57 protein-coding genes and 1 riboswitch (1 of these 58 running past the window's edge) are annotated in these 57671 nt (G+C 38.0%); of the genes, 44 read left to right on the plus strand and 13 right to left on the minus strand.

The features are described 5' to 3' along the window. Positions 1 to 219: 219 nt before the first annotated feature. The 7 genes from NST66_RS00005 (at position 220) to NST66_RS00035 (ending at position 8217) form a co-directional block, all read left to right on the plus strand. Positions 220 to 657, plus strand: a complete 438-nt coding sequence (locus NST66_RS00005) for an SMI1/KNR4 family protein (RefSeq protein ID WP_049162726.1) — start codon at positions 220 to 222, stop codon at positions 655 to 657. Positions 658 to 800: 143 nt separating this feature from the next. Beyond that, entirely contained in the window at positions 801 to 1013 is a 213-nt protein-coding gene (locus NST66_RS00010; RefSeq protein ID WP_080974221.1) for a hypothetical protein, read from the plus strand. 226 nt (positions 1014 to 1239) lie between these two features. Then, positions 1240 to 2055: a YitT family protein gene (locus tag NST66_RS00015; RefSeq protein ID WP_013055060.1), complete on the plus strand. Its 816-nt coding sequence runs from the start codon at positions 1240 to 1242 to the stop codon at positions 2053 to 2055. A 195-nt stretch (positions 2056 to 2250) separates the two neighbouring features. Continuing rightward, on the plus strand, positions 2251 to 4989 hold the full coding sequence (locus NST66_RS00020) for a GTPase domain-containing protein (protein ID WP_033580823.1): 2739 nt from the start codon (positions 2251 to 2253) through the stop codon (positions 4987 to 4989). A gap of 13 nt (positions 4990 to 5002) precedes the next feature. Next, complete coding sequence (locus NST66_RS00025) at positions 5003 to 5233, plus strand: helix-turn-helix domain-containing protein (protein ID WP_013055062.1); 231 nt, start codon at positions 5003 to 5005, stop codon at positions 5231 to 5233. A 171-nt stretch (positions 5234 to 5404) separates the two neighbouring features. Further along, complete coding sequence (locus NST66_RS00030; RefSeq protein ID WP_034266896.1) at positions 5405 to 6388, plus strand: BMP family ABC transporter substrate-binding protein; 984 nt, start codon at positions 5405 to 5407, stop codon at positions 6386 to 6388. Between the two features lie 23 nt (positions 6389 to 6411). Beyond that, positions 6412 to 8217 (plus strand): ATP-binding protein, encoded by a 1806-nt coding sequence (locus NST66_RS00035; protein ID WP_047751757.1) that lies wholly within the window; start codon positions 6412 to 6414, stop codon positions 8215 to 8217. A gap of 26 nt (positions 8218 to 8243) precedes the next feature. Here the strand turns inward: NST66_RS00035 and map are convergent, their stop codons facing one another. Then, positions 8244 to 8990 carry a type I methionyl aminopeptidase gene (gene map, locus NST66_RS00040; RefSeq protein ID WP_025752900.1) on the minus strand — a complete coding sequence of 249 codons (747 nt, stop codon included), beginning with the start codon at positions 8988 to 8990 and terminating at the stop codon, positions 8244 to 8246. 333 nt (positions 8991 to 9323) lie between these two features. On the opposite strand from map, the gene NST66_RS00045 reads away from it, so the two are divergent. From NST66_RS00045 to NST66_RS00060, 4 genes are all read left to right on the plus strand, one after another. Continuing rightward, complete coding sequence (locus NST66_RS00045; RefSeq protein ID WP_033580820.1) at positions 9324 to 10388, plus strand: lactonase family protein; 1065 nt, start codon at positions 9324 to 9326, stop codon at positions 10386 to 10388. A gap of 272 nt (positions 10389 to 10660) precedes the next feature. Further along, a complete protein-coding gene (locus NST66_RS00050; RefSeq protein WP_098112280.1) occupies positions 10661 to 11674 on the plus strand; it encodes a nitronate monooxygenase in 1014 nt (337 codons plus the stop codon). Positions 11675 to 11737: 63 nt separating this feature from the next. Then, entirely contained in the window at positions 11738 to 12559 is an 822-nt protein-coding gene (locus NST66_RS00055) for a MerR family transcriptional regulator (protein ID WP_049162735.1), read from the plus strand. Between the two features lie 67 nt (positions 12560 to 12626). After that, a complete protein-coding gene (locus tag NST66_RS00060) occupies positions 12627 to 13847 on the plus strand; it encodes a multidrug effflux MFS transporter (protein ID WP_047751756.1) in 1221 nt (406 codons plus the stop codon). Positions 13848 to 13888: 41 nt separating this feature from the next. Here the strand turns inward: NST66_RS00060 and NST66_RS00065 are convergent, their stop codons facing one another. After that, the gene (locus tag NST66_RS00065) at positions 13889 to 14686 is read right to left on the minus strand and encodes a hypothetical protein (protein WP_325076492.1); all 798 of its coding nucleotides are present in this window, start codon (positions 14684 to 14686) and stop codon (positions 13889 to 13891) included. Between the two features lie 214 nt (positions 14687 to 14900). On the opposite strand from NST66_RS00065, the gene NST66_RS00070 reads away from it, so the two are divergent. From NST66_RS00070 to NST66_RS00100, 7 genes are all read left to right on the plus strand, one after another. Continuing rightward, the gene (locus NST66_RS00070) at positions 14901 to 15422 is read left to right on the plus strand and encodes a M15 family metallopeptidase (protein ID WP_340843014.1); all 522 of its coding nucleotides are present in this window, start codon (positions 14901 to 14903) and stop codon (positions 15420 to 15422) included. Between the two features lie 476 nt (positions 15423 to 15898). Further along, positions 15899 to 16627: an amino acid ABC transporter ATP-binding protein gene (locus NST66_RS00075; RefSeq protein ID WP_028410185.1), complete on the plus strand. Its 729-nt coding sequence runs from the start codon at positions 15899 to 15901 to the stop codon at positions 16625 to 16627. 21 nt (positions 16628 to 16648) lie between these two features. Continuing rightward, complete coding sequence (locus tag NST66_RS00080; protein ID WP_028412504.1) at positions 16649 to 17464, plus strand: transporter substrate-binding domain-containing protein; 816 nt, start codon at positions 16649 to 16651, stop codon at positions 17462 to 17464. A 74-nt stretch (positions 17465 to 17538) separates the two neighbouring features. Further along, a complete protein-coding gene (locus NST66_RS00085; RefSeq protein WP_013055074.1) occupies positions 17539 to 18177 on the plus strand; it encodes an amino acid ABC transporter permease in 639 nt (212 codons plus the stop codon). Positions 18178 to 18191: 14 nt separating this feature from the next. Continuing rightward, the gene (locus NST66_RS00090) at positions 18192 to 18842 is read left to right on the plus strand and encodes an amino acid ABC transporter permease (RefSeq protein WP_340843015.1); all 651 of its coding nucleotides are present in this window, start codon (positions 18192 to 18194) and stop codon (positions 18840 to 18842) included. A gap of 226 nt (positions 18843 to 19068) precedes the next feature. Next, the gene (locus NST66_RS00095) at positions 19069 to 20424 is read left to right on the plus strand and encodes an amino acid permease (RefSeq protein ID WP_033580704.1); all 1356 of its coding nucleotides are present in this window, start codon (positions 19069 to 19071) and stop codon (positions 20422 to 20424) included. A 127-nt stretch (positions 20425 to 20551) separates the two neighbouring features. Continuing rightward, complete coding sequence (locus NST66_RS00100) at positions 20552 to 21829, plus strand: DUF445 domain-containing protein (RefSeq protein WP_154992328.1); 1278 nt, start codon at positions 20552 to 20554, stop codon at positions 21827 to 21829. A gap of 35 nt (positions 21830 to 21864) precedes the next feature. Here the strand turns inward: NST66_RS00100 and NST66_RS00105 are convergent, their stop codons facing one another. The 6 genes from NST66_RS00105 to NST66_RS00130 form a co-directional block, all read right to left on the minus strand. Beyond that, entirely contained in the window at positions 21865 to 22404 is a 540-nt protein-coding gene (locus tag NST66_RS00105) for a PepSY domain-containing protein (protein WP_154990685.1), read from the minus strand. A gap of 133 nt (positions 22405 to 22537) precedes the next feature. Further along, entirely contained in the window at positions 22538 to 23113 is a 576-nt protein-coding gene (locus tag NST66_RS00110) for a PepSY domain-containing protein (RefSeq protein ID WP_033580707.1), read from the minus strand. A gap of 72 nt (positions 23114 to 23185) precedes the next feature. Further along, positions 23186 to 24532: a HAMP domain-containing sensor histidine kinase gene (locus NST66_RS00115; RefSeq protein WP_154990684.1), complete on the minus strand. Its 1347-nt coding sequence runs from the start codon at positions 24530 to 24532 to the stop codon at positions 23186 to 23188. A gap of 3 nt (positions 24533 to 24535) precedes the next feature. Then, complete coding sequence (locus NST66_RS00120; RefSeq protein WP_155008615.1) at positions 24536 to 25228, minus strand: response regulator transcription factor; 693 nt, start codon at positions 25226 to 25228, stop codon at positions 24536 to 24538. An 80-nt stretch (positions 25229 to 25308) separates the two neighbouring features. Continuing rightward, positions 25309 to 27063: a sensor histidine kinase gene (locus NST66_RS00125; protein ID WP_182029387.1), complete on the minus strand. Its 1755-nt coding sequence runs from the start codon at positions 27061 to 27063 to the stop codon at positions 25309 to 25311. Next, on the minus strand, positions 27060 to 27785 hold the full coding sequence (locus NST66_RS00130; RefSeq protein ID WP_033580711.1) for a response regulator transcription factor: 726 nt from the start codon (positions 27783 to 27785) through the stop codon (positions 27060 to 27062). Before NST66_RS00130 ends, NST66_RS00125 begins: the two co-directional genes overlap by 4 nt. A gap of 170 nt (positions 27786 to 27955) precedes the next feature. On the opposite strand from NST66_RS00130, the gene NST66_RS00135 reads away from it, so the two are divergent. From NST66_RS00135 to NST66_RS00165, 7 genes are all read left to right on the plus strand, one after another. Next, positions 27956 to 29170: a DUF418 domain-containing protein gene (locus NST66_RS00135; RefSeq protein ID WP_340843016.1), complete on the plus strand. Its 1215-nt coding sequence runs from the start codon at positions 27956 to 27958 to the stop codon at positions 29168 to 29170. A gap of 27 nt (positions 29171 to 29197) precedes the next feature. Then, complete coding sequence (locus tag NST66_RS00140) at positions 29198 to 29890, plus strand: ABC transporter permease (RefSeq protein WP_255287249.1); 693 nt, start codon at positions 29198 to 29200, stop codon at positions 29888 to 29890. A 1-nt stretch (position 29891) separates the two neighbouring features. After that, on the plus strand, positions 29892 to 30824 hold the full coding sequence (locus NST66_RS00145) for an ABC transporter ATP-binding protein (protein ID WP_340843017.1): 933 nt from the start codon (positions 29892 to 29894) through the stop codon (positions 30822 to 30824). A gap of 146 nt (positions 30825 to 30970) precedes the next feature. Continuing rightward, positions 30971 to 31564 (plus strand): undecaprenyl-diphosphatase, encoded by a 594-nt coding sequence (locus NST66_RS00150; RefSeq protein WP_033580715.1) that lies wholly within the window; start codon positions 30971 to 30973, stop codon positions 31562 to 31564. Between the two features lie 151 nt (positions 31565 to 31715). Further along, positions 31716 to 32135 carry an organic hydroperoxide resistance protein gene (locus NST66_RS00155; protein WP_014461895.1) on the plus strand — a complete coding sequence of 140 codons (420 nt, stop codon included), beginning with the start codon at positions 31716 to 31718 and terminating at the stop codon, positions 32133 to 32135. 105 nt (positions 32136 to 32240) lie between these two features. Next, positions 32241 to 32423: riboswitch (cobalamin riboswitch) on the plus strand. Positions 32424 to 32556: 133 nt separating this feature from the next. Continuing rightward, complete coding sequence (locus NST66_RS00160) at positions 32557 to 33354, plus strand: HoxN/HupN/NixA family nickel/cobalt transporter (RefSeq protein WP_047751749.1); 798 nt, start codon at positions 32557 to 32559, stop codon at positions 33352 to 33354. 231 nt (positions 33355 to 33585) lie between these two features. Then, positions 33586 to 34749 (plus strand): M20 family metallopeptidase, encoded by a 1164-nt coding sequence (locus tag NST66_RS00165; RefSeq protein ID WP_155008638.1) that lies wholly within the window; start codon positions 33586 to 33588, stop codon positions 34747 to 34749. Positions 34750 to 34816: 67 nt separating this feature from the next. Here the strand turns inward: NST66_RS00165 and NST66_RS00170 are convergent, their stop codons facing one another. After that, positions 34817 to 35239, minus strand: coding sequence for a DoxX family protein (locus NST66_RS00170; RefSeq protein ID WP_033580717.1), 423 nt, complete (start codon positions 35237 to 35239; stop codon positions 34817 to 34819). A 305-nt stretch (positions 35240 to 35544) separates the two neighbouring features. Here NST66_RS00170 and NST66_RS00175 point away from each other — a divergent pair, with 305 nt between their 5' ends. Together NST66_RS00175 and NST66_RS00180 are read left to right on the plus strand one after the other, a co-directional pair. Next, a complete protein-coding gene (locus NST66_RS00175; protein ID WP_013055087.1) occupies positions 35545 to 36069 on the plus strand; it encodes a type 1 glutamine amidotransferase domain-containing protein in 525 nt (174 codons plus the stop codon). Between the two features lie 114 nt (positions 36070 to 36183). Then, positions 36184 to 37334 (plus strand): IS3 family transposase gene (locus NST66_RS00180; RefSeq protein ID WP_310878861.1). Its coding sequence is split into 2 segments (ribosomal slippage): positions 36184 to 36454 and positions 36454 to 37334, totalling 1152 coding nucleotides; the frame shifts between segments, so codons are not numbered across the junction. A 157-nt stretch (positions 37335 to 37491) separates the two neighbouring features. Here NST66_RS00180 and NST66_RS00185 read toward each other — a convergent pair. Continuing rightward, positions 37492 to 37647: a hypothetical protein gene (locus tag NST66_RS00185; protein WP_014461889.1), complete on the minus strand. Its 156-nt coding sequence runs from the start codon at positions 37645 to 37647 to the stop codon at positions 37492 to 37494. A gap of 346 nt (positions 37648 to 37993) precedes the next feature. On the opposite strand from NST66_RS00185, the gene NST66_RS00190 reads away from it, so the two are divergent. Beyond that, the gene (locus NST66_RS00190) at positions 37994 to 38482 is read left to right on the plus strand and encodes a DinB family protein (RefSeq protein ID WP_033580719.1); all 489 of its coding nucleotides are present in this window, start codon (positions 37994 to 37996) and stop codon (positions 38480 to 38482) included. A gap of 26 nt (positions 38483 to 38508) precedes the next feature. Here the strand turns inward: NST66_RS00190 and NST66_RS00195 are convergent, their stop codons facing one another. Continuing rightward, positions 38509 to 39261 (minus strand): lipase family protein, encoded by a 753-nt coding sequence (locus tag NST66_RS00195; RefSeq protein ID WP_033580720.1) that lies wholly within the window; start codon positions 39259 to 39261, stop codon positions 38509 to 38511. Positions 39262 to 39516: 255 nt separating this feature from the next. Here NST66_RS00195 and NST66_RS00200 point away from each other — a divergent pair, with 255 nt between their 5' ends. After that, positions 39517 to 40971 (plus strand): alanine/glycine:cation symporter family protein, encoded by a 1455-nt coding sequence (locus NST66_RS00200; protein ID WP_028412486.1) that lies wholly within the window; start codon positions 39517 to 39519, stop codon positions 40969 to 40971. A 32-nt stretch (positions 40972 to 41003) separates the two neighbouring features. Here NST66_RS00200 and NST66_RS00205 read toward each other — a convergent pair whose 3' ends face one another. Then, positions 41004 to 42059, minus strand: a complete 1056-nt coding sequence (locus NST66_RS00205) for an aromatic acid exporter family protein (protein WP_033580721.1) — start codon at positions 42057 to 42059, stop codon at positions 41004 to 41006. 143 nt (positions 42060 to 42202) lie between these two features. On the opposite strand from NST66_RS00205, the gene NST66_RS00210 reads away from it, so the two are divergent. Beyond that, positions 42203 to 43369, plus strand: a complete 1167-nt coding sequence (locus NST66_RS00210) for a M20 family metallopeptidase (RefSeq protein WP_033580722.1) — start codon at positions 42203 to 42205, stop codon at positions 43367 to 43369. 54 nt (positions 43370 to 43423) lie between these two features. Here the strand turns inward: NST66_RS00210 and NST66_RS00215 are convergent, their stop codons facing one another. Next, positions 43424 to 43879, minus strand: coding sequence for a ferritin-like domain-containing protein (locus tag NST66_RS00215; protein WP_028412483.1), 456 nt, complete (start codon positions 43877 to 43879; stop codon positions 43424 to 43426). Between the two features lie 151 nt (positions 43880 to 44030). Here NST66_RS00215 and corA point away from each other — a divergent pair, with 151 nt between their 5' ends. From corA to essC, 14 genes are all read left to right on the plus strand, one after another. Further along, positions 44031 to 44996 carry a magnesium/cobalt transporter CorA gene (corA, locus tag NST66_RS00220; RefSeq protein ID WP_028412482.1) on the plus strand — a complete coding sequence of 322 codons (966 nt, stop codon included), beginning with the start codon at positions 44031 to 44033 and terminating at the stop codon, positions 44994 to 44996. 154 nt (positions 44997 to 45150) lie between these two features. Continuing rightward, positions 45151 to 46737 carry a DcuS/MalK family sensor histidine kinase gene (gene dcuS / locus NST66_RS00225; RefSeq protein ID WP_049166327.1) on the plus strand — a complete coding sequence of 529 codons (1587 nt, stop codon included), beginning with the start codon at positions 45151 to 45153 and terminating at the stop codon, positions 46735 to 46737. Further along, positions 46730 to 47455 carry a response regulator gene (locus tag NST66_RS00230; protein WP_028412480.1) on the plus strand — a complete coding sequence of 242 codons (726 nt, stop codon included), beginning with the start codon at positions 46730 to 46732 and terminating at the stop codon, positions 47453 to 47455. Before dcuS ends, NST66_RS00230 begins: the two co-directional genes overlap by 8 nt. Before the next feature lie 141 nt (positions 47456 to 47596). Next, positions 47597 to 48256, plus strand: a complete 660-nt coding sequence (locus NST66_RS00235) for a cobalamin B12-binding domain-containing protein (RefSeq protein WP_028412479.1) — start codon at positions 47597 to 47599, stop codon at positions 48254 to 48256. Next, positions 48243 to 48995: an STAS domain-containing protein gene (locus tag NST66_RS00240; RefSeq protein ID WP_033580723.1), complete on the plus strand. Its 753-nt coding sequence runs from the start codon at positions 48243 to 48245 to the stop codon at positions 48993 to 48995. Before NST66_RS00235 ends, NST66_RS00240 begins: the two co-directional genes overlap by 14 nt. Positions 48996 to 49288: 293 nt before the next feature. Beyond that, complete coding sequence (locus tag NST66_RS00245; RefSeq protein WP_224980631.1) at positions 49289 to 50383, plus strand: ATP-binding protein; 1095 nt, start codon at positions 49289 to 49291, stop codon at positions 50381 to 50383. A gap of 364 nt (positions 50384 to 50747) precedes the next feature. Beyond that, positions 50748 to 51953, plus strand: coding sequence for a DEAD/DEAH box helicase (locus NST66_RS00250; RefSeq protein WP_028412476.1), 1206 nt, complete (start codon positions 50748 to 50750; stop codon positions 51951 to 51953). Between the two features lie 252 nt (positions 51954 to 52205). Beyond that, positions 52206 to 52523 carry a hypothetical protein gene (locus tag NST66_RS00255; protein WP_013055102.1) on the plus strand — a complete coding sequence of 106 codons (318 nt, stop codon included), beginning with the start codon at positions 52206 to 52208 and terminating at the stop codon, positions 52521 to 52523. Positions 52524 to 52632: 109 nt separating this feature from the next. Further along, positions 52633 to 53232: a WXG100 family type VII secretion target gene (locus NST66_RS00260; protein ID WP_028412475.1), complete on the plus strand. Its 600-nt coding sequence runs from the start codon at positions 52633 to 52635 to the stop codon at positions 53230 to 53232. Positions 53233 to 53293: 61 nt separating this feature from the next. Continuing rightward, the gene (locus NST66_RS00265; protein WP_033580724.1) at positions 53294 to 53686 is read left to right on the plus strand and encodes an SseB family protein; all 393 of its coding nucleotides are present in this window, start codon (positions 53294 to 53296) and stop codon (positions 53684 to 53686) included. A gap of 369 nt (positions 53687 to 54055) precedes the next feature. After that, positions 54056 to 54349, plus strand: a complete 294-nt coding sequence (locus NST66_RS00270) for a WXG100 family type VII secretion target (protein ID WP_028412473.1) — start codon at positions 54056 to 54058, stop codon at positions 54347 to 54349. Positions 54350 to 54442: 93 nt separating this feature from the next. Next, the gene (locus tag NST66_RS00275) at positions 54443 to 54682 is read left to right on the plus strand and encodes an EsaB/YukD family protein (RefSeq protein ID WP_025752817.1); all 240 of its coding nucleotides are present in this window, start codon (positions 54443 to 54445) and stop codon (positions 54680 to 54682) included. A gap of 14 nt (positions 54683 to 54696) precedes the next feature. Beyond that, complete coding sequence (gene essB / locus NST66_RS00280) at positions 54697 to 56001, plus strand: type VII secretion protein EssB (RefSeq protein ID WP_048021601.1); 1305 nt, start codon at positions 54697 to 54699, stop codon at positions 55999 to 56001. Between the two features lie 12 nt (positions 56002 to 56013). Continuing rightward, on the plus strand, positions 56014 to 57671 hold the start of the coding sequence (gene essC, locus NST66_RS00285; RefSeq protein ID WP_340843018.1) for a type VII secretion protein EssC. It continues 2821 nt past the right edge of the window; the window shows 1658 of its 4479 coding nt (coding positions 1–1658); its start codon is at positions 56014 to 56016; its stop codon lies beyond the right edge, outside the window.

Consider the following 57671-nt stretch of genomic DNA (forward strand, 5'->3'; position numbering starts at 1 on the left):
ATACGACACATGTGGAGAATGTGGCGGTGCTTACATTAAAATAAGAAAATTGTTTAAAACACCACTATCATTAGGAATGGTAGTGGTATTTTATATTGGCTTTTATTTTTAATACAGTACGGAATATACTAAAAGATTTATAGAGAAACAAATAAAAGCAATTATAAATGGGAGTAAAAAGATTCCTAAATATACATAAGGCAAAATGGATGAAGCAAATTGATTACGTGGGAAACGGATGAAAAAGAGGTAAGTTTAGAAACCATTTTAGATGTAGAAAAAGCATGGGATGTATTATTTCCAATTTACTTTATGGAATGTGTAACAAAGTATCATGGTGGAGAACCTTCAGCTGATGGATTTAATGTTGGAAAGAGAGAATGTTCTTTTTACCAATTACTAAGTTTTAATCAGGAGAAAAAGGATTACATTTTAAACGTGTACCATGATCTTAAATGCCAGCTAGTTGATGGTATTTACCCATTTGGAGATGACATAGCGGATAATCATGTATGTTTTGACTACCGTTCTAACTCTCAGCGGCCTCTTATCGTTTTTATAAATCATGAACTAGCATATGAGAATCCTGAAAGCAGTATTTTTTTCGTCGCCCATTCATTTGAAGAATTTATTAATGGTTTATATGAAGAAGAATAAAATTAAAATAACTTTCCACCAAGAGGCTGGGACAAAAGTATTTTAACCCAAGTAAAAAACGAACCATTAATTAACATGTTTGATTCGTGGTTTATTTTTTTGTTAGGGCAAATAAGTGTCGTCTGTTTCGTTCCTTTTAGCAGTTGATTGGAGGGCAAGACGAAGACTCCTGCGGGAAAAGCGGAATAGGTGAGACCCCGCAGGAGCGCAAGCGACGAGGAGGCTCAGCGGCCGCCCGCGGAAAGCGAAGTCTTGCACGGAAATCAACTGCGGTTCCATACAAGCTCATCTATACTAGTTGTTCGCCTTTAAAATACATTCATTTCATTATGATGTCTCAACCTCTTTTAGGTTAAATAAGTACGGAAAAGGTAAAGGTAGCATTTCTATAACAAAAGCAGCAAAAGCTTGATATAAAAGCATTATCCGCTTGTATGTCCGTTTTATTTTGCCGTTTGTCCACCCCACCAACACAGCAAATTTCTGAATATACTTTTTTTAAGGTTTTCAATATTTTAGGAATTATAATAAAGAAGCAATAAATGAAAACATTATATTTGTGGTAAGAGGTGAAGGGACATCATGTATAGAGCAATTGCTATTATAGCGGGTTCTGTGTTAATTGGATTTGCATACAATTGGTTTTTAATCCCCCATAAAGTGCTAAGCAGCGGCATTAGCGGTATTGCTATGATTATAGGAATTTTAACGCCTGCAAGCACGGGAACAATGAATTTTTTGTTGAATTTACCCCTTTTAATTATTGGTTTTATGAAGTTAGGAAAGCGGTTTGTTTTACATACGCTGCTGTCCGTTGTGGCTTTATCAATTGCTTTATACGTGATTCCCTTGAGAGCTGTTAGTACAGATCCTATTCTGTCAGCTGTTTTTGGAGGAGTTTTAACTGGAATTGGCGTAGGGTTTGTTTTTCGTCAGTCAGCCTCAACAGGTGGATTTGATATTATTGCGATGCTTCTTACGCATAAAAAAGAATTTCCGCTTGGCGCTATATTATCAGCGATGAATGCCGTGGTCGTATTTGTTTCAGGTTTCTTTGTGAATTGGGACGCGGCTTTATATACGATGCTTTCGATTTTCGTCACAGGAAAAGTAGTGGATGCGATTCATACTCGCCACATTAAGCTCACGTTAACCATTATTACGAGAAAAGGCGAAGAAATGAAGCAGCAGCTTCTTACGAATTTGGTGCGCGGTGTGACGTTAATGAACGGTGAAGGAGCTTATTCAAGAGAAGACCGTAAAATATTAATGACGGTGATTTCACGCTATGAGCTTGCAAACCTCAAGCAGTTAATTCAATCTGTGGATCCTGAAGCTTTCGTAAATATTACGGAAACGGTAGAAGTAATGGGGCTGTTTCGACGGGATGCCTATTAATATATTTGTTATTTCAGCGCCGATTTATGATAAATAGCCATTTTTATAGTATAAAAGTTATAAAAAAAGCCTTAAGAGTAGTTCTTGAGGCTTTTTTTGCGTAAAATATGAGTAAGAAAATATCGTGTATGAAAAGTATAAAAAAGGGAATTTGATAGAGTACATAAAATATTGACATCAAAAAGGAGAGACTATATGACGGTAGAATATCAGTTAACGAAAAAGAAATATTACGAAACGTTTATGCAAGAAAATGAAAATCAGCCGCCTGTAAAAGTCCTTGGACAAGCTTATTACGAAGAGCAGCAAAAAGAGTGGTACGACTTATCGCTCATTCGCTTAGCTCAGGGAGAAGTGTACTTCCACAATCAAGATTTTGAATCCGCGATTTTTAAGTGGGAGAATGTAAATGGCGAGTTTAAGCTGTGGGCGAAGAAAAATACAGCCGACGCACATTATGAATTGGGGTTGTCTACGCTCGCTGAAGAGCTTTACCTATCCATCGAAACGGATTCAAAAGTATTAAAAGCTGAAATAGCGCTAAAGCTGTTTTCGCTTTATACGGACCATAACAATATTGAACGAGCTTATGAAGTTATTAACGAGCTGGTTGCTTCTCAGCCGGATTATCCAAACGTCACGGCGATTGCGCGAAGATTTTATGAAGAGCAAGAAGATTTTAATAGCGCAGTGGAGCTTGCAGTAGATGAGTGTATTCGAACAGAATCGCTGAATTGGTTTGCGGTATTAAAGACTTACGTAGATAAAGGATATACAGCAAACTTTATCCCTAACTATTTTTATCAAGTGATGATTTCATTTTACAAAGTGGACCAAGTATATTTCAAACAGCTTGTCTCAGCTTTATGGAAACAATATAAGAGTCAGCCTCCTTATCTTGCTTGGATTAAAACCATCAATGATATTTTCTTGAATATTGAAGTGGGTCTCTATGATTATTGGCAAGAGATTTCAACTCTTTATCAAGAGACGTACACTGACTTAATGGAAAGTGATCATTCTGTAAAGGAATTGCATGAAGTTATTCCGAACGTATTAACAAACTGGCTTAAAATTACTAATAAGTCACGTGCGTTATTTCCGTCTGCGGCCGTGCTTTCATGGAATGAAAAGTTTCCGTCAACTATTGATACCATTACAATCGAAAATGCAGGCAGATTAATTTTTGAGGCGCGTAACGACATTGATGGTCTTGAATATCACTACAAACTTTGCCATGGCATTATTAAATGGGCTAATGAAAATGGTTTAGAAGTGGGGCACACCTTTAAATGGTGGGTAGACTTTTTATTAGATGCTCATACGACACACTTATTAATTACAGGAACAAATGCTGCAACGTCTTCATTTGTGGGATCGATTACAGAAGAAAAGGTACCGCAAAATCATGAAACAACCTTTGTGTTCATTCATGATGAAGAAGAATCTATCCAGCAAATCGCTGATCAAGAAATCATTCCGATGGAAACGATTGACGGAGCGGAGCAATCTTCTCACCAGGCGCTTGTAGAAGTGAAAAAACCTTTTGCGTTCCTTGATAAGCATAATTGTTCATGCATTGTTACGCCAAGCTTTACAGAACAAGAGGCGCGTGAGCAGGATGCATTTAAATATGCTCCTTTAGCAGATGGTTTACTGTTTGTGCTTGATGCAAAAGAATCGCTGCTTGATGAAGAAAGAGAATTATTGCTGGAGATTAAAGAATATGCGCCAAATACGCCAGTTCATTTTGTCATCAACAATATGGACAGTCTTTATAATCAAGCAACGATTGAGCGAATTACAAAAGAATTTGAGGCAAGCATTGGCGCTGATTTCCCACAGGCGCATGTATTAGCCTATACGCCTCACTACGTATCGAGTCAGCACCACGGAGACTTGGCTCAGTTTATTAAAGCTAATTTCTATTACGATCCAAACGACGTTGGAGTAGAAGAGCGTGCGCGCAGACTGCTGTTCTTTATTCAAAGCATGCTAAAGGGCTTAGTGGAGAAGAGAAATCACACAGAAAATCATTTGATTGAAAGTATTAAATGGAACGAAGATATGCTTGTGCGATTAAATGGCTTCTTGCATCGAGTGGATGACTTAGAACAAGAAAAAGCAAGTAGTATTGTTTCGGCTTATCACGGCATCAAAGAGGATATCAGCAAAAAGCTAAAAAATAAAATTCCTCGTTTACTCAAAAAGTCTTCAGAATTAGTGAAGGAAGACAGTGATTTTAGTACGGTTCATATTGAGCTGAATAAACAAATGAATATGCGCGTGGAAGAGCACTTGCAGCAAGATGTCCTACCTAAGTTCCGTATTTCTTTAAAGGACTGGATTGCTACATCAAATGAAGAGCTGATTGCGAGTCAAGTAGATATTGAAGAAGTAGCAGAGTCATTAAATAAGATGTACAATGAGCAAAAATTAACGTTAGCCTGCGATTTTAAAGTGCTGGACGACTGGCGCCGCGACGTTAATCGTATGGCTAATCGGGTTCAGCTGGATGAAGAAAATATTTTACTTCGCGTTAATCCAACGCAGCTTTTGTTAAAAGGAGCAGGGAAACTGTTTTCTTCCATTCTTCAAAATCAAACGCTGCTTTATAATCAATATAAAAAGTACATTGAAAGTCAAGACTATCAAGATATCACAGAATCTATGCTGGCAAAGTTTTTTATGCAATTTAATTTATTTGAGAAAAATTTAGAAGTTGATATTGAACTATTCTTTGAAAAGCCAAAAGAGGTTTTAAAAGAAACGATTGAAGAAACACAGGCGCATATTAATGAAAATCAAGACGTATTAAGTCATATGAAAGCCAATCCTGAAGCTTACTATGATCCGTTAACATTATTCCAGCTTCGCTTGCGTCAGTATGAGTTAATGGTTAAAGCTACAGAAGAAGTACACTATAACGTCTAAAAGGTGGAGCAGGATGTATTTAACGATAAAAGAAGCAGCAGAGTATCTATCTTTTCCTGAAGAATATGTACAGAAATTGATTCAAGAAGGAAAAGTAAGGGCTATATTTGATGGTGAAAACTACTTATTAAATAAAGAGCAGTTTAACACTCATTTAGAGCAAATGGAAAAGTATAAAAAACAAATTGAAGAATACCTAAATGAGCCAATCCCTGAAGATATGGACGTAAAAGATGAAGATTGAAGGCCGAAGCAGAAAACAGATGTTTTCTGCTTTTTCTTTTGGAGTGAAAGTGTTAAAAAAGGTAAGATATGAAAGAAATGTCGAAAAAAGTTGGAATTTCGTTAAAGATGTAGTCTTTTTAGATGCTTTTTTTATATAATGAAAGTATGCTAAACAAAAAGGAGAAGGTCTATGCAACGATCAAGACAGTTAAGGCTGATTTTATTGCTTGCCCTGATTGTTGTCGCTTCGTTTTTAATTATTATTGTTTCGAAAACACAAGGGATTATAAGTCAGCAAACGACAAAAAAAGTAGAAAACACAAGCGTTGCAATTCTCACCTCTGATGTACTGACAGATCAAAGCTGGGGCAGTCTAGCTTATAAAGGAAAAATCAACATCGAGCAGAAGTACCCCGTTTCGGCTCAAGTTATTAGCGAAGTAAATACGAACCAAAAAATGAAGGAAGCTGCTGAAAAAGTTATTCAAAATGGAACAAAAGTCGTAATTGGACATGGAAGAGAATTTTCTACCGTTTTTACAGAACTAGCTCCTAAGTATCCTCATGTTCATTTCGTCACCATTCACGGTACTTCAATGTATAAAAACCAAACTGTATATACATTTGATCAAACAAAAATAGAACACCTGGCAGGCACGGCAGCTGCCATGAAGACAAAAACGAAAAAAATTGGATTACTCGATACATTTGCAAAAGAAAAAAATCCAGGATTCGAACAAGGAATCAAAGCGTATGATTCATCGATTGCTTTTTATTATCAAGTTGTAAACAGCCGAGACGATGGAGCAAAAGCAGTAAAGCTGCTCCGCGAGTTAAAAGCTCAAGGTGTCGATATCGTCTATGCTAAAGGAAATTCGTATAATCAAGAAGTTATTCAAGAAGCGAAAACACAAGGAATGTACGTAATAGGATATTTAGATGATCAGGCGTACATGGGTAGGTCTGTTATTTTAACAAGTGTGATAAATGATGTTCCTCAAGCTTACAACGTGATTATGAAGAACTATTTTAGTAAAAAAGGTCTTCCATCTGGAGAAGTCAAACTTGACGCCAGGGACGGTGTTTATAAACTAGCGCCTTTTGGACCGATGTACAGTAAACAAGAAAAACAAATTTTATATTCGAAAGTTAGAATGTCTACACAGCCGAAGTAACTATGAAAAAGAAAGAGATGATTATGAATCAATTATTTCGCAACATGTCATTCCGTAGCCAAATATTAACGATTCTTCTTTTGATTACATTCATGTTAAGCGGGTTCTCTTTAGTTTTAGTGCATGCCATTGATAAAATGAATCATGTAAGCAACGAAATTAAAGATGAAGATGTTCCTCAAATGGTGTGGCTTTCTTATTGGGAAGAGCAGCTGAACATAAAAGAATACATTGTGAAAAATAATCTAAAGAACCCCACTGTCTCTTTGATAGAAGAATATCAATCATATGATACACGAGTTATCGAAAATAATGAAAGATATAAGCAGCCTGTGCCAAAATCGTTGATTCCACTAAAGGAAAAAATTGAGCTGCTGGATTTTAAGATTTCTAATAACGTGCAGGGACTGTTGAAGTACGGAGATATAGAGGGAGCAAAAGAGTATCTTAAGAGAAATTATTTGCCGGATCTGCATCAGATAAAAAAAGATATTAATAGTTCAAAAGAAGAGACGGTTGATTCACTTGATACACTATCAGATACACTGTCTGTTATTATTAAAGATTCATTAATTTTACTATTGATTTTAACAGTAAGTGCTATTGTGGCTTCCCTTTATGTTTCTTATCGTATGAGTGCGAGCCTTACGAAACCAATTGAACAAATGATTGAAAAAGTGAATGACATTGCAGACGGAGAATACGGTCTTGTTCTTCAAGACACAAAGCAAATCGAGCTGAAGCAGCTTTCGGCTTCTATCAATCAAATGTCGGTTAGTTTAGAAGATTCATTTTGGAAAATCATTAAAGATAAAGCATATCGCCAGCAGATCTTAAATTCACTGCCTGTTGGAATTATCACAATAGAAGATGAGACAAATAGTATATTTGCTAATACCTCAGCAAAACAGTTTTTAGATCTCGATGAAAAGGATATTTGCGGGTATATGAAGGAATGTCCTGAATATAATACTGAATTTTGGAGCATGTTGAATTCGGGAGAAATTCACGAAAATAAAAAAGTATTATTTGGAACGAAAGAGACGTGCTATTGCTTTTTAGCCTCTCAAACGCAGCTGTTTAATGAGAAGAACGAAAGCATTGGAAGGATTTTTTATTTCATTGATATATCGGATACCGAAGAATTAGAAAAGCGAATGCATCAGTCTGAGAAACTTGCCTTGGTTGGAGAAGTGGCAGCCGGAGCTGCTCATGAGATTCGTAATCCTCTTGCCGTGATTCATGGATTTATATCTCTTATGAATCAGTCTCTTTCTGATGAGGAGAAAAAGCGTTTTTACCTGCCTCTGCTTATGAAAGAGCTAGAGAGGATTAATTACATCATTGAAGAAATGCTGTTGTTATCAAAACCTGGGACTCCGGTGATGAAAAAAGTCAGCATGCAGGATATTATTAATGAGTTATTGCCTTTGATTACTCACTCAAGCAAATTTACAGAAAAAGATAAGCTTATTTTCGATGTGAATTTGCAGCCGCATGTATTAAAGGTAGATGAAAAACAAATCAAACAAGTTCTTCATAATTTAATTCGAAACAGTATGGAAGCCATGGATGGAGAAGGAGTCATTACAATCTACTCGCAGGTTCATGAAGATAGCTACTGTCTATACATTGAAGATACTGGAAAAGGTATTCCGGTTCATATGCAGCAGTCGCTGTACCAGCCTTTTTCCACTTCGAAGGATAGCGGCACAGGTCTTGGTCTGCCCATTGCTCAGCGTATTCTAGAAAGCCACGGAGGACAGATTAAATTATTATCTACTTCTTCCCGCGGCACAGTTTTTGTTATTAAATTTCCTCTACATTAAGAAAACAGCCTCAAAAGGGCTGTTTTTTAATGTGCTGTTAAAATAAGAGGACCGTTTTTCGTAATCGCAAGCGTATGTTCAAATTGAGCAGATAATTTACCGTCTGTTGTACGAGCAGTCCAACCGTTTTTATCCATTTTAGAATGCCATGTACCAGCGTTTACCATTGGCTCAATTGTAATAACCATACCTTCTTTTAAACGTGTACCTTTGCCAGCTTTTCCGTAGTGAAGAATTGTAGGCGCTTCGTGCATGGTATTTCCAATTCCATGTCCTGTGAAGTCGCGTACGACAGAGAATTTTTCGCCTTCTACATAGCTTTGAATAGCGTGGCCGATGTCACCTGTACGGTTTCCTGGCTGTGCTTGCTCGATTCCTTTTAAAAGCGCTTCGTATGTAACATCTACTAGACGCTGTGCTTCGTCTGAAATGTCTCCAACGGTATGAGTCCATGCAGAATCTGCTAAGCCTCCGTTTAAATTTACAACCATATCAATGGTTACGATATCCCCGTCTTTTAACGGTTTAGTTGTTGGAAAACCGTGGCAAATTTCATCATTTAAAGAAGCGCACGTTGCATATTGATATCCTTTGTATCCTTTTTGTTCCGGCGTTGCTCCGTGCTTTGCTAAGTACTCTTCCACAAATTTATCAATTTGCATTGTTGTTATGCCTGGTTTGATCATTTTAGCGATTTCTTTATGACAAGAAGCTAATAATTTACCTGCTTCGTGCATTAAATTAATTTCGCGTTCACTTTTTAATGTGATCATTGTTGTTCACTCCTTTTTTGATGTAACTTTACGAAAAAAGTTGAGCAGCGGTTATAGCGATGGAAGTCGACTATTCATCAGTTCATTTTTCTTTATTTAAAAATCTAAGAAATACAGGAACCGTCTGCTATTGGGCGATATAAAATCATCCTTAATCATAACGCCCAATGGTAGGAAAATGCAAGATGCAGGCTTAAAAAGGAAGGGTTTGACGCTAGGCATGTAGGGAAAACTGATAAATGAACGTTGAATTGGAGCATTCTCTATAACAAATGCGGTATGATATAGTAAAATAAATGAAACAAAACAATTCTTTAGGAGGGGTATAGGAAAATGAGTGAACATGGAAAATTTATTGGATTTGCAGGTACATATACAAAAGCAGGCAGTGAAGGTGTCTATACATTTACGTTAGATACAAAGGCTAAAAAAATTGTAGAAGTAAAAGCCGTGGCTAAAATTGAAAATCCTACATACTTAAATGCGAGCAAAGACAATGAACATCTTTATACAGTTATTAAAGAAGGAGAAAAAGGCGGCGTAGCTGCTTTTAAGATTGATCCAAACACAGGGCAATTGAAATTTGTAAACAAACAGCTGCTAGACGGCGCGCCTCCTTGCTACGTTTCAGTGAATGAAGATAATACGCTTGTTTTATCTGCTAATTTTCATAAAGGGAGCGTTGAGACGTATTCTGTTAACGAAGAAACAGGAGAAATTGAATATGTAGCATCCGTAGTGGAACATCCTCATTCAGACCTTAAAAAAGGACAACAAGGAAAACCACACGTACACTATGCCGATTTTACTCCTGGAGAAAAACACGTGGCGGTTGTAGACCTAGGTATTGATGAAATTGTGACATATGAAGTGGAAGAGAATAAATTGAAGGAAGTCAACAGCCTTTCTACATCTGTTGGTTCGGGCCCTAGACATTTAACGTTCCATCCAAATGGCCGCTATGCGTATGCAATGACAGAATTCAGCTCCGAAGTTTTATTTTTAACGTATGACGAAAGCACAGGAAGCTTTACTCAACAACAAGCTACTTTAGCAATTCCGGCTGATTTTACAGAAAATAATCAAGGGAGTGCGATCCACATTTCTTCAGACGGCCGCTTTGTCTATGCAGGAAACCGCGGACATAACTCGATTGCAACATTCAAAGTAGACCAGGATTCTGGACAGTTAACATTCGTAGAATGGACAGGCACTGAAGGCGACTGGCCGCGCGATTTTGTTTTAGATCCAACGGAACAATTTATTGTGGCGTCTAATCAAGAGACAGGAAACTTGGTGCTGTTTGAAAGAGACCAAGAAAATGGAAAGCTAACGCTTCTTCAATCTAACGTTACGGTTCCAGAAGCTGTATGCGTAAAGTTCCTCCACTATAAGTAATCGATGTAGAAAGCCAGACCTGATCCAAAAACAATCAGGTCTGGCTTTCTAAACCTAAGCGGCTGTCACTCTCCTTTCGGGGTTAGTGCCATCCGCATAGGTGAACCTTTGAGGGAATAGTCAGGTAGTCCGCATTCCTAAGCGTCATTTATGATCCCAATTTTTGAAATGAGCATAATCTATATATGGAAGAAAAGCCCTTTTGGAGGGCTTTTTTTTCTGGTGTTGTAGTAGAATGAAGAGAGAACGCATGAAGGGCTGAGGTGATAAGTGTGGAAAATATATGTGAGTATCCAATTGTACAAGCTCCTATGGCAGGAGGAGTTTCGACGCCTAAACTAGCTGCAGCTGTATCTAATAGCGGAGGGCTAGGATTTTTAGCCGCTGGATATAAAAGTGCGCGTGAATTGGAGCAGGAAATTATAGAGATGCATTCACTTACGAAAAAACCTTTTGGAGTAAATCTGTTTGTTCCGACAAATGAAAAAGTAGCAGTTGATGCACTTGATTGTTATCAAAAAGAATTGTCAAAAGCCGCTGGATATTTGGAGTGTCAAGTTGGCATACCAAAGAATGATGATGATGAATGGAGTGCCAAGCTCGACATCATTCAAAAACATCGAGTACCTGCTGTGAGCTTTACATTTGGGTGCCCGGATCGAGAGATTGTAGCAAGCTTAAAGGGAATTGGAAGTCATATTTTCGTTACGATTACAACACCTCAAGAAGCCGAAGTGGCTTTGAGAGCAGGAGCAGATGTGCTGTGCTTGCAAGGAATTGAAGCCGGCGGCCATCGGTCTACTTTTTTAGAGAGTTCGGTGGACTTTTCGCTTATAAATTTGCTAAAAGAAGTCCGTCTAATCACTAAAAAGCCATTAATTGCTGCGGGAGGCTTGATGACGGGGTCTGACATTAAACGCGTGTTACAGGAAGGTGCTTCTGCTGCGCAGTTAGGTACGGCTTTTATTTGTTGTCCAGAAAGCGGAGCGAGTGCTCTTCATAAAGAAAGCATTCTTCAAAAGCGTTTTAATGAAACAGGTGTTACAAGAGCTTTTACAGGGAAACGTGCTAGAGGATTTGTGAATGCTTTTTTTATTTCCTATGATAAATCAGCACCATCCGCTTACCCTCATATTCATTACATGACAAAGCCTATTCGAACAAAAGCTACACAAATGAATAATCCAGAGTACACTTCTTTGTGGGCAGGAACTGGATTTACGCTGGCAAAAGAACTGCCTGCACATCTTATTGTGGAAGAGCTTGTACAAGAACTAAATGAATGATGAGAATTACGGTGTTGCTTGCTTTAAGTGCAAGCAGCTTTACATAAAGAAGGTGAACTTATAGTGCAAAACAAATTTACAATTGGGCAAATGGCCAGACTGCACGATATTCCGATTAAAACACTTCGCTATTATGATGAAATTGGCCTGTTCGAGCCTTATGAAGTTGATCCCCAAACCGGATATCGTTATTATACGTTAGAACAATTTAAGAAATTAGATATCATTGTCTATTTAAAGCTGATGGGAGTTCCGTTAAAAGAAATTAAAAGAAAAATGGAGCACAGCAGCTTGGATGAATTTATTGACACCTTAGCGGAATATCAGAAGGTAACAAAAGAAAAAATTCGTCACCTTCAAAGAGTGAATGCGCAGTTAACAACTCGAATGAAGGAATTAGAACAGACGAGACATATTAACCAAATAGGAGCCCCCTTCATCAAACACCTTCCTTCTCGTGAAGTTGTGCAAGTAAAAGCAGAGGTAGGTACGTTAGACGGAACTGAAAGTGTTCTGCGTGATTTAAAAAAGAAAATTAGTCATATTACCCCGATTATGATTGGGAAAGTAGGGTTTATACTATCTGTAGAAAACACAAAAAAACAACAATTTACAGATTACGATGGCATTTTTTTATTGGTCGAAAGCGATGTTTCTTTTAAGCATGAACTCGTTACGTTAATACCTGAAGGCGATTACGCATCTATTTATATGAGAGAAAAGAGAGATACCACAGGAGTCTATTACGATACGTTACTGAACTTTATTAAAGCCGAAGGATACAAAGCAGAAGGGCCTTTTTTAATTCGGCGAATTGTAGATTCATTTATTTCTCATCATGAAGAAGAGCGGCTGACGGAAATTCAAATTCGAATTACGTCTTGACTATCCAGTTGCTGGAGGGTTTAAGATGAGACTATTGTAAAACTGCTGAAGGGAGAGACAACAATAGATGAATCAGCAAAGTATTTCCCAAGGAATGTCTTTAAGCCGAGGAAATCGCATTTTATTTATTTTAATTTTGGGTTCACTAAGCGCATTTGGACCGTTATCAATCGACATGTATTTGCCAGCGCTGCCGACGCTTGCTAAAGAACTGCATACGTCAGCTTCTTTAGCCCAGGTCAGTCTGACAGCTTGCTTATTGGGCTTGGCATTTGGGCAAGTGGTAATGGGGCCATTCAGTGATATCCGGGGAAGGAAAAAGCCACTTGTAGCAGCATTAATCACCTATGCAGTTGCCTCTGTTTTATGCGTGTTTGCGCCTTCTATTTGGATTTTTATCGTTTTACGATTTATTCAAGGCATGGCGGGAGCAGCAGGAATGGTTATTTCAAGAGCAAGCGTGCGAGACTTGTTTTCAGGTTCAGATTTAACAAAGTTTTTCTCCATGCTCATGCTCGTAAATGGTTTAGCTCCCATTTTGGCTCCGGTTGCTGGTGGACAGCTGCTGACGGTTATGTCGTGGCGCGGAGTATTTGGTGTGTTAGCCGTAATTGGTGCACTAATGTTTTTTGCCGTTTTATTTGGCTTGAAAGAAACGCTGCCGGCTGAACGCCGTAAAGAAGGTGGATTAACAGAAGTACTGCGTACATTTAGCGTATTGCTAAAAGATAGTGTCTTCGTGGGATATGCGCTGGCGCAAGGTTTTATTATGAGCGCTATGTTTGCTTATATTTCAGGCTCTACATTTGTTCTTCAAGACATTTATGGACTGTCTCCGCAGATGTTCAGTTTTGTTTTTGCTATTAACGGTTTTGGTCTCATTATAGCTACTCAAGTGACAGGACGTTTAGCTGGTAAAGTAAAAGAAGCTACTCTTCTCATGTATGGATTGCTTCAAGCAGCCGTTGGAAGCGTGCTTTTAGTGGCTGTAATTGCTACTCACACATCCGTTATTTTGGTCTGCATCTTGCTTTTCTTTGTTGTATCAAGCGTAGGAATTGTGAACACAACCGTTTTTTCACTTGCTATGCAAAATCAAGCTTCTAATGCAGGGAGTGCTTCAGCGCTTCTAGGATTGCTGCCGTTCTTGCTCGGAGCAGCCGTAGCTCCTCTTGTGGGACTTGGAGGAGGGCAAAATGCTCTGCCGATGGGCATTGTGATTATGGTCTGTGATTTATTAGCATTAGGTGTATACATGGCATTAGTGAAACGGAAAACTGCATCATAAAAAAGCTACTTGGCTCTCAACAGCCAAGTAGCTTTTTTTAGTTATTGAGCTTTGTGCTCGTTCTTTTCAAACGGCATTGTGACACCGAGTTTTTGAATTTCTTTTTTTGCATTTTCTAAAATGGTTTCGGCCTTAGCTTTTGTTTCAGCATCTAAACCATTTAGAAAATCTTTCTTTTTAGCAGGAAGATCTACGCCAAGTTCTTTTAATTTGGCTTCAGCTTGTTCCTTAGTCAGGGTGCCGTCGCGAAGCTGGTCCATAATAGCTTTGGCTTTTTTCTTAGTGGCTGCATCTAGATTGCTAAAAGGACCACCTTTATGTTCAGGGAAGTCTACGCCAAGTTCTTTTAATTTGACTTCAGCTTGTTCCTTAGTCAGGGTGCCGTCGCGAAGCTGGTCCATAATAGCTTTGGCTTTTTTCTTAGTGGCTGCATCTAGATTGCTAAAAGGACCGCCTTTATGTTCAGGAAAGTCTACGCCAAGTTCTTTTAATTTGGCTTCAGCTTGTTCCTTAGTCAGGGTGCCGTCGCGAAGCTGATCCATAATAGCTTTCGCTTTTGCCTTTGTACCAGCATCTAAATTGCTAAAGGGGCCTTCTTTATGATGCTGAGGTAAGCTTACGCCGAGTTTCTGTAATTTTTCCTGTGCTTTTTTCATAATATCATCAACTTTTTGTTGTGTTGCATCACTCGTAGTTGTTGTATTGCCATTTGTTCGCTCTACAACCGTTGAAGAGCTTGTTTCATCTTTGCTTGCTGCAAATGCCGTGGAGTTTGCAGCGGCCATAACTCCTAGTGTTAAACCGCTTGCCATGATATAACCGAATAGTTTCTTTTTCATGCTGTTGTCACTCCTTAAAAGTTATAGGGGTGTGGTACAGAGCTGTCCACAATTGTTAATGTAACCACCAATAGTGAAAAAATGGTGAAAATAGATAAAAAACGAAAAAATATAGACGTTTGTTGAACACTATAGCTCTTTTATTGGATAACAAAATGAAATTCGATATGATTTTATCTAAGTAACAGCAAAAAAGAATGGAGACTTTATATAGATGAACGTTCTTAAAAAATTGGCAATAGCTTTGATAGTTGTGATAGCGGTAAGCCTGTTATTTTTGTTTCGCGATGAGTTAAAGCCATGTCCAACGTTAAAAGATTTTTCAGGAGCAGCTGAGTTGCATCCTGTCGTAGAAGAAAAGAAAAATAAACTTGTTCAACAAGCAAACGACCAAGGAATCTCGATTGTCATTACGGAAGGTTTCCGTTCAAAAGAAGAACAAGATAAGCTTTATGCAAAAGGCAGGACGGAAGAAGGCAACATTGTTACCTATTCAAAGGGCGGCCAGTCTTATCATAACTATGGACTAGCTATTGATTTTGCTATTGGGTTAAAAGACGGAGAAGTTATTTGGGACATGAAATATGACGGTAATAACAATAATCGGTCTGATTGGATGGAGGTTGTAGATATCGCAAAAAGTTTAGGGTTTGAATGGGGAGGAGATTGGCAAGGTTTTAAAGACTATCCGCATTTTCAAATGAGTCCGGAAAATATAAAAGGCCACACACGCTAATAAAGCGTGTGTTTTTTAGAGAAATAATATAATTTCACTATATTTATGTCAGAACCTCTAACATGAATGGAAGCTTGTATTTACTTTTTTTATTAATTTACTGCTAAGAGAATTATATATATTAATATAATAAAGTGATAGACGGATAATTAGAAAAAGGGCTGATTAGAGAGAACTGCCCTAGAAAAATGAAAGACAATTCGTATAAAGATATGCGTTAACTAATATAATCTATTGATTAAGCTTATACAAGTACCTTCAGCCTAGCGAACGTATGCTTACATATCGGCAAATGCCAACAAAACCTTTTATTTTTCTAGCATATTTTATTTGAAGATAGTTCATTTTGATTACAAAAAAGAGATAATTTGTCAACTGTTGACTTTGCTTTAAGGGTAAGAATATAATTTTTAACATATTTTAAATATTTTAAAAATTTAAATATTTATCATTGTTCGTAGATTAGGAGGAGGAAAATGATTGTTTTTGACGGAGTGAACAAATATTACGGTGATTTTCACGTATTAAAAGATATCAATTTAACGATTAAAAAAGGTGAAGTTGTCGTCGTAATTGGACCTTCGGGTTCGGGTAAAAGCACGATGCTGCGATGCATAAATTATTTAGAAACAATATCTAACGGACAATTGACGGTAAATAATATATTGGTTGCAGATAAAAAAACAAATATTAACAAACTGCGCCGCAATATAGGTATGGTTTTTCAGCATTTTTATTTATATCCGCACAAAACGGTTTTAGAAAATATCACCTTAGCGCCTATGAAAGTACTGGGACAGTCGTCAGAAGAAGCTAAGAAAACAGCTCTATACTATTTGGATAAAGTAGGAATCGGTGAAAAAGCCAACGCCTACCCATCCCAGCTTTCAGGTGGCCAGCAGCAGCGTGTAGCCATTGCGAGGGGACTTGCAATGAAACCAGAGATTATGCTTTTTGATGAGCCTACCTCTGCTCTTGATCCAGAAATGATTGGAGAAGTGCTGGATGTCATGAAAACATTGGCTAAAGAAGGAATGACGATGGTAGTTGTAACTCATGAAATGGGGTTTGCTAAAGAAGTAGCAGACCGCATTGTATTTATGGATCAAGGAAAAATCTTAGAAGAGGCAACTCCGGCTGAGTTTTATGAAAACCCGCAAGAAGAAAGGGCACGTTTATTTCTTAGCCGTATTTTAAATCATTAATTGTTTAATAGGGGGAGTAATATGAAGAAATCAAAAACGTTTTTAAAGGCAGCTGTGCTTTCATTAGCAGCGGCTATGATGTTAGCGGCTTGTGGAGGAAAAAGTGAAGAAACGAGTGGATCATCAGCTAAAAAAGATGCGCTCACTGAAATTAAAGACAGAGGGAAAATTATCATTGGAGTTAAAAATGATACGCGCTTATTTGGCTTAAAGAATCCAAAGACGGGTGAAGTAGAAGGTTTTGATGTTGATATTTCTAAGCAGCTGGCTAAAGAGATTTTAGGAGATGAAAACAAGGTAGAATTTAAAGAAGTTACGTCCAAAACAAGGGTTCCTCTTCTTCAAAAAGGAGATATTGACGCTGTTGTTGCAACAATGACCATCACAGATGAGCGTAAAAAAGAAGTGGATTTTACGGATGTGTATTTTCAAGCTGGCCAGTCTCTTCTTGTGAAAAAAGGCAGTAAAATTAAAAGCGTTGATGATTTGAAGAAAGGTACTAAAGTGTTGGCTGTTAAAGGATCAACTTCAGCTATTAATATTCGCGAAAAAGCACCGGAGACAACGGTATTAGAGTTTGAAAACTATGCAGAAGCATTTACCGCTTTAAAATCTAAGCAAGGAGATGCTTTAACAACTGATGATGCTATTCTTTATGGAATGGCTGATGAAGATCCTTCTTATGAATTAGTAGGAAAGCCGTTCACAGAAGAGCCTTATGGCATTGCTGTGAAAAAAGGAAACAAAGAGCTTGTAGATGCATTAAACGATGCGCTTAAAAAAATGAAAGACTCTGGAAAATATGATGAAATTCACGACAAGTGGATCAAACAATAAGCGTACAGTTTTCTTTTCTCAGGATGAGCAGCATTATGCTCATCCTGCTTGTTTAGTTGAAAGGAGGAAGAAAATTGCTGGATTTTTCAATTCTGACGAACAATATGGATCTTTATTTAGAAGGTTTTAAGTACACCATTATCGCCAGTCTGATTGCTTTAGTGGCCAGTTTTGTACTTGGTACAATCATTGCGGTAATGCGAATAGCCCCTCTCAAAATAGTAAATGTAATTGGCACTGTCTACGTAGAGTTTATTCGAAATATTCCACTTGTGGTTATCGTCTTTTTTATTTTTATTGTGGCAGGAATCAGCGGTACAGCAGCCGGAGTGCTGGGATTAACTATTTATACGGCAGCTTTTATCGCCGAAGCTATACGAGCGGGAATTATGGCAGTTCCAAAAGGGCAGCTTGAAGCGGCGCGTTCATCCGGCCTTACGTACGGTCAGGCGATGCGATTCATTATATTGCCTCAAGCCATTAAAATTGTCATTCCTCCTCTTGGGAATCAATTTATTAATTTAGTGAAAAACTCATCCGTGCTAGGGATTGTTGCTGGTTTTGATTTAATGTATCAGGCAGATCTTGTTTCCTCTCAAACTTATGTAGTGTTTGATGTGTATATTTTTGTGGCTCTGTTTTATTTAGTTCTAACCATTCCGTTGAGTTTAGGAGTTGGTTATCTTGAGAAACGTCTTGGTAAAACAAGCTGAAAGGAGTGAAAGTGATGGATTTTATGGGTGCTTATTCTCCTGATCACCTTTCCTTCTTAATGGAAGGATTTTGGGTCACTTTAAAAGTGGCATTCATTTCGATTGTGTTAAGTTTTATTATTGGAAGTATAGTAGGTATTTTAAGGTATGCCCACATTCCAGTTCTGTCTCATGTACTCGCTTTTGTCGTAGAAATTATCCGGAATTTGCCGCTTCTTTTAATCATCTTTTTTACATACTTTGCTTTACCTGAAATCGGAATTGATATGGAAATTACGTCAGCAGCGATTGTGGCCCTCACTGTATTTGAATCTGCTATGATTTCAGAAATTATCCGAAGCGGATTAAAATCAATTGAAAAAGGACAAATTGAAGCGGCACGTTCATCAGGTTTAAACTATTACCAAACGCTTCGTTTTATTGTATTGCCACAAGCTTTGCGACGAATGGTACCTCCTTTAGTTAGTCAATTTATTTCATTATTAAAAGATACGTCGCTTGCAGTGGTCATCGCGCTTCCTGATTTGCTGCATAATGCTCAAATCATTTATGGACAGAAACAAAGTTACGTGGTGCCGATGTTTTTGATCATTGCGATGATGTATTTTATTGTAAACTATGCTTTATCAGTCATTGCACGAAGACTAGAAGTCAAAAGGGTGTAGATACTCTTTTGACTTTATTTTTGGAAAATAAATAACATTGACAATGCATTGTTGCAACGCATAAAATGACTAAAGTAACAGTGATTAAATGAGATTATTTTCATTCATTATATAGAAGAAAAAAAACAGTGTTGGTCCAACCCCTACTGAATATCCGGTAGGGGTTTTTGTGCAAGAAGTGATTTGGTTAAACTAACACGTAAAATGAACAGAAGGGACGGGCATTATGGGAAAACAAGATCAAAATTTAAAAAAAGGTCTGTTGCCTCGTCATGTGCAGCTCATTGCACTTGCCGGCATGATTGGGACAGGCATTTTTAAAGGTAGCGCTGACACGCTAGGTATTGCAGGACCAAGTGTTGTACTTGCGTATTTATTTGGCGGCCTTATCTTATTTATTGTAATGACAGCACTAGCGGAGATGGCAATTGTCTATCCGAATATGAACGTACAAAATTTAGTGCATAAGGCATTCGGTACGCAAACCTCTTTTATTGTAGGGTGGCTGTACTGGGTGAACTGGATTGTTGTGACGGTTGTTGAACTGCTTGCGGGAGGAAGCTTTTTGAAGTTTTGGTTCCCTTCTGTACCTCTTTGGCTCTTAAGCTTTCTCTGTGCAGTGCTGATTGTCGGGATGAATTTATTTCAAGTGAAGTATTACGGAGAAATTGAGTTTTGGTTTGCCGGTATTAAAGTAATTGCTCTTACTGCTTTTATCATTTTGGGAGCTTTCATTTTATTCGGTGTAATTCCAAGTGATGTGCAAAACCCTTGGGCAAATTATACGGCTCATGGAGGCTTTTTCCCTCACGGCATGAGCGGTGTGCTGAGTGCCTTTTTAATTGTGATGTTCTCTTACGGGGGAGCTGAACTAATTGGTGTGGCCGTAACGGAAACAAAAGATGTAAAAAACGTGTTACCGAAAGTAATTAAAGGCACAGTATGGCGAGTGATTGGCTTTTATATTTTGCCTATTTTAATTATTTGCGGCCTTATGCCCTGGAATTCTGTATCGGGGCAAGACAGTCCCTTTGTGCAAGTGTTTAGTATTACCGGTCTGCCAGGTGCGGCTCACATTATGAACTTCGTTTTATTGACGGCCGTTTTATCAGCAGCCAATTCAGGGATGTATGCAACTTCGCGTACGCTCTATGCTATGGCTCAAAGCGGAGAAGCATCAAAGCGCTTCTTGAAAGTTTCAAAAAATGGCATTCCGATTAACGGTTTGATGATTACGGCTGCTTGTATTTTAATAGGTTTGTTTTTAGCCTATAAGACGCCGGATAATGTAATTAGTTATTTAATGACTATTCCAGGTTTCACGATCATTCTCATTTGGGTGAGCATTTGTTTAGCTCAATTAAAGCTGCGTAAAGGGTATAAAGAAAAGCCGTTTTTTGCCTTAAAGTGGTTTCCTTATACAACGCTCTTTGCAACAGCAGCACTGCTTGTTATTTTTGTATCGTTTATGTTTAACAAAAACAATGTGATTGGATCAAGCGTATGTGCGGTTATCCTGGTCGTACTCCTCATTTTTTCATTTATTAATAAAAGTCGAAAAGAAAAAAAGTTTGAAGTATAGCAAAAAGGCAATATACTAGAAAGACGAGGGTAAAAGCTTGTCTTTCTTTTTTTGCGAAAATTTCTGTATCACGTTACATATTTCTAGATGAAATGTTTAGTTAAATAAATAAAGGATGAGGACTACAATGGAATCAAATAATGTATTTACAACAAACCCAAAAAAGAAATCAAAGCACTTGGCCACGATTTCTTTGGCCATTATGGGAGTGGGCTTCGTTGCCACCATGCCTTTTGGTGATTCAATTTGGGGTCGGTTGCTTCAAGGTGGGTTCGAAGCTGGATTAGTCGGGGGCTTAGCGGATTGGTTTGCAGTTACGGCTCTTTTTCGTCACCCTTTAGGCATTCCTATTCCACACACTGCGCTGCTTCCTAAAAACAGGCAGCGTATTACAAGAGGGTTAGTCTCAACGCTTGAAAACGACTGGCTGTCAAAAGAAAGTATTCAAGAAAAAGTGAAAAGAATTGCGTTTACAAAGCGTTTGCTTCCGATTGTTCGAAAAGGTGTTCATTCGGAAACGATTCAACAAAAAGGAACAGCACTGCTTGTTGATGCGATTAATCGTGTGGATACAGAGAAAGTAGTTCCTATTATTGAAAAAGAGCTCAAGTCATCGCTTTCAGCAATAGAGTTAAAGCCTATCGTGCATTCGATTGTTGGAGAAGTGGTTAGAAATCAGTATGATGAAAAAGCACTTGATGTTCTTTTAAATAAGGGAGAGGGCTGGATTAAAAAAGAAGAAACCCAGTATCAGCTCGGAAGTATTGCTAAAAATGCGCTTGATAATATTGAGCTTGACGGTATTTTACAATTTGCTCTCAAATCATTTCAAAGCATGATTAACGAAGAGAAGCTAGGGTCTATTTTGCAAAATCTACTGCTTTCTATTACAGGTCGTCTTCGTAATGAAGATGATGAATATCGCCTTGCTTTGGTAAATGGAATTAGAAAAGAGCTGCAAGGCTTGGAGCACAATGAAGAACTTCTTGAGAAATTAGAAGCATGGAAACAAAAAACGATTAATGAATTAAATGTAACGAATAAATTAACAGAAATCGTCGATAAAATGAAAGCGAAAGTGACGGCATTTATTGAAAGCCCTGAATTTATGAAAAGCTACGCCGTTCCTTACGTAGAGAGCTGGCTGAATGCTCTTGAAGTGGATGCACAGCGTCAAGAAGCAATTGATACGGCTATTCAAAAGCAAATCATGAGTTTTGTAGACGAGAATCATTCAAAAATTGGGCAGCTTGTTCAAGAAAACTTAGATAAATTAGATGATGAAACGCTTGTGGATATGATGGAAAACAATGTCGGAAAAGATTTGCAGTGGATTCGAGTGAACGGAGCTCTATGTGGATTCTTGATTGGTATTGTGTTAACGGTTATTAAATTAGCGGTATAAAAAAAGCACGCCCCTTTTGGAGCGTGCTTTTTCTATTAATCATCTATTTCTACACTGATTACGTCACCGTTTTTGGCATCTACTGAAACAGTTGCTTCACGTTTATCGGCTGTGTCAATTTCAATTTCATATACTAAACGGCTGTTTTCTTGGTCTAAATCCGTTTCATTCACGGTTCCTTTAGCACTTTTTAAAGCTGTTTTGATCGCTTGATCTAATGAAACAGCAGGGGAAATGTTTTGGAGATTTTCTTCTTTCTCATCATCATCGTCTTTTTGGTCTTCATCAAATTCAATGATTTTACCGCTTCTGCTGTCAATATCTACATCGTATTCTTTATTACCTTTTGTGATATCTACTTCATATTGTTTAACGCCGTCATCTACGGCTAATTGGATATTTGTAATGTCACCGCCGTCTGTTTTTTGAAGAGCAATGTCTTTTGCCTTGGCTTCTTCAATCGTTGTGGTTTGCTTCTTGTCATTGCTTTTAGACTGATCCGTCATGGCATATGCACTTGCACCTAATCCACCGACTAATACTGCACTGGCTAAAACGGTTGTAATAACTTTCATATGTTACGGCCTCCTTGATTTGTTGTTAAGACTATCTTAGCCGATGAACTTTAAAGGAAAAGAAGAAGAAGTTTAAAATTTTCTTAGAAATAAATAAAGGTGTATAAAAAAAGCACAGCTTTCCGCTGTACTTTTAGTCGTCGTCATTTTCATAGGTGATGGAATCTACATGCCCAGAGTAAGCGTTTATCATTACTTTAGCTTCTCTTGTTTTAGACTGATCAATTTCGACTTCGTAGAAGGTTTGGCCTTCTTCCTCTTCTATTTCAACTGAGGAAAACGTTCCTTTTACTTTTTGTAAAGCAATATCTCTTGCTTGTTCCATTGAAATGAGAGGCTCGTCGGATGTAGGAGAAACGGGTGGCTGCTCGCTCTTTTTTTGTTCTTTTTCTGTATCATTTTTAGTTTGAGTAGACGTTTGTTTCTCTACTTTTTGTTTGATTAATGACTGGACTTCTCCATTTTCTCCATTTACTGTGATGTGGTATGGAATATCACCTTTAAGCAAAGTGATTCGATAAATCGGTTCATCATCTTTTTGAGAAAAACTTGCATTTTCAATCGTGCCGCCATATTTCTGCTGAATCATACGGCTGATTTCAGACTCGGATAAAATGGTATCAGATCGATTCATTGCTTTTGCTATTCCATAAAAGCAAGCTGAACCAACAGCAAGAAAGATAAGTATAAAAAGCACCGTTTTCTTCATACATTCACCTCCAGTATTATGAAAAATAGTATAGCAGGCAATTCTTAAAAATCTCTAAGAAACGGTGAGAAATCAAAGAGGAAAGCAAACCGTTACGGATGTCCCTTTGCCTTCATCGCTGCTAATCTCAATACGTCCGCTATGGGCTTCTACAATCTTTCGAGCAATGGATAACCCAAGCCCTGAACCACCGGTTTCTCGATTTCTTGCTTTATCTACGCGGAAAAAGCGTTCATACACGTTTGATAAATCTTCTTTTGGAATACCAATTCCTTGATCTGTGACCGTAATCATAAAGCTTTCGCTTCTTGTTATGGTTACCTCTACCGCTTTTTCACTATATTTAATGGCATTATCTAAGAGGATGTACAGCAGCTGCTTTAAGCGCTTTTCATCGGCTGTTACAATTGGATGATCAGTTTTTACGCTTAAATAAATGGTTCGTTCAAAAGCTTGTTCTAGATGCTTGATTGTTTGGTTACAGACGGCCGCCGCATCTACGTGGTCCATGTGAAGCTCCCACTGCGACTCATCTTTCGCAAGCACCAGCATTTGAGACGTAAGCTGTTTCATGCGTAAAGACTCAGAGTGAATGGCTTCGATGGCTTCTTCTAAAATATCTGGACGCTTCATCCCCCAGCGTTTTAGCATATTGGCATAGCTTTCTACCACGGTAAGTGGTGTTTTTAATTCATGAGAAGCATCGGATACGAACTGCTCTTGCTTTTTATAGTTTTCCTCTAATAAATCCATCATATTATTGAAGGTGTTGGCCATTTGATCTAACTCATCTTTAGAAGAGGAAGAGAGAGCGATTTTTTTGAATGTGCGAGACACTTGAATTTCTTCCATAGTATGAATAAGAGATTTGATAGGCCGCAAAATGATTTTACTTAAAAGCCGTCCGGCAAATATGGTCGGAATTAATATAACAAGAGAGGCAATAAGCAAGATGAATTTTAACGTCTGTAAAGATTGTTCCACGTCTTCGAGTTGTTCCGTGACTTCTAAAGAAACGACTTCACCGTTCGTCCAAATGACCGGAGTATGCGAAATTGCGTATAGGTGGCCGTCGTCTTCTTTGATGGTTGTTTGTTCATTTGAATAATAAGAATAGGATAAGTCCTGAAGCTCTTTCGTTTGATCAGTAACCGATACAACTAAAGGACTCCCTGATTTAGGCAAAATACGAATCATTCCGTTAGGAGGCAAATAGGCACGAAGCAAATTGGCTTGTTTAACCGTCGAACTTGTTTGCTTTAGCCCATTTGTTACGTTGCTTGTTTCTGCTTGTAAACGTTCAATTGCATTGTCTTCCATGGTTTTTTTGAAAATGAAGTAAATCGAACTGTTTGCAATTACTAAGAGAATAAAAAGCAGGGCAGTTGATGTAAGGATAATCTTTGTTTGCAGTTTCATAAGCTACTCCTTAAGCATATAGCCAACGCCGCGCACTGTTTGAATATAAGGTATTGAAAATGGTGCATCAATCTTTTTGCGCAAATAACGAATGTATACGTATACAATATTGGTGTCTCCGTAGTAATCGAATCCCCATACGTTTGTAAGAAGCTGTTCAAAGCTCAGCACTTGATTGTTGTTTTGAAGCATATAGACAAGCAAATCATATTCTTTAGGAGTCAGCTCAATAGCTTCATTTTCACGCGTGACTTCTCGCGTTTTTTCATTAACAACTAAAGTTCCTAGCTGCAGAGTATCTGCTTCTTTTTCAGCAGGAGATGCTGATGCAGGATGGCGAAGCCATACGCGGATACGTGCAAAAAGCTCCTCAATTTGAAAGGGCTTTGTAATGTAATCGTTCGCTCCTAAATCTAGTCCGCTTACCTTATCAGGAAGGGCGTCTCGAGCGGTTAATAAGATAACGGGCGTCTGATCATTGTTTGCTCGAATGCGACGAAGTACTTCAAGTCCGCTCAGTTCAGGAAGCATCACATCTAAAAGCAGCAAATCCCAATCGTGTTCTTGAAACTCTGCCAATCCTTCTGTGCCCGTATAAGCCATGCCGGTTTCATAGCCTTCATGTTCAAGCTCGAGCTGAATTAAACGAGCAATTTTGCGCTCATCTTCTACAATTAAAATTCTGCCTTTACTCAAAAAAATTCCCCCTTGTGTCTATGTATAGTTGCGTACATTATAGCATGGAGAGGATTGAGGTGTATAAAAGCAGCTGGAGGTTAGCCCGGCTGCTGATTGGTTGAAAGAGGAATATGCAAGGTAATGGCAGTGCCTTGGTTAGGAGTGGATTTCACTTCAATATGCCCTTTATGAAGTTCGCAAATGGCCTTTGCGATACTCATGCCAAGTCCAGCACCTTCTGTTTTTTCGGTTGTATTTGTGCCGCGGTAATAGCGGTCAAATAAATTTTTCTGCGTTTCTTCATCCATTCCAATTCCATCATCTTGAATTGTAATCAAGACGTTGTCACTTTTTAGAACGGTCAAAATTGTAATAGTGGTGTTCTCCGGATTATGTTTAATAGCATTAAAAATTAGGTTATCAACCATTCGTTCAAACCAGCGCGGGTCAGCTTGAATAAAAGGTTGAAGGTGAACGGGTACATAAGAGAATTGAACATTTTTAATAGTTCGATCGTTAACGAATTTTAAAACAATATGCTGAAGCAATTGATGAACATCCACTTTTTTTGTTTCTAAGGCAACCACATTATTTTTAAGCTTAAAGGCCAGTGAAAAATCTTCTACAAGCCCCACCATATATTCACTTTTGTCACGCAGCGTTTGGCCAATTTCTTTTAGCTCTTCTTCGTTCCAATTGTAATAGCCGCTTTCAAGCATATGGCCATATCCTTGAATCGTCGAAAGGGGGGTTCGCAAATCATGTGATATTCCAGTCATCCATTCTTCACGAGTGGTTTCTAGCTGCTTTCGTTCTTTTTCAGCTAAGCTAAGCTGCTCCGCCATCTCATAAAAAGCTGTGATTACTTCTGAATACAAACGATATTGAAAACGTACTTTTCCATTCTTCCGAAAGACGCGCTTCCGCTCTTTTTCTGTTAGCACTTCTGAATAGTTTCCGCTTCCCATGCGCCCGAGCCAGCTGGTGAAGAGAAGTAAGGGGCCACCGTAGCGAAAAGCGTTCCAGATGGAGAAAGTGATAGTGGCTATAAGAACAGAAACCGCCACGATGATGGAGATCATCCAAGCTTTTCGAATAATAGATTCATCGGTTATACTGTGGTAATTATTAGGAGTGTAAAAAACCCAAGAAATTTTCTTCTTTGGATCATGGAATACAGTAGCTGTTGAATCATATTTATCTTGTTCAATTTTTCGGGAAATAATTTCTAAAGGATCGTAACGTGTTTTTTCTTTAGGCATTCTAATTGAAGCTAAGATATCACCTTTCTCATTTAAAATTTGAAGCGAAGCATCTTTTTCTTTTAACGCCTTTTTGATAAGAGGGATATCGCTTTTGGGAGGCACACTTTGTTTATTATATTTAGCATACAAAGCATATAGCTGGTCTTTTAAATCACTTTTATAGCCCAAAATATAATAAGTAGGTGTAGTCAAAAAGGTATCAAGTTCTGTTACGACATTATAGCCTTTAAATTTTTTGGTTTTATCCATTTCTAATAACTCTGAAAGACCGTAGTGCTTAGGTAAGTCTTTTGGGGAGTTAACTTCTCCAATTACTTTTCCTTGTTTGTTCAGTACTTGGTACCATAACCCTTCCTGTTTAAGCTGTTTCGCTAAATTGTCTGAAACGTTCGCTTTCCCATTTTTAACTGTTGTGTCCGTAGTTAATACGCTAAGTGATCCAGAGGGCAAGTCTCTTTTGATATCTTGCTTTGTAAGGTAATAGCCTAGAAATATTAAAGCGCAAAAAAGAACGCAGCAAACACACGCAATAGCTGCGATAAACTGAAACGAAAAATGAAAGGTCAACCTTCTTTTAATTGATTTCATAGTGCTTTGCCGTTCACTAATTTATATCCAAGTCCTCGTACCGTAACTAAATGTTTTGGATTGCTAGGGTTATCTTCGATTCTTTCTCTAATTCTTCGAATATGAACGGTTACCGTATTATCGTCTACGAACTGATTATATCCCCAAACGGCTTCAAGCAGCTGTGATTTAGAAAGAACCACGTTCATGTTTTTACAAAAATGAAGTAGCAGCAAAAATACTTGTGCGGGGCAAGCAATCGTTTGACCATCTACAATGAGCTCTCCAGCGGATTCATCTACGATAAAACGATCAAACTCATAGCGATTTGAAGGCTGTAATTCCATTTTTACAGGACTTCTTTCGATCAGCGTTTGTTTTCTGCGCAGTCGTGCTTTAATTCGTGCCGCAATCTCTAAAGGATTAAATGGCTTGGTTACGTAGTCGTCTCCGCCCATCGCGAAACCTGTTAACACATCCAAGTCAGATACTTTGGCTGTTATGAACAGGATATAAGCGTTTGAGAGCTCACGAATTTTAGGACAAATATCAAATCCGCTTTTATCGGGAAGCATGACGTCCAACAAAATAATATCAATCGTTTTATTATGTAAAACATCTAGCGCTTCTTGAGCGGTGTGAGCTTTATAGATTTGGTTGAAGCCTTCTTTTTTTAATACTGTCTCCAACATTTTGACAATAGCAATTTCATCATCAACTAGCAATATAGATGCATCTTCCAATATAAATCACCTCTGTTTCATTTCATACGTATTCGATTTTAGCATAAGAACATTACGAAAAGATTAACAAAATTGGAAAATGTTAAAGAAAAGATAATCTCCCGTTTATTTTCTTGAAAACTTCATTTCATATACTAAATATACAGACACATAGTAAAGGAGTTAAAAGGATGAGTAATGATGTTAGGCGGGTTAAAGTAATTGATAGTATGAGAGGATTTAGCTTGTTTGGTATTTTACTAGCGAATATGCTGATTTTTCAATATGGTATTTACGGAAAGGATATGATTCATCTTTTCTCCCTATCACCAAGTGATTCAGCAGCCTATGTCTTTTTAAAAGTCGCGGTAGAAGAAAGTTTTATGCCAATCTTTACTTTTTTATTCGGTTATTCAATGGTGAAGATGAAAGAAAGTTTAGAAAGAAGGCAGTTAGGAGTAAAAAGGCATTTCTTTCGCCGCTTTCTTCTGCTTCTAGGGTTTGGCCTACTGCATGGAGTACTTTTATGGGAAGGAGATATTCTTACGTTTTACGGAATGATGGGGATATTTTTATTACTTTTCTTTTTAAACCGTAAAGCTAAAACGCTGTTGGTATGGGCATCGATTTTACTAGTTCTTACGGGAGCAGCTGGTTACGGTTCATTAAACGATAATATGTATCTTCTTAGTGATAAACAAACGCTTACCACATACGTAAAAGATACGATTCATGTGTATGGAAGTGGAACTTATGAACAAATTAAAGACCACCGCAACAACGTTGATCCGATGAATATAGCAGGATATAAATTTGCTTTTGCCTTCTTGTTTACACCATTTATAATGGGTGCTTTATTTTTGTTTGGCATGTACGCAGGGAAGAAAAAGTGGTTTTACGACGTTTCAGCTAATCCAAAACAGTATGGCCGTTGGGCGGCCGTGTTGATTCCGCTTAGCTTATTGTTAAAAGGAACTATGTACGTATGGCAAGATGCTAATTGGGCTGGTTCTACACATATGTTAGGTGGGAGTCTCCTATCTCTTGGTTATATTGCAGGCTTTGCTTGGGTATATACGAAATGCGAGAGGTCATTTTTGATGAAGGCTTTTGAAAGCGTAGGCAGGATATCGCTTAGTAATTATTTAATGCAAACGGTTATATGCACGACGATTTTTTACGGTTATGGATTAGGTTATTTCGGAAAGCTCGGCATGATAGCAGGGATTTTTGTCTGCATAGGTATTTACGGAATTCAGCTTATCGGAAGTTATATGTACGTGCAAAAATTTCAAACTGGACCGGTGGAAAAGCTGCTGCGCATATGGACAAATTTTTCTTGGAACGGAAAGCCCAAAGAGAAAAAAGCTTTACCGGAGGGAATAAATCATCCTTTTGTTGGATGATAGCAGTCAAACTTATGTAAAAAGGAGATTTTAAAAATGTGGGCCATTAGTATAAAAGAGTTTCAAAGCTTATTTAAAAGTGTTAAATCAATTATCGTTATTTTAATCGTATGCGGTGCTTCCTATGGAATAGCTCATCTAGTTAGTCAACTTGGAGGTCAACTGACGAGCGCACAGATTCGAGATGGAGCCAACGGAGGGATTTTGGTGATGCTTCTCGGATTCGGACCTTTGTTTATTTCAAGTCTTTCTCACAATGTTATTAATCAAGAAATTAAAACAAGAACAGCCAGGTTTTTAGTTACCAAAACATCAAGAGAGCGTATTGTACTAGGAAAATTCTTAGGAATTTGTTGTTTCTGGCTTGTTTGTATCTCTATTTCTTTTCTACTGATTGGGTTTATTTCGCATCATTTTTCTTTTTATATATTTTTAGAGTGCCTGCTATTCACCGTTTGTATCATTTCATTTGTTTTAATGCTTTCAGCTTTAATACCAAGTCCAACTCATACTATGTTTTTATCAATTATTTTATCGTTTGTTCTACCGGTACTGAGTGGATGGAGCATATTTTCATCAAAAGCGTACATTGCATGGTTTAAGTATGTGACACCCTACTACTATTTAAAGTTGGAGAAAGGATATTTAACGGTTCTTCTTATTTTTGCAGCACTCTGTTTATGTACGGCACTTTGGAGTTTTAAAAGGAGAGAAGTATAATATGTATGCTATTGAAACAAGTAAATTAACTAAAAAGTATGGATCTAAAACAATTGTTAATAGTATTAATTTGCAAGTCCCACAAGGAGAAATTTACGGATTTTTAGGGAGAAACGGAGCAGGGAAGTCTACATTTATTAATATGCTTACCGGCGTTTCATTCCCTTCAGCAGGAGAATTTACGCTGCTGGGACAGAGTGATATTGATTTAGAGCTTCAGAAGAAAATAGGTGTGCTTCCTGACTATGCTACCTTTTATGATGAGATGACGCCACTCAATCATTTGCGCTATTTTTTAAAGATAAACGGACATCGTTTTTCTAAAGAACACTGTAGTAATGTACTGAAGAAAGTAGGATTAGAAGGACATGACCACCAGAAAGTTGGAAAGTTTTCATTTGGAATGAAAAAGAAGTTAGGAATTGCTCAAGCGATTGTAACAGACCCAGATCTTATCTTTTTAGATGAACCAACTTCTGGAGTAGATATTGAATCTGCTCTCCACATTCATGAATTAATAAGAGAACTTCAAAATCAGGGTAAGACAATTTTTATGACGTCTCATAATTTAAATGAAGTTGAGAAGATTTGTACACGTGTAGCGATTATGAAAAATGGTGTTATTTTAGTAGAAGGGACAATAGAAGAACTGCGTTTTCAATACCAAGCGAAAAAAACGGTGATGATTAAACATGATCCTTACCCAAGCAGTCATAAAGAATATATTCAACAGTTTTTCCGTACGGTGAGTCCGGACGTGGAATACCATCACACGTACACAAAAGTGATGCTTCAAAAAGAGAGAAATATCCCTCTGATTATTCGCGAACTGATTCAATGTGGCATCGATATTTATCAAATTCACGTAGAAGAGCCTTCTTTAGAAGAAATCTTTTTGCAAAAAAACATCGTGGATCGTTCACAGGTAAGTTAATGGGCAAAAGTCCGTTGGCTTACTACTCATCCTGAATACGTTATTTATAAATACCAGTTAGGAAGCTTCTGACAAAAATATGTTCATTTTCGCAAGAAACTAATAAGATAGCTAATGACATTTAAAAATAAGAAAGGATTTCGATTATGTTATCAGCTATTAATTCAGTAGACTATACCATTTTCCATGCGGTGAATCAGTATGCCTCGCATGTGAAGTTTGTAGATTCGCTAATGGTATTCTTTGCAGATTATGCCCAGTATGTACTTATTGTTTTACTCGGCTTGTTTTTACTTATTAATAAAAACGGCAGCCGTGTTGTAGCATTCCAAGCTTTATGTGCTTGTGCCACAGGAGTCATTATCAATAAAGTGATTAGTTTATTTGCTTATCGAGATCGTCCGTTTATCTCTCACCACGTGAATCAGCTTATTGATCACGCCGCGAATTCTTCATTTCCAAGCGATCATGCTACATCTGCATTAGTTATCACTTTTACCATTTGGCTGCATTTCAAACGTTCAGGGCGCATGTGGGTTGTCATGGGTGCACTCATTGCATTTTCACGCGTATGGGTTGGCGTTCACTATCCATTCGATGTGTTAACAGGAGCCGTTTTAGGCTGCGTGCTGGCGCTGTTTATTCATTATGTTATTTTTAATACGAAACTGATGAGGGCTATTACCAACTTGTCTATTTTTCGAAAATCAGCTTATGACGAACAGTCTCAATATTATTAAGAAAAAGTCGCATATACGCGGCTTTTTTTATTGGAAAATTTTTAATGTATTTAACACTTGTTTTTTAAAATTAAATTGTGTACAATTAAATTACAGAAACGATAAATAAAAAATTTTAATAAAATTACTAAAAAAGAGGAGAGATTTATACATGAAAGCTTTATATGAAACGACAGTCGTTAACACAGGTGGAAGAACAGGAGAAGTTCATTCTTTAGATAATATCTTTAATTTAGACGTTGCAACACCTCCAGCGCTTGGTGGAGAAGCAACAACAGCAACAAACCCAGAGCAGCTATTTGCAGCTGGATACAGTGCTTGTTTCAACAGCGCGTTAGAATTTATGTTGAAAAAACATAACGTAGAAATTAAAAGCAGTGAAGTAAAAGCTACGGTTCAGCTGCTTCCAGATAAAGCTGATCAAGGAGTAAAAATTGCTGTAGCGCTTGAAGCTCATATCGAAGGCTTAGATTTAGAAACAGCGAAAAAATATGTAGACCTAGCTCACTCATACTGCCCGTATTCAAAAGCAATCAGCGGTAACGTAGACGTAACGGTAGAAGTAATTTAATTGCTTTAAAAATCCCTGCTAAGCATGTAAAGCTTAGCAGGGATTTTTTATTTGAATTTTCTCTATTCATTTGTAAGCGGTACTAGTATAATGAGGAAGAAAATGAATCATTCGCACAGTTTAGGTGCTCTTACATAGCGTAAGAGGTAACAGGGAATCGAGTGCAAATCTCGAGCGGTCCAGCCACTGTAAGCAGGGAGTTTTCTATCTTATCGTCACTCAAAACGGGGAAGGCGGTAGAAAATGATGATCTCAAGCCAGGAGACCTACCTATTCTGTACACTTGACTCTTCTAGGAAAGAGGCGGTGTATCAAGGTACGCAGTGAGCAATTACTGTTTATTTTCATATGCCGACACATCCTCAATTTCTATAGAATTGAGGCTTTTTTACGTTTTATTTTAAAAAAAGGAGTGTAGGAAATGGAAGGTTTATCAGTTTTTTTACTTGTCTTTTTATTAGGAATCAGGCACGGATTAGATGCAGATCACTTAGCTTTTATTGATGGCCAGACCCGATATAATTGGCGAATGGGCAGCCGTTTTGCCCCGTGGGTCGGAACGCTGTTTTCACTCGGTCATGGAGGAATGGTGGCCGTCACGGCCGGGGTGCTGGGCGTAGTGATGAAGAATTTTACGTTTCCAGCATATTTCGATCATTTTGCATCTTGGGTATCTATCATCTCTCTCTTTCTGATTGGGACATTAAACACATATCATTTGCTTCGAACTAAAAACAAAGAAGAAGAGTTTCAGGTGAGCGGGTTAAAAGGGAAGTTTATTCCGAAAATCGCAAAAGGAACAACGAATCCTTTTTTAATTATTCTTGTAGGAGCGCTGTTTGCCCTAGCGGCTGAAACGGTCAGTCAAACGGCCGTGTGGTCTCTAGCTGTAGGGAACGCAGGCAAATATACGCCGCTTTTATTAGGACTAGTATTTATGTTTGGTATGATGCTGACAGATACAATCGATTCACTGATTGTACATAAAATGGTGAATGAATCGAGTAAGTTTGGGCAATCTGCTTCCCGCTTGATGGGCTGGGTTATTGTTATCCTCGCATACGGGGTGTCCTTCTACTTAGCATTCACTTTCTTTAATCCATGGGCCGAAGTAAACTTTGAAATGGTTGGCGTTATTTTGTTTGTTTTTTTAGTGTCTATGTTTGTTTTTGTAAGTGTGAAGTCAAAAGGGAAAAATATCAAAATAAATGTCAATTAATAAAATGAAAGCTTTAATCTGTTGAAGATTGAAGCTTTTTTGTATAAATTTGTTGAAGTTTATGGCTATTTTCGGTCGGTTATGAATAAGTTAAAGTATTATCTGTATTTTAAGGATGGAAAATTGTCTGAAAACCATTATAATTAAGGATAATTTAAGGTCGTTATGTGAAACGTAGAACATACTCATACGTACGATAAATAAAAGCAGTGAATGCACAAGCAGCAGGGGTTGTTTGGAGGAGGAATTGATTTGAGTCAGGTAATGGTAGAACAAAGCGTATTTAGTTATTTAAAAGAACATGAACACGAGATGCTCGAAGATTTAGTTGGATTTGTGAAAAAAGAATCACCGTCCTACAGTAAAGAGTTAGTGGATCAGTGTGGAATGTATTTAACGCAGCTGTTTCAGAAGCGTTTAGGCGTAGGGTATGAAATCATAGAAGAAAAAGAAGTAGGAAACCACTTGAAATTTACGATTGGAGAAGGAGAGAAGCAGCTTTTAATTATCGGTCACTTTGACACGGTATGGGAAAAGGGAAGGCTGAGTCTAAGAACAGAAGGAAACAAGCTTTATGGTCCGGGAATTTTAGATATGAAAGGCGGCATTGTGCAATCAATATGGGCAATTAAAGCGATTCAAGAGCTCGGCTTAGAAATGGATAAAAAAATTGTGTTTTTCTGCAATTCAGATGAAGAGATTGGATCAATTTCCTCTAAAAAATATATAGAAGAAGAAGCACAAAGAAGTGAAGCAGTGCTAGTAGCAGAACCTGCGGTGGCGGGTTCAGGTGCGTTAAAAACGTCGCGCAAAGGAGCGGGGATTTTCACCGTAAAGGTGTGGGGACGAGCAGCCCACGCTGGTAATCACCACAAAGAAGGAATCAATGCTATTGAAGAGCTAGCGCGCCAAGTGATTTTTCTGCAGAGCTTAACCGATTATGAAAAAGGTACAACGGTGAACGTTGGGACATTTACCGGAGGCAGCGGTACAAATGTAGTGCCGGAATATGCAGAAGCGCACGTGGATTTACGTGTTTCTACAGAAGAAGAAGCAAAACGTATGACGGATATTATTTTGAATTTAACGCCCATTTTAAAAGGGATTAAGATTGAAGTAACAGGAGGCATGAACCGTCCTCCAATGGTTAAGTCTAAACAAACGGAAGAGTTATTTGAATGCGCTCAGTCAATTGCGGCCAAACTGGGTATGAAATTAGAAGAAGCAGCTGTTGGAGGCGGAAGTGATGGCAATTTTACAGCGGCCATTGGCATTCCCACATTGGATGGATTAGGAGCATGCGGAAAAGGAATACATGCAGAATATGAACATATTCAAATTGATACGTTGTCCGAGCGGTCTTCTTTATTTGCGAATTTGCTGCTTCAAATATAAAAAAAGCCCGCCTCAAACGGCGGGACTAACCTGAAAGCTTATATTGGGAGAGTATAAGCTTTCTTTTTTATTTACTGCTTTCTTCTTGAAGAGAAAAAGCAGTTTCTTTCTTTTTAAATACCACTTTATCAAGAGCAAGGAACTGGCTTCCTGCAAGAAATAGGTGAGCAGACATGGCAATTAAGGCAATATCAAACTCAAACCCGCCAACGAATCCGCTTTTAAGCTTGGCTGTAAAAATAGCGCCAAGCATAACTGCCACAAATAAAGCAGCTACGACTCTTGTTGCTAGACCAAGGATAATCAGAACCCCACCTACAAGTTCAATTGTTGCCACAATATATGCCATGAAACCAGGGATTCCTAAGCTATCGAAGAACCCTACTGTATTTTCAATCCCGCCTTGCCATTTTTGAAAGCCGTGTACTAAAAATGTAAAACCTAATACTAAACGAATAATAAGTGAACCAATTTCGACGTTTTTATTCACTTTACTTCCTCCTTTAAGTGTATTTGAAAAACACTACATTATGTAGTGTGAAAGCCCGAAAAAAGAAATGTAGCAATTAAATCAGAAAGTCTTTCTTATTTGGATAATTTTACAACATTATGAACACTACACTACACATTGTAGTGTGGTGTTTGTCCCCAGTCAAGTGAAAATATAAAATTAGACCATTTGGCATACGAAAAATTTCTGAAGGGCACTTGAAAAATCCTTTAATTATGTACAATTTAGTTCCTTATTTTCAATCTTATTCTCCAACATGCTATACTGATGGCGGAGGTGTTACGATGCGCTTAGAAAATAAAAGAGTTATTGCGCTTGTTAGTGCAGACTTTGAAGATCTAGAACTATGGTATCCAGTGATGCGTCTTCGCGAAGAAGGAGCAGAAGTACATTTAGTTGGAGAAAAAGCAAACGAAACGTACATGGGGAAATACGGTGTTCCAGCCGTATCGGACTACGCATTTAAAGATGTTGATCCAGCTGAATATGACGCTATTTTAGTACCTGGAGGCTGGGCGCCGGATAAACTGCGCCGCTACCCTGAAGTAATTGAAATGGTTCGTCATATGGATGAACAGCAAAAGCCAATCGGCCAAATCTGCCATGCAGGATGGGTATTAATCTCTGCAAAAATCTTAGATGGCCGAAACGTAACAAGTACGCCAGGAATCAAAGATGATATGGAAAATGCGGGAGCTATTTGGCATGATGAAGCAGTCGTAATCGACGGACACATCATTTCAAGCCGCCGTCCGCCAGATCTTCCTCCTTATGCAAAAGCATTTGCTGATGTACTAGCAGAGCAATAAGAAAAAAGCCGAAACCATATGGGACTGACCCCCTAGAGTGAGACAAATAAAAAACACCTTTAAGTTAAAAAACGGGTATGTAGTACCTAACAATAACTTGGAGGTGTTTTTTCTATGGGGACAAGAGTCAGTTATCCGGTAGAAATAAAATTAAAAGCGATTGAAATGAGATTAGCTGGTATACCTGTAAAAGAAGTATTGTCACAGCTGAATATTCGTAATCATACCCAATTGAAAACGTGGATGACATGGTATAAAAATGGAGAAATGCATCGATTTGGACAGCCTGTAGGCAAGCAGTATTCATATGGAAAAGGTCCTGAATTTAAAAGCGAGACGTCTAAGTTAGAGGCAGAGAACCGGCAGTTAAAGCAACAGATTGAGATCTTAAAAAAGTACAAGGAATTGGAAAGGAAGTGGTACCAGAAATTGTAGTAAACACAGTGGAAGAGCTAAAAGGTCAGGTGCCTATTTATCAAATCTGTTTACATCTTAATATCCCTCGATCCACTTACTATCGTTGGAAGCAACATACAAAACGGGATACATTAAAGAAATGGATGGAACAACAAGTTGGTGAACAATGTCATAAACACAAGTTTCGATATGGCTATCGAAAGATTACAGCATTACTCAATCGAACGATGAAGATTAATCATAAGTTTGTGCAGCGTGCCATGCAGAAGTATGGTTGGCAATGTCGCGTAAAACGGAAGAAACGTCAGCGAACAGGGCAACCTTATCAGGTTGCAGAGAATGTATTAAATCGTGAATTTCGAGCTGATCGTCCTCTTCAAAAACTAGTGACGGATATTACCTACTTGCCTTTTGGACCCAAACAGTTGTATCTTTCAAGTATTCAGGATTTATTTAACGGAGAAATCATTGCGTATTCCATTGGTGATTGTCAAAACGTAGCGTTTGTTTTAGATACGTTAAGTCAACTTCCTTCTTTGCCTGAAGGATGCACGCTGCATAGCGATCAAGGTTCCGTGTACACATCGTATGCTTATCAACAAAAAATCAAAGAAAGAGGCATTACCATGAGTATGTCCCGCAAAGGGACTCCCGCAGATAATGCCTCTATCGAATCGTTTCATTCCTCGCTAAAGTCTGAAACGTTCTACCTTGACGAGTTGACATATACTACGACCACCATCGTAGAGCAAACCGTCAAAAACTATATTACTTATTATAACAATGCCCGTATTCAAACAAAACTAAACAACCAGTCACCGGTACAATATCGGCAACTGGTCGTTTAAAAGGTGTTTTGATCCCTGTCTCAAAAACAGGGGTCAGTCCCATATTGGTTTTGGCTTTTTTATAAGATTCCCTAAAAAAAGAAATGATAAAGTAAATAAAAAATCATCATTAAAAAAGCGAGCAGATGCATCTGCTCGCTTTTGTTCGTGTTTCTTATCAGTAACTTGCTTTTTGCAAGTGTAAAAACAAAATGATTACTTTCTTTATAAAATCCATGATTACGGTTTTTGTATGTTTCGTTGTTGTTAGGGCACAATTAGCATTGATTGTGCTTGCATGGATTTCATCCATTGCCGCGGTTTGTTTTTCCACATGATCGATTAACCTAAACGACGCAAGCCCTACCTCTCTTGCATCCTTACGGCTCCGAAGCCGATCCAGTGTGAATAAGTTTTGTTCAAAGACATGTGTCGAATGCCAGTATTTTTACCTTGCATTGTACGATACATCCTTTCAAGTTACTTTCACTATGTCCAGCTCTTAAAGGAAAGCCAGAAATCTAAATATAACACTTCAGTTGATCTATGTCAAATAGAAAAAAGATTTTTTTCACGTGAAACAATTGCAGCTAAAACATGGTTAAGTAAAGGGTTATCCTTTTTATATAGAAGAGTTTTTTGATACGATAAGCTAGAGGAATCCTAGAGGAGGATGAACAATGAACAAAAATGAACAGTTTCGAAATGATGTATTGAACAGTGTAGAATCATTAACATATGAACAATTAAATCAGCAGCCAGCATCTAATACATGGAGCGTTATGCAAGTATTAGAACATTTATATTTGATGGAGCGCATGATTGTTTCACGTGTAAAGGATCAGTTAGAAAACGGTGTAGATCAGCCAACCGAAGATAAGCCGTTTCATTTAGCGGTAGACCGTTCTCGAAAAGTAGATGCACCGGCTCAAGTTACGCCTTCTAATGAAAAGCAGACATTAGAAGAAATGAAGAGTAAGCTGGCGGAATCAAGAGCGGCTTTAGTAGAGTTAGAAGAAACAGCCAGTGAAGAAAACCTAAAGCAAAAATCGTTTCCACATCCTGTGTTTGGGTTAATGGATTTAAAGCAATGGATTGATTTTATTGGCTATCATGAAAAGCGTCATCAAGAACAAATAGAAGAAATCAAAACAGCAATTGGCGCATAAAAAAAACAGGCATTCCGCCTGTTTTTTTATTTTTGGACCAAAATAGGATAATCCGACATCATCCATATCCCAACACTGTATGTTTGGGGATTATGGTTCCCTACGGTAGAGCCTGTTTGGATGGTAAATGAGAGTTGCAGAGGGTCTTGATCGTAATAAATTGTTTGCTTGGTGGAAGGGGAATAGAGTCGCTTCGGAGGGATTTTAGGAACCGTATCCGTCGTGTTAACAAAACAGCGGCTATTTGAAACAAGATTTGTGTATGTTTGAACGAATTGAGGATCCCCTACTCGAGGAGCTCCGTAGTTGTACATTGTAACTTCCGGAAAAGATGCGTTTGTGGCGACATCCAAGGCATGAAGAGCAGCGAGTGCGCCACCTAGGCTATGACCCGTTATATAAATGGGCTTGGTGGGAAGGGATTTATATGTTTCAAAAATTTCATCACGGCATGATTCGTAAACAGCTAAAAAACCTTCGTGGACGAGACCCGCTTGTTGATTGTATGGATAAGGGCGCTGCCGAATGCGAGCATCAGCAATCCAGTCTGCCTCAGATTGAGTTCCTCGAAAGGCAATCACAATGGCTTCATCAGATTCTAAAATAAAACCAAACCATTCTTGCACCCCTACGGCAGAAGCTTTAAACGATTTAATAAGCCGGTAGCCTTCAGGTACATCAAATGTGCCTCCCTGTGCGTATTGCTTATAAGCTAAGACGCACGCATAAAGAAGGTCTAGAGCTAAAGAACGATAAAATAAAGGCTCGATTCTCATCATTGTTTTTCACACCTTCTAATAGAAAATAACTCCTATAGCCTATGTGTTCTTGAGAAGAAAGGTGCAGATATCTCTTTTTTGAGAGCAATAATTATGGAATGTAAACGATTTCTTATTGGATGTTTTTGAGGGGTTTATAACTTTTTTTGTGTATTTTAACTAAAAAACAAGTTTTAATTTAGAGTTTTATTGTTAAAATTTATAATTTAACTTATAATTTAAAATAGTCTGAATAAAAAATAAGGGGGTTATCGTTTGGAGCAATTTGTAACGAGTTTGAATAATGTGCTATGGAGCACGCCTGTTATTTATGGGTGTCTTGCGATTGGCCTGTTTTTCTCGATTTTAACAAGGTTTTTACAGGTACGACACTTAAAAGACATGGTTATGCTGATGTTTCAGGGTAAAAGCTCAGAAGCAGGAGTTTCTTCCTTCCAAGCCCTGTCTTTAGCGCTGTCGGGACGAGTCGGAACAGGAAACATTGCTGGAGTGGCAACAGCTATCGCTTTTGGAGGTCCAGGAGCTGTATTTTGGATGTGGGCAGTTGCTTTTATTGGTGCTTCTAGTGCATTCATCGAATCAACACTTGCTCAAATTTATAAAGTTAAACAAGATGGCCAATATCGAGGTGGTCCGGCGTACTATATTGAAAAAGGAACAGGTATGAAATGGTATGGCATTTTATTTGCTATTGCAGCACTTGTTGCGATGAGTATCCTAATGCCGGGCGTTCAGTCTAACTCCATCGCGCTTGGCATCGACAATGCATTTGGCGTTAGTCCAACGGTTACAGCAGTAGGATTAGTTATTATTCTTGCTTTTATTATTTTTGGAGGCGTTAAGCGTATTGCAGGGGTAGCTCAATTCGTTGTACCTTTTATGGCACTTGGGTATATTATTTTAGCTCTTATTATTATTGCCATGAACATTTCGGAGTTGCCGGGAGTTATCGCTCTTATTTTTAAAAGTGCTTTTGCATTAGATTCTGCTTTTGGAGGAATCGTTGGTTTAGCTGTTTCTTGGGGAGTGAAGCGCGGCATTTATTCAAACGAAGCAGGACAAGGAACGGGGCCGCACGCAGCAGCTGCAGCAGAAGTTTCACACCCGGCGAAACAAGGTCTTGTACAAGCTTTTTCGGTTTATATTGATACACTGTTCGTTTGTTCAGCAACAGCGTTTATGATTTTATTCACAGGCATGTACAACACGGAAGGACCGGGAGGTTCATTTATTATTTCAAATTTACCGGGTGTAGAAGCAGGACCTGGATTTACACAAGCTGCTATTGAAACAGTGTTGCCGGGGTTTGGAGCTGGCTTCGTGGCAGTTGCCCTATTCTTTTTCGCGTTTACAACGATCATGGCTTATTATTACATTGCTGAAACAAATATTGCTTATCTAACTCGCGGAAAGAACGGAAAGTGGGCTATGTTTGCATTAAAACTTGTCCTGCTGGGAGCTACGTTCTACGGGTCAGTGAAACAAGCCTCATTAGCTTGGGCGTTAGGTGATGCAGGACTTGGTATTATGGTATGGCTAAATTTAATTGCTATCTTAATTTTAGCTAAGCCTGCGTTAGTTGCATTAAAAGACTATGAAGCTCAGAAAAAACAAGGGGTAGACCCCGTATTTGATCCTGTTAAGTTAGGAATTAAAAATGCGGACTACTGGGAGAAAGAATATAAGAAAGATGAGTCACAAGTTTCGTAAACGAGAAAATCCTCACATATGTGAGGATTTTTTTATGAAGAAAGTGAGACAGGCGAATTGTTTAAGTTATAGCGTTCCTTCAAACGATGAATACGGTGTAGTTCTTCAAGCAGGTGATGAATCGCAAGAAGTTCGTACAGCATGGTTGTTTCTGTTGAAAAAGGCTGATCCACTCTGTTTTCTTCCTGCTTATGTGCCCAAAACCTTTGTTTTAAAGTCAAAACAAGCGTTTGATGCTGCAAAGAGCTTTTATATTGTTCATTTTGTAAGACGTTATGAAAGGAAGTGAAAGTGTCCCAAATCACTTGATGTTTTGCACTTTGCAGCTGATGAGCGGGCAAATAAATTAAATTACCAATATGGTAGACAAGCTGCCTCATAAGAGAAAGTTTCTTATATTCATAGTGGAATTTTCTCATAGCTGTACGAGTGAAATGATGAAATTTCCATTCTTTTCGCTGATACTCACAAAGCGTCTCAATTTTTTCAATTTCAGCAGAAAGCTGCTGAAATTGAAGCTTTGTTTGTTTATGACAAGCGTGTACTTGAGAAAGTTCGCTTCCTCTTTGCTGTAAGACGCTACTCATTTGTTTTGAGAGATTTTGAATTTTCCTCGTAATAATCGGTGTATAATTAGGAGGAAGAACAATGATATTTACAAGTGAAGAAGTAAGCAGCCCAATACTAGTGGTCGCTAGGCGAATTAAAAATGATATGAAATAATGGTCGTGCACAATCGTCAGCATAGCCACTCCTGTTAGCGTTGCAACGAGTGTTCCGGCATGTAAACGCAATTTATAACAGGATATAATAGTAGAAACAGCAACAAGCATATAGGTAAGCGGCGTTACGCCTAAAAGAAATGTGTAAATCATGGCAAAAGCAGCTCCAATTGCTGAAGCAGGAAAGCGAATGAACGCTTTTTTGATAGAATCCGCAGCGGTTGGTTCAATCGTAACAATGGCTGTAATAACAGCGAGCATATACGGCCAGCCAACGGACTGACAAATGAGTGCAGTCAAAAAAACGGCAATGCCTGTTTTAATAATACGACCGCCTAAAAAATTAAATTTTTTTACGTTAATCATTATGCATACCTTCTTTAAAACAGTTAGTAGTTTAATTATAAGGCATATTAAGGTGATAGGAAAACACGTCTTAAAAACTAGCTTTCAAAAAACGAATAAATATACTATAATTTGTTTAAATATTTAAAAGGGGAGTACAACTAATGAAACAATTAATAAATGAAACAATTAATAAATTACAGGATACATTTTATGATGTAAGCAAATATATTGGACAAAATCCTGAGCTTGGCCATAAAGAATTTAAGGCTTGCAAAGCATTAACAGATGTTTTAAAAGAACAAGGGTTCACAGTTGAAATTGGTACATGTGACTTGCCAACGGCTTTTACCGCTGTTTATGACAGTCAAAAGCCAGGTCCATCGATTGGGTTTATGGCAGAGTACGATGCTTTGCCGGATCTCGGACACGCATGCGGACATAACTTAATTGGAACCATGTCAATTGCCGCTGGTATTGGTCTGAGTAAAGCAGTCGCAGAAACGGGCGGTAAAATATACGTATACGGAACGCCTGCAGAGGAAACACGAGGCGGCAAAGTAACGATGGCTGAACAAGGTATTTTTAATCATTTAGACGTAGCTATGATGGTGCACCCTTATTACTGTCATCAAAAAAGCGGGCGTTCTCTTGCGATGGATGCGATTCAGTTTGAGTTCTTCGGAAAATCTGCACATGCAGCCGCTGCCCCTCATGAAGGAATCAATGCGCTAGACGGTGTATTACAAACGTTCAATAGCATTAATGCGCTTCGCCAGCATGTGAAGCCGGATGTACGTATTCATGGAGTGATTACAGAGGGTGGCAAGGCGGCCAACGTTGTACCGGATTATGCAGTAGCACAATTTTATGTTCGCGCTTCAACTCGTGCATATGTAGATGAAGTAACAGATAAGGTGAAGGCATGTGCACATGGTGCTGCTTTAGCGACGGGAACAAAATTAAAAATCTCAAACTATGAGTTTTCTTATGATGATATGCAAACGAATCAAACATTATCCGACGTCTATACAAATAATCTCATCTCATTAGGTGTGAGCGAGCAAAGCATTACGGAAGACCAAGGCGATCATGGATCTTTAGATATGGGGAATGTGAGTCAGGTTGTTCCGGCTATTCATCCGTATATTCAAATTTGTGATGATTATTTTGTTTGTCATACGCACGAATTTAGAGAAGCAGCTTTAAGTGAGCAAGGAAGAGAAGCAATGATACTTGGTGCAAAAACAATGGCATTAACAGGGTATGACGTATTAACCAATCAAACGCTGCTCCAAAAAATTAAAGAAGAATTTAATGCTACAAAGTAAGAGATAATAATAAAACCATACTAAATAATACGCTTGCCACTGCAAGCGTATTATTTAGTATGAGAAGTGGGACTGAATGGTTCGAAAAATTTGACCGTGGCGCTGTTCATCGCTCGCAGCTCGAACAATGCGGCTTTGAATTCGAGCATTTGTGATTCTTCTAGCGATTGATTGATAAAATGGAACGGTTTCTACTTCATCTTTAATGGATTCAGAGACCCCTTCTTGAAAAGTATTTGGCAGTTTTATGTTTAATGAAATCTGTGGGTAGCTGCCTGATAAATCATAATAGGCTTTAGAAAACCAGTCAAAGTGTTTAATTTCATCCTGCCGAATACCTAATATAGCTTGTTGAAACTGATCATTAGGAGCCAGCTCTGCTAGGCGTGTATAGTAGTGAATAGCAGAAAACTCATCGTTTACAGCTTTGTTTATATCTCTTAAAAGCTGTTCGTCTAGTCTTGTATCATCTTCCCAATATTCTTCATGCCGGGAGTAAAATTCATACATATGGATATACCTCCTCACCGTCTTGTTCTCTTGTCGTCACCATCATCGTATGTATAGACAAGAAAAGGCGTACATTAAAAGAAAAAAGTTTAACAAAATGGTAAAAAGGGTATGTGCAGAGAATAGTATCAAAAAAGACAGAGGTTATCTTATGATTAAAATTGTAGCTAAAACCAAAGAAGGAGCTATTAAAGAGATAGAAATGAATGAGATTCGTTCAAGCCATGACTTTCAATGGTATTGGGTTGATTTTTACAATCCCACCGAGGAAGAAAAAAAGCAGCTTGAACAATTTAATTTTCATCCTTTAGCAGTTGAGGACTGTTTGAATCAAGGTCAGCGGGCTAAATTTGAGTTGTATGATGAGCATTATTTTTTAGTGTATTATGCACTTCATAAAGAAGAGCTTGAGCACTTAGAAGTATCTGCATTTGTGGGGGATAACTTTTTAGTCACTTACCACTTGGACAAGCTAACGAGCGTGGCTAGAGTGTGGGAGCTTATCAAAAAAGACCCTGAGGCTACCGAAGATGGAACATGGGATATCATGTATGAACTCTTAGATCATACCGTTGATGAATACTTCCCTGTGCTTTATAAATTTGAAGATCACATAGACGACATTGAAGACAATGCAAAAGACGAACCTATGGATGAACTAATGAGGCAGCTTTATGACATCCGAAGTGATTTGTCACGAATGCGCCGGATTTTAAACCCCATGAGAGATTTAATGTATCGTATTATGTCAACCAATGCGTTAAAAGCAAAAGAGCAGGTTCGCTATTTTAATGATATTTATGACCACCTATTAAATATGATTGAAATTATGCAAGCAAGCAGGGATTTGTCAAATGATATTCGAGAAAGCTTTATGTCCATCAACTCGGATCGTATGAATTCAATCATGTTTACGCTAACGCTGATGTCAGCTATTTTCTTACCGTTGACGTTTATTGCTGGCCTCTATGGCATGAACTTTTCATATATGCCGGAACTGACGGGAAAATATAATTATTTTATTGTACTGGGCATTATGATTGGGCTTGTAGGCGTAATGGTCTTTGCCTTTTATAAAATGGGATGGTTCAAATATCGAAAAGGACCTAAACTATAAAGTAGATTGTTAACCTTCCTGTATAAATGTTCATCAACTCAGTAAAAATGAAATTAAATAAGCGAAGATCTTATCTGCCTCTAGATAAGATCTTTTTCTTGTGCTATAAACAAGGAAAGCAGGGAAGCGAGGGAAGAATGTGAAACACGGAAGAATGGGGCTGCGAAGCATCACGGTGCTGCTTGTATGCATGGTGGTAATTCTATCGCTATTGTTAACGGATTTATTAGTTAGCAGTTCAATTGGAAAAAACATCCGAGATCAACAGGCTGAAAAAGCTCGGACTATTGCTACAATTATTTCAGAATCAACGAACGTGAAAAAAGGACTAGAGACAAAAACACCTCAGTCAATTCAGGAATTTACTGAACGAATTCGTAAAAAATCAAGCGTCTTGTTTATCGTTGTTATAGATATGAATGGAATCCGCCAATCTCACCCAGATCCTAAAAAGATAGGAAAGAGGTTTGCCGGAGGCGATGAGCAAAAATCATTGCACGGGAAATCTTATGTATCTGTATCAAAAGGAACGCTTGATAAATCTCTGCGCGCTTTTGCACCTATTTATAATGAAAAAAATCAACAAATTGGCGCAGTGGCTGTGGGGATTTCTTTGAATAATGTAAATGAAGCGATTAGAGATGGGCATCGTCGAATTGTTTTAGGTTCATTAATTGGCTTACTTGTAGGCGTTCTTGGTGCTATTTTATTAGCGAATTACATAAAGAAAATTTTATTTGGCTTGGAACCTTCTGAAATTGCTAAAATTCTAGAAGAGAGAAGCACCATGCTGCAGTCGGTTCGTGAAGGAGTGATAGCTGTTGATAAAGAAGGTAATATTACACTTGCTAATCGTTCTGCACGCCGCTTATTTGTTAAAGCAGGGTTAGCACCAGAGCCAATCGGTTTGTCTATTCGAGAATATATGCCCACCTCCAGATTGGACGACGTTTTGTCTACGGGGGAATCTCATTATGATGAAGAGCAAGTCATAAATGGAGTAGCCATTGTAGTTAATAGGGTTCCGCTAGTGGTAAACGAAGAGATTGTAGGAGCACTTTCTACGTTTCGGGATAAAACAGAAGTTAATATCTTAGCAGAACAGCTAACAGGTGTTAAAATGTATGTGGAAGCGCTTCGAGCACAATCGCATGAATTTATGAATAAACTTCATGTGATTTTAGGAATGGTGCAGATGAATTATTATGATGAGCTAAAAACGTATATTCATCAGCTTGTTAATCATCGTGTCGATGAATCTAGTTCAGTGACTAAATCTATTAAAGATCATGCGTTGGCAGGGTTTCTCATGGGCAAAATGAGTTATGCTAGAGAGGAAAGCGTAGAACTGACGTTTTCCGCTGATGAAGTTATTCCAGAACCTTCAGATCCACACGTTACTCATCATCTCATTACCATTATTGGAAATTTAATTGATAATGCAATTGATTCAGTTTGTCATCAAGCCTCTAAAAAAGTGTCCGTTATGCTTGTGTATAAAAACAATAAGCTTACGATTCAAGTTACGGATACAGGCTGCGGCATTCCTTCCGATACAATGAATCAGATTTTCAAGAAAGGCTTTTCTACAAAAGGAACGAGCAGAGGGTTTGGGCTGCATTTAGTGAAGCAAACGATTGATGAACTAGGTGGCCAAATCGTTATTGACTCATTTATAAATAGCGGTACCACATTCTATATTGATATTCCGTACGAAACAAGGAGAGATCAAGTTGATTAAAGTATTAATTGTTGAAGATGACCCAATGGTTGCTCAGTTTAATCAAAAGTACATTGAAGAGATAGAGGGGTTTACAGTGGTCGCTGTTGCTCATTCGGGTCATGAAGCCTTAGTGAAGGTAAATGAATATCAAGTTGATTTAGTACTGCTTGATATCTTTATGCCTGGGCAAAATGGTTTGAGAGTTTTACAAGAGATTCGAACAAAGCAAGAGGAAATAGACGTCATTTTTATCACCGCTGCTTCGGATGCCCAAACGATTCAGCAAGCTTTACGCTATGGAGCGATTGATTATTTGATTAAGCCTTTTACATTTGAACGCTTTTATCAAGCACTTTCGGCTTATAAACAAACATTTCGTACGTTAAAACAGCAACCTCAGCTTAATCAACAGGAATTAGACGGGCTGCTGTCTAATAAAAAAATAAAAGAAGCTCCGGTAGAGCCGTTGCCTAAGGGTCTAACGACAGGAACATTAGAAGTCATCGTAGAAGCCATTGTGCATCTTAAAGATCACCCTTTTTCGACCGATGATGTGGCTGAAAAAACGGGAATTTCAAGAGTGTCTATTCGAAAATATTTAAAATTTCTAACAGATATAGGTCTTCTTGGAGAAAGAATGACTTACGGCACAATAGGACGTCCTGTGTATGCGTACTTATACAATGAACAAAACCGTCACTTGCTGCATCACTACCTCGTTGACTTTGAAAAATAAAAAGATTTACCTGTAGAGACGTCCGGTGCTATTTTGTCGGTGTGAGAATATTTTACTGTAGAGTGCCGGTGAGTTAAGTGGTATGGTTGATAATAACAAAGGAAAAAAAACAAGTCGTTTGACTGAAAAAGAGGTGGTTTCTTGATTGAAAGCATAGAACGCTTGACTGAATTACTGTTATCAGGGAATCAAGATGAAGCTTGGAATATTGTGTGGAAAAAAAGACAGCAGGGTTTCGACACATTTTATATTTTTCAGCAATTCATTTCAGTGTCAATGGCTCAAATCGGTATGATGTGGGAAGAAGATGAAATTTCAGTGGCTGATGAACATTTAGCTACTACTACCTGTGACTATGTTTTGTCACGCTATCAATTGTGTATAAGACAAGAAGTTATTAAAAGTGAAAAAAAAGGTCTGTTTTTGTGTATAGAAAATGAACAGCATTTTTTAGGTTTAAAAATGATTTCCATTCTCTTTGAAGAGCACGGATGGCAGACGAAACTTTTAGGAGCAGATTCTCCGCTTTTACATGCAACGCACGCTGTTGAACAATGGAAACCTGATTTAGTAGGAATCTCGTTCAGTTTAACTCATCATATAGAAAAAGCAAACGAATATATAGAAGGATTAAAAAAGACAAAACATCAGCCGCTTATTTTAGTTGGAGGCCGAGTAGTTTCAAACTATAAGTTTCCTCTTGTTCAAACAAATCAAGTTCGATTTATTGCACAGCTAGAAGAGTTGAAAGAGCTTTTTCATTATCAATCAATTAGGGGGATTAAGGTTGTCGACTATTAAATATGCTCCGCTTCCTGCTTTTATTATGGATGAGGAAATGAATATTCTAGCGCAATCTGATGAAGCAGCCGCTTTATTCGGAGAGGTTCAACATTTTTTAGAAATTGTTGATGAAGATAGTCAGAACAAAGCTAGAAAACGATTAGGAAAGAAGGAAAAAATAAAAACAGAATTAGTCATGCATTCGCGTAAAGCTAAGATGTCTCTTTATACCGTGAATTGCAAATGGGAGCAAGATAAGGCGCATGTAATATGTGTAGAGGAAGATTCTCAAATTAGAATTCTCTCAGAAAAAATCGAACAGCATACAGCGCGTTTATCTGAAACAGACTTAGAACTGCTGCTGCAAAAAGAACGATTAGAAAAGGCCATGAACCGAGTTATAGAGCTGTCGGGACCGTTTATTCATTTATCGAACAACATGGTGCTTATACCTCTGTTTGGCGATTTATTTGAGGAAGTCATCATGAAAAATGAACATCGGCTGCTCAGACAAATAGATGAGGAAACGGTTGATCGAGTTATCATTGATTTTAATGGAATCGGTCAAATTGATGAACGAGGTGTTGCAGCCCTAGAACATTTAATATGGGAATTTCAGCTAATGGGCGTACAGATTTATTTAACAGGTGTGACACCCGATCACAGTCAATGGCTTCACCAGTATCATTTTCAAGCAAATGTAAAATCTATTAGTAACCTAGGTCAGGCCATTCATCAATTTTTTACAACGGCATGAAATGGCTACAAAAAGTGAACACTTCATATAAAGGCAATAAGACAGGGGATCAATACGGATAAACAGGTGATTAAAATTTGGTGAAACACGCGCGTAAAGTAGCTTTAAGAATTTCAATTATATATATCATTATTGGCGCTGTATGGATCTTGATATCTGATAATATATCTAGAACATTAGCGCAAGGTCGTTTTGAAGTATATATTTTTTTTCAACAATACAAAGGTTGGTTTTTTATTTTAGCTACGGGCATTATTTTGTATGGGTTGGTATATAGGAGAGCTTATAAACTAGTGGAGTCCCAGCAAGAGCTCGTAGTGAAAGAACACGAACTTCAAACGAGCAATCAGCACTATCAATCTTTGTTCAAACATAATCCTGATGGTGTTTTTGAAATAAGTAAAACGGGTGAAGTACTTCTTGCTAACCCGGAAGGTGAAGCAATCGTTGGATACTCCAGTGAAGAACTGCAAAAGATGAAACCTTCAGCTCTTATCGCAGCTGAAGAGTTTGATATGTGTAAAGAGTATTTTAAAGAAGTGCTGAATGGAAAAGGTGCTAAGTTCGAAATGAATGTGATCAATAGAAAGCGAGAAAGACGGTTGCTTAGGTGTTCTTTGCTTCCCATTATTGTTCATAAGCAGGTAGTAGGTGTATTTATGATTGCACGCGATATTACTACATACCGTCAAGATGAAGAGCTTATGATAACCTCGGAAAAAATGTCGGTTATTGGACAAATGGCAGGTGCCGTAGCACATGAAATTAGAAACCCCCTTACTTCTTTAAAAGGTTTTGTACAGGTTATGCAAGCCTCTAAGGAAACAAATGACACATATTTAGATATCATGATGTCTGAAATCGACCGCATCAACTTAATCTCCAGTGAAATGCTCATTCTTGGAAAAAAGCAGCATGTATCTTTTGAAAAGACCAATTTATGCGAGATTTTAAAACAAGTTATTACGCTAATGGAAGCGCAGGCCAATTTAAATAATGTTTCTATTTTATTGAAAGAAACAGCAAAAAGGCCTATTTATGTTTCGGCTGATGCAAATCAGTTGAAACAAGTGTTCATCAATGTGATCAAAAACGGTGTAGAAGCTATTATTGAGAAAGGCCATATTACAATAACAGTTGAAGAAAAAGATACACGAGCATTGATTCACTTTGAAGACAATGGAATCGGAATGAGTCAAGAGAGGATTGAACAAGTAGGGACGCCGTTTTATTCTACAAAAGAAGCTGGAACGGGCTTAGGGCTGGCCGTGTGTTACAAAATCATGGAGCGTCATCAAGGTACCATGCATTTTAAAAGCGGTAAAGGAAAAGGGACAACGGTTACTATTGATATGCCAATTACAGAACGAAACAGCCGCCTTTCGTAGTTCAGAGAGGCGGTTGTTTTCTTGAAAAAGATGAAGTAAGCAGCTGAGCCCTTTGCGTCCGGATCCATATAGGACATAAAACCTCCTTCTTATACAAGTTTTCGTCCATAATAAAGAGGATCATATTGTTTTCTATAGAAGCAATAGTGTATCATAGTTGAAGCTATGTATATCGATGTAGAAAAGTTAAGGCAACAATCGACTTTTCTACTGACGGATTGACAGGGTCCCTTGGGATAAGGAAGGTTTATTTATAAATAGAAATTAAGGTCAGTATTAACGCACATGGCCACTGATACATTCGTTTAATTGAAATAAAAAAATCGTTTATAATATCGAGAAAAGCATGGAAAAGGAGATAGATATGAGTCAGTTTATAGAGACTTTACAGCCTTTTTTACAAGAGGCGTGGAAAAAAGCAGGGTTCAATGAGCCTACTGCCATTCAAACGAAAGCTATTTCAGAGATTTTAGCTAATAAAGATGTAATAGGAGAATCCCCAACGGGAACAGGAAAGACACTGGCATATTTGTTGCCTGTCTTACATCGCATTCAGCCGGGACCATCTCATGTTCAAGCGGTTATTTTAGCATCTTCCCATGAATTAGTTATGCAAATTCATGGTGAAATTCAAACTTGGTCGCAGGGAAGCGGTATTTCAAGCGCTGCGTTTATTGGCGGAGCAAATATGAAACGGCAATTAGAAAAACTCAAAAAGCGCCCTAATATCATTGTTGGTACCCCAGGACGTTTGAACGAATTAATTAAAATGAAGAAATTAAAAATGCACGAAGTCAAAACAATTGTGATTGATGAAGCGGATCAATTGTTTGTACCTGAGCATGTTCAAACGGTTCAACAGATTGTAAAAATGGCGTTAAGTGATCGTCAAATCCTAGTCTTCTCAGCTACTGTATCAGAACGTACCAAATCGCTAGCGAAAGACATGATGAACCAGCCTCTTGAAATAGAGGTAGGAAGAGATGAACTCCCAGCTTCGAAGGTAGAGCATGTATACATCAAAAGTGAAGCTAGAGATAAAGTGGACGTGCTTAGAAAACTAGTTCGTCAAGAACAAATGAAAGCTTTAGCCTTTTTTAAAGGGATTGATACTCTGATCGAGTTTGAAGAAAAATTAACATTTAAGCGTGTAGAAGCAGGCTCTTTACACAGTGAAACGAAAAAAGAAGATCGTGCTACGACGATTAAAGGGTTTCGAAAAGGAGATTTCCCTGTCTTATTAGCAACGGATGTCGCAGCTAGAGGATTAGACATTAAGGGATTGACGCATGTAATTCATATCGATGTTCCTCAAGATGCAGATCAATACGTACATCGCTCAGGTAGGACAGGCAGATCGGGAGCAGAAGGTACAGTCATTTCTCTTGTCACTGAACGAGAAGAGCGAAATTTAAAACAAATCGCACGTGAACTTCAACTTTCATTAGCGAAAAAAGAGCTTTATATGGGCGAAATCGTCGATGAAGGTACAAAAGAGCAGTCCCGTACAGCTAAAAAACCTTCAAAAAAGCCATTTAACAAGAAAAAGAAACAAAAAGGTCGGATGTAAACTAGGTATTCTTCCTTTTTATAACAGCAGTGTCACAACCTAAAAAGCAACGTCTACTGCTTTATTACAGCAGCTTGGCGTTGTTTATTTTCTCTATTTCCCCTGTATAAATAAGTAAAAAAAGAGAAATGTAGATATTTTTTCCTAGGTATGAAAATAGTTTGAATGATGGATTTTGTTTTTTGTAACCTTATTTTAACATTACTTTAAGAGACTTCTAATAAAAGAGGAAGAAGGACGTGGGGACATTTTATGGATGCAATTGATGATCTCTTTGACGACATAGAGCGAAGAAGAAAAAGCAAAGAATATAGTCGAGATGCAGATCAATTAGAATCATATTTACATGAAGTTCAACGTATCATGGAATTTCTTGAAGAAGGTATCTATCTGTTTCAAAATTCGCACCAACAATATGCGTCAGATTGGTCAGGGCGTTCTAAGAGCTCATATGAGGATATTTATAATGATATTACGCAATCTACTTTTCATCTGTACGACGTAAGGGATGAATTGTTTCAAACTTTACGCTTAGAAATTTCACGATTAAGAGAGCTAGCATCGGCGTAATAAATAACATTATCGACTCACTCCTTTAGAAAGTGAGTCTTTCCGTATAGGCTTAAAAAATGTTTGGATGATGACTGAAGGCTTACAAGAGATAGGGGGACGGACATACATGGAGATAAAAGTAAATCCAGAGGTGCTGCAGACATTTGCAGAGCGAATTCAACAGTCTCATTCACAGACGGCTGATGCACTTCAAAAACTAAGCTGGGAAGCTACAAATCTACATTTCTTGTCTGTTGCAGATATTGATAAAGTGCTGGACTTGCAGGAAGAGTTACAGCATATGATTCGCAAACTTGATTCGCTAACGGAAAATGCACATTTATTAGTAAAAGACACTGCGGAGCAAATGAGAAAAGCAGATGGAGAGCTAGAAGGCTCTTCAGGCTGGACGGAGTTTTGGTCGAGCGTATGGAGCGATGGGAGCGCCCATTCGCAAGATACGTGGAATGATATAAAGAACTTAAAAGAATGGAACACGTATGACAATATGCATAGAACGATTGAAAAACCTCTAGGTACTCTTAATGTTATGTGGAATTCGCTTTCTATGTCTTGGGAAGAAAAAGTAGTAAATGGTTCTACATGCAGTCGAACGGAATTTTTTACTTATGGGGTTATTCAAATGGGATTGGGCATTTTAAGTCAGGAGATGAATCCTTCAAACATTATGTTTAGTGACAGCACAGAGGAAGTGAAGAGAGAATGAATGAAGTATATGATGGCGCTGGAAGTGAAATGGTACAGTTCCTTACAGGGTTGTCTCAGCAATGAAGTATACATTTAACTTATTAGAAAAATCGTTAATTGAAGCAATGAAAGATAATAAAAAAATTGCTCAATTTTATAAAACTTTAATGAATAGCAATTTATGGCTAGTTGTTAGCTCAGAACATGTAGCATCAGATATATTAATTGCAGAGCACTACGTTCAGACGATGAAAAGTGCAGCGTATCGATATTTACCTGTTTTTTCGTCAAAATATCCGATTGAACAGATGCTAAAAGATGAAAAGACCGTATGTGTATCATTTAAGGATATGCTGCCTGTATTAAATGAAGAAATAGCCATATTACTTAATCCTGACACGCCTCTCTCAAAATTATTCATCCCGGAAGAAATAAGAATGTTAAAAGAAGATCAAAATTATTTTAAGCAGTAGCCAAGGCGATAACAAGCACATGTCCTTTTTTCAAGCATGTCTGAATCTTAAATAAATAGGATATATATAGGCAGGGCCTTAAACAGGCTGCTGCTTTTTTATTACTAGTAAATAGTTCTATAGATAATAAATAGAAATGTAATTTAATAGTCTTATAGTTTTTATTTTCCTTTAAATAGGTACCTATAGATTAGATGGAAAAGGTTTAAATGAGAACAAAATCTTGGTTTTTCAGGTTTTATTTGCATTTTTTAGGGGTATTTGTAGATACATATTCTCATTTTTGGAGGCTTTTGCAAGTAACCTTTGACCTTATCACTAGAGTTTCTTACAATAATAGTAAATATATAAACCGAAGGAGAGATATGTATGTCAGGAATTATTCGCGTAACACCAGCAGAGCTTCGCGACATGTCAGGTCGCTATACTAACGAAAGCGGTCAAGTTCAAGAACTAGTAAGCCGTCTTGATACAATGAAAAATCAACTTCAAGATATGTGGGAAGGTGCTTCAAGCGAAGCGTTTGCTGCTCAATACGAAGAATTAAAACCTTCTTTCGTTGAAATGTCTAACCTACTTACAAAAATTGCTAAGCAATTAGACGACTCTGCAAATGTTCTTGAAGATACAGATAACCAAATCGCTAGCCAAATCCGCGGTTAACTTCATCTAATAATCTAAGTGAAGTAATAAAAGGAGCGCCCCATTCTCAAAAGATGAAGGCGCTTTTTCTATGTTTTGAGGTGATGAAACCCTATGTATATAGAAGTAACAGTAGACTTAAAGCACTATACAGGTGATCGGTTCGATTTGCGACTATCAAACTATCATTCAATCAAAAAAGTAGTCGAGATCGTTTGGCAAGCTAAAAAGATTACTCAATCACCAAAGGACGGTGCGTGGATACGTGTTTCAAATAAAAATCTTATTTTCTCGGGAAATGAGACGATGATTAACTGCGGAATTACCACAGGTGATTGTATCGAAATTCTCTAAAGGAGTCTATTAGAATGTCAGAGAAGAAACCGACTTACTTAGAAGAGCAGCTCGAAGCTGTAATGACACGTCATAATAATGAATATACATTTGTTTTTCAAAAAGAAAAAATTCGACTTGATCGTTCTGTTGAAATTGAAATGTTAAAGGATGTAAACACGGCTTTTCAAAAAGAAATCATGATGAGCGATGATGAACTCAAAATAACAATTAAGCCTACCTCTGAATTTCAACCTTTTACAGCATTAAGGGGAAAAGAAGAACAGCAAAAGTGGCTGTTTGCAGATCAGCTTATCAAAAAGGTAAAGCAGCATTCTTTTTCAAGGCTGCATTTGTTGATTTGTCCAGAAAATATCATTTTTGATAAAAGTTTAAGTCCTGCTTTTTTACATTATGGAGTGAAAGAAAGTTTACCTCCTTATGAGCCTAACGAGGAACAAAGCTTTCAGGAGTTAAAGGCTACGATAGCGGCGGCCGTTGACTCATCGCATACATTTGAACAGTATTTTAAGTTATACGAGACCTTGCAATTAAAAGAAGACGCTAAAAAAATAATGCATATCAGCAATGAGGAAGAGTTGAGTCAATTTGTTCAGCATAAGCTAACCCAAATTGAAAAACATCAAAAGACACTTGTTCAACTTCCTCAAAAACGCTGGACCATTTTTAAGTTTTCATCTGTCGGTATACTTGTCTTATTAATTCCAGCTCTTATTTATACTTTTTATTCTTATTTTTTTGCTCAGCCGAAACAAGAAGCATTTGTAGAAAGCAACGAATACTTTCTTGAAAAAAACTACAGCAAAGTAGTCGACACACTTGAAGATTACGATATTGAAAGTATGCCTAAAATTGTGCAATACGAAATAGCAACCTCCTATCTTGTTAATGAAAAGTTGGGAGAGGAGCAAAAGGCAAATGCTTTAAAGACTATTACGCTTCAGTCAGATCCTCAGTACTTTGCCTATTGGTTTTACATTGGCCGAGGAGACAACAAAAAAGCTTTAGAAGTGAGCCGGTTGTTAGAAGAACGTTCGTTAATTATCTATGCATTAATGAAATACGAAGGTCAGCTAAAGACAGACAACGATTTAGCGGCTGATAAAAAGCAAGAAGAGCTTGATAAAGTAGCGAATGAACTGGAAGAATTCAAGAAAGAAAATGATCAGCAAGAAGCGGAAGCAGCCAAGCAGCAAGAAGAGAAACAGGCTGAGGAAGCACAGGCGGCCAAGCAGCAGGAAGAAGAACAGAAAGCTGCAGAAGCCGAGAAAAAGAAACAAGAAGAGCAGAAAAAACAGCAGGAAGATCAATCGAAGTAGGGAGGTAGTTGTATGAATATGCTTTGGATAGTTAGTGGGCAAACGTATCAGCAGCTGCCTATAGATTTTAAAACCTTTCGCCAAGCAACGGTTGGAAACACTCAGCATCAAACGTTTACTTTTTCCTATCCGTTTGAGAAAGGGCAAATGACGCTGTCATCTGAAAAGAACGGCCCGCTCTTGATTTCCTATGGAGAAGAAAGGATAGCAGAGCTATCTGTTTCTGAGTCGTTTGTATGGCGAGAACAAGGACAGGCTTTAACCTTTGCCCTTACAGAGACGGCTGTTAAAGAAGCTGTCTATTATATTGATTACGGATCAGAAGTCTCGTTTTCCACAAGTGATGAAGCAGCTGATGTGTATCAGCAGAAAGAAAAGTATGTAGTAGAGCCAAAAGAAGGATTTTACTTATCAAAGATAAACGGGAAGTGGAAGGTCTTTTATAACCAAGAACGGCTTTATCTTAATGGACACCGAATAGAAGAGAATAGGAACCTTCAGCCCGGAGATCTTATTTTATGGTCTTCTATGACGATTCAATTAATCGAAAAAGATTTGCTGAAGATTCAAAGTTACTATGATTATGCATCTAAGCTTCCGGCTACGGCACAACCTATTTCTGAAATGAAAAAGAAGTACCCGGTTTATAGACGGACACCGCGCATGATATATGATTTGCCTAATGATAAGGTGAGCTTGTCCTTTCCGTCTCAAGACAATGATGAAAATAACCGAAGCTTATGGCTTACCATTTTACCCCCATTAGTCATGCTTTTAGTCATGGGTACGGTATCGATTATTCAGCCCAGAGGAATTTTTATTATTATATCTGTCATGATGTTTACGACCACGCTGATTGTATCTACCGTTCAATATTTCAAAGATAAAAAACAGCGCAAGAAGCGCCAAGAGCGTCGTCGTCGAATTTATACAAAGTACTTAGAGAACAAGCGCGAGGAATTACAAGAACTAGCATCAGTTCAACGAGATGTATTATCTTATCATTTTCCAACGTTTGAACGAATGAAATATTTAACAGAACAGATTTCCGATCGAATTTGGGAACGAACTGTGGAAAGCAGTGATTTCTTACAGGTGCGTCTTGGAAAAGGAACAGTTCCTGGAAGCTACCAAATTTCGTTAAATAGCGGAGATATGGCTAATCGAGAAATTGATGATTTGCTTGAGCAGTCTCAGCACATGGAAAAAGTCTATCGAGAAGTCAAAAATGCGCCTGTTACCGCTCACTTAGGTTTAGGCTCTATCGGTCTGGTAGGAAAGATGAAGACGGTGAAGAATGAACTGCATCAGCTTGTAGGACAGCTGGCATTCTCCCACAGTTATCATGATGTGAGATTCGTATTCATTTTTGATGAAGAAGAATATAAAGAGTGGGAATGGATGAAATGGCTCCCTCATTTTCAGCTGCCTCATTCTTTTGCGAAAGGCTTCATTTACAATGAACAAACGAGAGATCAGCTTTTATCTTCTATTTACGAAATGCTGAGAGAACGCGACTTAGATGAAGCAAAAGGAGAAGGGGTTTTCTTGCCTCACTTTGTTTTTGTTATTACGAATCAGCAGCTAATTGCAGATCACGTTATCTTAGAGTATTTAGAAGGGTATCACCCTCATCTTGGGTTCTCTACGATATTTGCGGCAGAGACGAA

Source organism: Priestia sp. FSL W8-0524 (assembly GCF_038005965.1).
GTDB classification, from domain to species: domain Bacteria; phylum Bacillota; class Bacilli; order Bacillales; family Bacillaceae_H; genus Priestia; species Priestia zanthoxyli.

Bases quoted from the DNA above. Each gene is read 5' to 3' on its own strand.
- NST66_RS00015 (WP_013055060.1), top strand. From the start codon at position 1,240: ATGTATAGAGCAATTGCTATTATAGCGGGTTCTGTGTTAATTGGATTT.
- NST66_RS00020 (WP_033580823.1), top strand. From the start codon at position 2,251: ATGACGGTAGAATATCAGTTAACGAAAAAGAAATATTACGAAACGTTT.
- NST66_RS00025 (WP_013055062.1), top strand. From the start codon at position 5,003: ATGTATTTAACGATAAAAGAAGCAGCAGAGTATCTATCTTTTCCTGAA.
- NST66_RS00030 (WP_034266896.1), top strand. From the start codon at position 5,405: ATGCAACGATCAAGACAGTTAAGGCTGATTTTATTGCTTGCCCTGATT.
- NST66_RS00035 (WP_047751757.1), top strand. From the start codon at position 6,412: ATGAATCAATTATTTCGCAACATGTCATTCCGTAGCCAAATATTAACG.
- map (WP_025752900.1), bottom strand. From the start codon at position 8,990: ATGATCACATTAAAAAGTGAACGCGAAATTAATTTAATGCACGAAGCA.
- NST66_RS00045 (WP_033580820.1), top strand. From the start codon at position 9,324: ATGAGTGAACATGGAAAATTTATTGGATTTGCAGGTACATATACAAAA.
- NST66_RS00060 (WP_047751756.1), top strand. From the start codon at position 12,627: ATGAATCAGCAAAGTATTTCCCAAGGAATGTCTTTAAGCCGAGGAAAT.
- NST66_RS00065 (WP_325076492.1), bottom strand. From the start codon at position 14,686: ATGAAAAAGAAACTATTCGGTTATATCATGGCAAGCGGTTTAACACTA.
- NST66_RS00070 (WP_340843014.1), top strand. From the start codon at position 14,901: ATGAACGTTCTTAAAAAATTGGCAATAGCTTTGATAGTTGTGATAGCG.
- NST66_RS00075 (WP_028410185.1), top strand. From the start codon at position 15,899: ATGATTGTTTTTGACGGAGTGAACAAATATTACGGTGATTTTCACGTA.
- NST66_RS00080 (WP_028412504.1), top strand. From the start codon at position 16,649: ATGAAGAAATCAAAAACGTTTTTAAAGGCAGCTGTGCTTTCATTAGCA.
- NST66_RS00090 (WP_340843015.1), top strand. From the start codon at position 18,192: ATGGATTTTATGGGTGCTTATTCTCCTGATCACCTTTCCTTCTTAATG.
- NST66_RS00095 (WP_033580704.1), top strand. From the start codon at position 19,069: ATGGGAAAACAAGATCAAAATTTAAAAAAAGGTCTGTTGCCTCGTCAT.
- NST66_RS00100 (WP_154992328.1), top strand. From the start codon at position 20,552: ATGGAATCAAATAATGTATTTACAACAAACCCAAAAAAGAAATCAAAG.
- NST66_RS00105 (WP_154990685.1), bottom strand. From the start codon at position 22,404: ATGAAAGTTATTACAACCGTTTTAGCCAGTGCAGTATTAGTCGGTGGA.
- NST66_RS00110 (WP_033580707.1), bottom strand. From the start codon at position 23,113: ATGAAGAAAACGGTGCTTTTTATACTTATCTTTCTTGCTGTTGGTTCA.
- NST66_RS00115 (WP_154990684.1), bottom strand. From the start codon at position 24,532: ATGAAACTGCAAACAAAGATTATCCTTACATCAACTGCCCTGCTTTTT.
- NST66_RS00125 (WP_182029387.1), bottom strand. From the start codon at position 27,063: ATGAAATCAATTAAAAGAAGGTTGACCTTTCATTTTTCGTTTCAGTTT.
- NST66_RS00135 (WP_340843016.1), top strand. From the start codon at position 27,956: ATGAGTAATGATGTTAGGCGGGTTAAAGTAATTGATAGTATGAGAGGA.
- NST66_RS00145 (WP_340843017.1), top strand. From the start codon at position 29,892: ATGTATGCTATTGAAACAAGTAAATTAACTAAAAAGTATGGATCTAAA.
- NST66_RS00150 (WP_033580715.1), top strand. From the start codon at position 30,971: ATGTTATCAGCTATTAATTCAGTAGACTATACCATTTTCCATGCGGTG.
- NST66_RS00155 (WP_014461895.1), top strand. From the start codon at position 31,716: ATGAAAGCTTTATATGAAACGACAGTCGTTAACACAGGTGGAAGAACA.
- NST66_RS00160 (WP_047751749.1), top strand. From the start codon at position 32,557: ATGGAAGGTTTATCAGTTTTTTTACTTGTCTTTTTATTAGGAATCAGG.
- NST66_RS00175 (WP_013055087.1), top strand. From the start codon at position 35,545: ATGCGCTTAGAAAATAAAAGAGTTATTGCGCTTGTTAGTGCAGACTTT.
- NST66_RS00190 (WP_033580719.1), top strand. From the start codon at position 37,994: ATGAACAAAAATGAACAGTTTCGAAATGATGTATTGAACAGTGTAGAA.
- NST66_RS00195 (WP_033580720.1), bottom strand. From the start codon at position 39,261: ATGATGAGAATCGAGCCTTTATTTTATCGTTCTTTAGCTCTAGACCTT.
- NST66_RS00205 (WP_033580721.1), bottom strand. From the start codon at position 42,059: ATGATTAACGTAAAAAAATTTAATTTTTTAGGCGGTCGTATTATTAAA.
- NST66_RS00210 (WP_033580722.1), top strand. From the start codon at position 42,203: ATGAAACAATTAATAAATGAAACAATTAATAAATTACAGGATACATTT.
- NST66_RS00215 (WP_028412483.1), bottom strand. From the start codon at position 43,879: ATGTATGAATTTTACTCCCGGCATGAAGAATATTGGGAAGATGATACA.
- corA (WP_028412482.1), top strand. From the start codon at position 44,031: ATGATTAAAATTGTAGCTAAAACCAAAGAAGGAGCTATTAAAGAGATA.
- dcuS (WP_049166327.1), top strand. From the start codon at position 45,151: ATGGGGCTGCGAAGCATCACGGTGCTGCTTGTATGCATGGTGGTAATT.
- NST66_RS00250 (WP_028412476.1), top strand. From the start codon at position 50,748: ATGAGTCAGTTTATAGAGACTTTACAGCCTTTTTTACAAGAGGCGTGG.
- NST66_RS00255 (WP_013055102.1), top strand. From the start codon at position 52,206: ATGGATGCAATTGATGATCTCTTTGACGACATAGAGCGAAGAAGAAAA.
- NST66_RS00260 (WP_028412475.1), top strand. From the start codon at position 52,633: ATGGAGATAAAAGTAAATCCAGAGGTGCTGCAGACATTTGCAGAGCGA.
- NST66_RS00265 (WP_033580724.1), top strand. From the start codon at position 53,294: ATGAAGTATACATTTAACTTATTAGAAAAATCGTTAATTGAAGCAATG.
- NST66_RS00270 (WP_028412473.1), top strand. From the start codon at position 54,056: ATGTCAGGAATTATTCGCGTAACACCAGCAGAGCTTCGCGACATGTCA.
- NST66_RS00275 (WP_025752817.1), top strand. From the start codon at position 54,443: ATGTATATAGAAGTAACAGTAGACTTAAAGCACTATACAGGTGATCGG.
- essB (WP_048021601.1), top strand. From the start codon at position 54,697: ATGTCAGAGAAGAAACCGACTTACTTAGAAGAGCAGCTCGAAGCTGTA.